The sequence below is a fragment of the Thalassospira alkalitolerans genome, assembly GCF_002115745.1.
Classification (GTDB): domain Bacteria; phylum Pseudomonadota; class Alphaproteobacteria; order Rhodospirillales; family Thalassospiraceae; genus Thalassospira; species Thalassospira alkalitolerans.
The window spans coordinates 288,358-346,028 of record NZ_JFKB01000002.1; the positions used below are offsets into that span (position 1 = coordinate 288,358).

The following is a 57,671-nucleotide window of genomic DNA, read 5'->3' on the forward strand; positions in this document are numbered from 1 at the left end:
GTTGCCGTGACACCGGTTTCGGTTTTTGCTGCCAATGTGAACTTGAATGTTGCGGATGGTCCAACCCAGGTTGCGCAATCGACAATGGTCGATTTTAACATCCCGGCACAGGGGCTTGACCGGGCACTGACCAGCTTTGCCGATCAGGCTAATCTGCGTTTGTTCTTTCCGTCCGAAGGGCTGGAAAACCTGACTGCGCCCGCAATCAAAGGCGTGTTTGGTGTTGATGCCGCCCTTGGCCAGCTTTTAAGCGGATCGGGTTATACTTGGCGCTTTACCGAAGACGACACCATCACCATCGAAAAAGTCATCAGCGACGGTGAAACGGTTCTTGATCCGGTCCGGATTGAAGCCAATGCGGTGAAAGAACGGGCGGATGGCCCGGTTGTGGGCTATGTCGCGACCCAGTCACGGGCGGCGACTAAAACCAGCACACCGATCCTTGAAACAGCACAGTCGATTTCAGCCGTGACCGCCGATCAGATCAAGGATCAGGGATCGCAATCGGTTATGGAAGCGGTGCGATATACCCCCGGTGTATTCACCGGACAGGTCGGGGCATCCAATCGTTATGACTATATCATCATGCGGGGTTTGTCAGAAAACAGCATCGATAATATCTATCTTGATGGCATGAAAATGATGGGGGATAATTCGACCTATAGCTCGATGCAGGTCGATCCCTATTTCATTGAACGGGCAGATGTTGTTAAGGGGCCAGCATCGGTTCTTTATGGTCGCAGTTCGCCGGGCGGCCTTGTTGCACTTTCAAGCAAGGCACCGGAATTTGAACAGAAGGCCGAGGCCGAAGTTTCCTATGGCAATCGCAATCAGCGGGCATTCGCCTTTGACGTGACCGGACCATTGACCGAGGGGGACAGGCTTGCCTATCGCGTGGTTGGCAAGGTTGATGCGCAAGATACGCAATTTAAATATGTCGAAGAAGAACGCTATGTTTTTGCCCCGTCGCTAACGGCCAATTTTACCGATGATACCCGTTTGACCGTGCAGGCATATCTGCAACGTGACCCCGAAGGGGGCTGGCATAACGGATCACCGGCCGAAGGCACGCTTTATCCCAGAAACGGACAATATATTTCGCGGGATTTCTTTGACGGTGCGCCCGATCTTGAAAAATTTGATCGTGTTCAGAACATGATCGGATACGAGTTCGAACATGATTTCGATCAGGACTGGACGATACGTCACAAGCTTAGATATCTCAGTTCCAGTGTCGATATTGATCAGGTCTATCAGACCGGTTGGTCAGGGACATCCAACGAGCTTAAGCGTTCGTATTATGGCGGTGATGAAACCCTGCGTGCGCTGGCCTCTGATAACCAGCTTGAAGGCGCTTTTTCAAGCGGGGTGGTTGATCATACGATCTTGGCCGGGCTTGATTATCAGCACCGCCGGGCACGGGCCAATCACTGGTATCAGACGGCATCCAATATTGATGCCTTTAACCCGGTTTACAGTGGTTCCGGGGTGACTTTCGGGGCGCCGTATCGCAAAAACACCAAGGAACTCGACCAGACGGGGGTCTATGTTCAGGATCAATTGGCCTATGAAAATTGGCGTTTGTCACTTGGCCTGCGTCAGGATTGGCTGGAAACAACAAACCTGAACCGTCTGACCAATGCCAGCACGGGGCAGGATCGCGACAAGCTAACAAAGCGTGCGGGATTGCTTTATCTTTTTGATAATGGCATTGCGCCCTATATCAACTATTCAGAATCCTTTGATCCCAGCCTGTATAACGATGCGAACGGGGATCCGATTGAACCGACCGAGGGCCGCCAATACGAAGCGGGGATTAAATTCCAGCCGAACGGCAGCGAGACGATATTGAGTGCGGCGGTCTTTAATATCAATCAGGACAATGTCGCGCTTTATAACTCTGGCACCCTTGCCTATGACCCGGCGGGATCGATTGAAAGCCGGGGGCTTGAACTTGAAGCACGCGGGAAAATCAGCGAAAACATCAATGTGATTGCAAGCTATACCTTTACCGATGCGCAATATGATGCACCGGGCGACAGCAAGGATGGCAAGCAGCCGATGCAGGTTCCCGAACACATGGCGTCATTGTGGGGCCATTATCAGTTCATGTCAGGTGCGCTGAACGGGCTTGGACTGGGGGCTGGCGTGCGTTATGTCGGCGAAACCTGGGCCAATGCGGTGAATACGCAAAAAGTTCCCGATTATGCGGTTCTTGATTTTGCGCTGAATTATGATTTGGCGCATGTCGGGCTGGAAAACCTTGATTTCCGTTTGAATGTGAACAACCTGCTGGACGAAGAATACATCGCATCCTGCTATACGCTGGCGAACTGTTACTATGGGGCAGAACGGTCGATCCTTGGCACGTTGCGTTACAAGTTCTAAATTTTGGCAATTGCGTCAAAAGGCCGTGGCATTGCGCCACGGCCTTTTGCGTTTCGGCGACAAACCTATATAAGGCAGCACAGAGAGAGAACAAATTGAACCAGAAATTCCGCCATGACGGTTGTTGCTGCCATCACCTTTGAAGACCTTCAGGCCAAAGCCCGTGAAATCGGCTTTGATGTTTGTGGTGTGGCGCGCCCGCAGATTGACGAACGCAATCAGCGACGGTTGGATGAATTCGTCGCCGGGGCCGAATACGGCACCATGGACTGGATGAATGATCCGGAACGCTTGCCGCGCCGCCGTGACCCCAAGGTGCTGTGGCCCGAGGTCAAATCTGTGATTGTTCTGGGGTCCAACTATGGCCCGGCGGAAAATCCCCTGACGCTTTTGGATCATCCGGACCGGGCGATGATTTCGGTCTATGCCAAGAACCGTGATTATCACGATTTGATCAAAAAACGTCTGAAACAACTGGCGCGCTGGATGATCGAACAGGCGCAGAAATCAGGCGTGGGCGGCGAACAGGTTAAGGTTTTTGTCGACACGGCACCGGTTCTGGAAAAACCATTGGGGCAGGCGGCGGGCATTGGCTGGCAGGGTAAGCATACCAATCTGGTATCGCGTGAATATGGTAGTTGGCTTTTTCTGGGCGAGGTTTTTACCACCCTTGAATTTGATCTGGCGGAACCGGAAATCGATCATTGCGGGTCTTGTTCCAATTGTTTGTCGGCTTGTCCTACCGATGCTTTCCCTGCCCCCTACAAGCTTGATGCGCGCAAATGCATTTCGTATCTGACGATCGAACATGATGGCCTGATCCCGATCGAGTTCCGTCGTGCGATGGGCAATCGGATTTATGGCTGTGATGATTGTCTGGCGGTCTGCCCGTGGAATAAATTCGCCAGCCGAACACAGGAATTGGCGTTTATCCCGCGCGCTGAACTGACCGCGCCAAGGCTGGCTGATTTTCTTGATCTTGATGACGCGGCATTTCGGACTTTCTTTACCGGATCACCGATCAAGCGGATCGGGCGGGCCAAATTTCTGCGCAATGTCTTAACCGCGGTTGGCAACAGTGCGGTGATCTCGCTTGTACCACGTGTGGAAAACCTGCTGACGGACGAAAGCCCGCTTGTGCGCGGATCAGCGGTTTGGGCGCTGGCGCAATTGACCAATGCGGATGCGTTTGACGACCTGCGTGCCCGGCATGAACAGCTCGAAAGCGATCCGGTCGTTCTGGCGGAATGGTCCCGTCCGAGCGCTGTAATTTAGTCGAACTGCACCGTTTCATAGTGATAGCGCACATTGCCTGCCGGATCGGTCAGGACAATGCCAAACATCGGTTTTAAGGGCGCGCGATCTTCCAGGTCTTCTTCCTTTTCGTGGCGCATATCAAACGGTTCGCCCTTTTGACTGCTGCCGCCAACGACAAAGGGAATTCCCTGCCAAACACCGGTGCTGGGGCGATGCAAATGGCCCATGAACATGTGTTTGATTTGTGGATTGTCTTGGACGATGGCGGCCAGTTCGGCATCGGCATCCATCCGGATCGAGTCTAGAAACGGCAATCCCATTTCAAGCGGCGGATGATGCATAAACAGGAAGGTTGGCAGGTCTCGATGGCTGGCAAGTTCGTGTTTTAACCAATCCAGTCGGGCTTGGCACATTGTACCGTGATGCGCGCCGGGGACGATGGTATCAAGCATCACAAAGCGGATGCCATCAAAGGTGTGACCGTGATTGATAAAGCCGTTGTCATCATGCGGGGTATCGGGAAAGGCATCCAGCAATGGCGCGCGACTATCGTGATTGCCCGGAATCATGATAAACGGCATTTCTAGGGTCGCAAACAGCTCGACCGCATGATCAAACTGTTCGGGCCGTCCATGATGGGTGATGTCGCCGGTAATGACGCAAATCTCGGCATCGCCATGATATTCATTGATCTCGTCAATGACAGTGCGCAGCGTATCACCGGCATGGGGCGGGCGCGAAAGATCATCGCGGGCCAGCAGATGCGTGTCGGAAAGATGTATGAATTTCATAAGCATGCCTTATCATAAACTTGTGATGCCACCGGCATGATGATCAAATTTCCGCCGATTGGGAAGATATACAGGCGATGAGTACTGACGTTCGCAAAAGATCTGTGACAATTGCCGGACACCGGACCAGTTTCTCGCTTGAAGATGCTTTCTGGACCGAGTTGCAGGGCATTGCCACACGACGCGATATGGCGATTGCCGAACTGGTGGCCGAGGTTGATGAAGGCCGCGATGGCAACCTTTCAAGCGCGCTTCGGCTTTATGTGCTGGGTGATTTGCAGGAACGCCTTGAAATGGCAGGCGACGCCGGAAAACTGATAACAGGGGATATCGTAAATGACTGAAATGGCCTGCATTGCTGTGACCGGCGCAAATGGTTTTGTAGGGCGGGCTGTCTGCAAATCCCTTTTGGGCAAGGGCTATAAAGTGCGTGCCTTGTTGCGTCGCGCCGATGTTGCCCCTGAATTTAACGATGTTGTCGGTCTGGACGTGCGTGTTGTTGGCGAAATTAACGGAACAACCGATTGGGCAGGGCATTTGACGGATGTGCAGGGCGTTATTCATCTGGCCGCGCGGGTGCATGTAATGAACGACCAGTCGGATGATCCGTTGTCTGCATTTCGAGCGGTCAATGTGGATGGCACGGCGCGCCTTGCCCGTGCCGCAAGGGCCGCCGGGGTTGATCGATTTGTCTTTATGAGTTCGATTAAGGTCAATGGCGAGGCAACGATAGACAGTGCTTTTGACGAAAGCAGTCCTGCTGCGCCAGAAGACCCATACGGGAAATCCAAGGCAGAAGCCGAAGGCATCCTTTGGGAAATTGCCGGGGAAACCGGACTTGAAGTCGTGATCTTGCGGCCGCCATTGGTTTATGGACCAAATGTCGGCGCAAATTTTGCCGCACTTATAAAGCTGGTCGGGCGGGGAATTCCCTTGCCTTTTGGGGCGATTGGCAATCATCGGTCGCTTGTTCATGTTGATAATCTTGCCGATGCCTGTGTGACGGCGGTCGGGCATGGGGCTGCGGCCAACAAAACCTTCCTTGTGTCGGATGGTGTTGATCACTCGATTGGTCAAATGGTCCGGTTGTTGGGCGAGGGGATGGGTAAAAAGCCGATATTAGTACCGGTTCCGGAAGGTGTTTTGACCCTGTTGGGAAGGTTGACGGGCAAAACGGCGCAAATTTCGCGATTAACCGGTTCATTGCAAATAGACAGTCGGGCCATTCGGCGAACATTGAACTGGCAACCACCAGTGGATGCGTTTGACGGATTGCGTCGGACCGGTGCCTGGTTTGCTGCGAAAAACAGTTAGACCTTCGCAAGGAGAAATCTGATGTGCGGCTTGGCAGGGGCGACGGCGATTGAAGATCGCGATCGCGTTGTTGCGAGCACAGGTGCGCTTGCCCATCGTGGCCCGGATGGCGTGGGGATATGGTGTGACCCGGATGACGGGATCACGTTTGGTGTGCGGCGTCTGATCACGACTGATCCGGGGGTGACGGCGGGGCAGCCGTTGATTTCCCAAGATGGCCGGTTTGTGCTGGCATTTAATGGCTATATTGCCGGACATCGGCGATGGATTGCTGATTTGCGGGCAAGGGGTGTTGAGCTTCGAAGCAAGAGCGATGCCGAAGTTTTTCTCAGCCTGCTGGCAACGACGATAAACGAAGATGGTGATCCTGCAACTGTTCTTTCGGGAATTTCCGGGCAATATGCTTTTGCGTTGTGGGATTGCCGTGAGGCTATGCTTTGGCTCGGGCGCGATCCGGTTGGAATCAAGCCGCTATATTTTGCGAAATATAACGGCGGTCAATTGGCGTTTGCCTCCGAAATTCCCGCCTTGCGCCAAATCGTTCCAGACCGGATCGATCCCAATGTCTTTCAGAATTATTTGGCACATCTTTTTGTACCGGCACCGGTAACCGGTTTTGCTGCAATCAGGCAAGTTCAGCCCGGAGCATTGATCTGTTGGCAAGCCGGGAAGATCACTTATCGAATGATTGGCGAGACAGACACAAACCCGGCAAAGATCCAGGGTCGTGACAGACGTGATATTCATGATCCAGTCGTCGCTTTGCGCAGTGCGGCGCGGCAATCGGTGTCGGATGCGATGGATGCGGATCGGGATGTTGGCACGTTGGTGTCAGGCGGGATGGATAGTGGTGGAATTGCAGCGATGGCCTGTGAGATTGCGCGTGAGCGGGGCCAAAAACCGCCGCCCGGATTTGTCATGCAGTTTGACGATGAGACTCTCGATGAAACCCCGCGCGCGCAACAATTGGCGGATTATCTGGGGATAAAATTGTATGTTGTGCCAGCCCCCCAAACGGGCGAGGAAATTCTGGCGCATTTGCAAGAGGCCCTGACGGGTTTTGGCATACCTTTTGGCAATCCGTCGGTGGTTTTGATGCAGGCATTGGCGCGTGGTGTATCGCGGCATGTGCCGATCTGTTTGGCTGGGGACGGCGGGGACGAGCTGTTTGGTGGCTACCCGCGCTATCAGGCGGCGCGGTTGTTTCAGTTTTGGCACCATGTGCCCGCCTTTGCCCGGTGCATGGTGGCAAAGCATCTTGGCGCGCATTTGCCACGCGGGGCTTCGCGGTTTGTGCGCGGGGCAACGGCGGATGATGATCAGGCTTTTAAGTATTGGAATGACCGTTGTGGTGTGCCGGAGCTTGGGGCGGCATTGCAGATACCCGAGTGGGACCCGAACGGTGGTGCGTACGGTGGCAAATATGGTGATCTGTATGGAGATTTTCCGGGCCAGATGATGGCGTTTGATCAAAGGGTGACATTGCCCGGTAATCAGTTGGCAATGTCGGATCGATGCGGGATGGCCCATGGTGTGGAATATCGGGTGCCGTTATTGGCCCGCGATGTGATCGACATTGCCCGGCGTATCGCGCCCAAGATGCATCTGCGTGGTGGCGGGAAATCTGTGTGGCGGGCGGCGATAGAGCCGATGTTGCCCGATGGATATTTGCGCGCATCCAAGGTTGGCTTTAACCCGCCGGTCGCGATGTGGTTGGCAAAGGTTGGGCCGTTGTTATGGGGAAGCGGGCCGCAGATATGTGACGGGCTGTTTGCCGATTTGCCGGTTACGGGCACCCGGCGGGCGGCATATTGGCAGGCTGCCATAAGTGGCAAGGCGCCGGATACAGCCCTGTGTCTTTGGGCGTTAATGGTTTGGCGCCTTTGGCCGGGGCAGGGGGCGGATGCATCTGCGGCTTCGAAGGATGCAAAAGCGGGTATCTTTTAGGCGCCGGTTCGGGCCCATTCGCGGGAACGACGATAAAGGTTAAGGGCTTTCAGTGCCTTGGGGGCCAGTTGCACGACCTGTTGGGACGTTGCCAGAATGCGGTCTTCGTTGATGTCATCATCTTCAAAGAAGTTTTGTGTGATTTCGCACAGTTCTGAAAGTTGACGCAGACCAAAGGTGCCCGAGGTGCTTTTGAGGACATGGACCTCGTCGCGCACGGTCGCCAGATCATCTTCGGACAGGGCGTTGTCAATTTTGACCAACCGAGTTTCGGTTTCATTGATGAACAGTTCAATCCCGCAAGACGCGCCTTCGTCCCCGGCATCGACATAGAGTTGTTCGAGGGCTTTGATATCAAGTACCGCCCTGGAGGGCAGATCGAGGCGTGCGGGGCGGCTGATGCGTGCCCCCCTGGGCCGCAGGACCGGTGGCGGGGAAAGATGTGTGCCGTTGGTTGATCCGGTTGCGGATTTGTCGGGCGCACGGTTGATCAATTCGCGAATGGTATCAAGCAGTTTGGTGCGCTGGATCGGTTTGTTGATGAATTCATCAACACCGGATTGTCGGGCAATCACATTCCAATCGCGTGACTGATGGGCAGAAAGGGCGATGATTGGGGTTTGGGCGACGGGGCCGGGCATATGGCGAATGCGGCGCGTGGTGTGCAGCCCATCCATATCAGGCATTTCGATATCCATCAGGATCAGATCGGCCGTTACACCGCGACGCAGCATATTCAAAACGGATTGACCGTTGCTGGCTTCGACAATGCCATATCCCTCGGATTGGAGGATGCGGCGTGCGACCATACGGTTGCTTTCGCTGTCATCGGCAATGATCACGGTGCCGATTTTGGCATCATTGGCCGATGCCGGAAGCGCAATCGGATGTGCGACTTCAGCCTGTGTTTTGATAAAGCATACGGAAATCATGCCGCCGTCTTTCAGCTCTGTCTCGCAGAACTGAAGGTCTTCTTCCGCAATGCCGGTGATCAGCTGTTCCCATGCCGGGTTCGCGTAAATGATCCGTTCATTGCTGTCAAAAAGAGCGATGCCCGCAGTTGTCTGCGCCAAAGCATCGATGAGTAGATTATTCATTGGCCACCTTATCAATAGGTGCCCAGTCCCAATCGCGGGTGCATTTTTTGAATTTATATGAAACGTAAAAGTTCCTGCCGCGATGCAGGTATTGTTACAGTTTTTTCGTACAAGTCCATGTTTTTTCCCAATTGCAGGCCAAAGTATTGAACGCAATTTCGACTTTGCGGGGGTTGGTCCGCGATGTGCCAGATTATTCTGGGCGGGTGCCATCAATTGCGGGGATGCAGGAAATGACCCAGTTGCGAAAGGCGACAATCGGGGCATATACGGCACCGACACAGGTTTCTGTCGTCGCCGATTAACCAGACGGGCGGCTTTTCCTGGTGCCCTGAACATTGCATCATGCCGGGGAAGATAAAGCATTTTATATCCTGCATCCTCGGAATATCAGCGCCAGATTTCAGGGCCGATTCGTTGTTGAATGAAATTATGGCGCGATTGAAGATTGGGATAATGAAACAAAGCGGGTCATTTTTGGAAAGGAGAAATCCTTGGAAAACGTCATGTGAATGACTGTTTTTCAGAGATTTTAACTGTCAAAACGGACGGTAAGATGAAACGATAACGGAAACAAATGTTTCATTTTTTAGTTTGTTGAAACATTTGTTGTTTCATACGGCTTTCTATGGCGTAATTTTGCAAAGAAGACAGGGAGTTTAGAAGCCGATGGGGGCTTATACTGACTTGCGGGAAAGGTTGATCGCCGAATATGGCGCGATGAGTCCGCAATTGCAGCGGGCGGCGCGTTATATGCTTGATCACCCCGATGACGTGGCCCTGAAATCGATGCGTGCCCTTGCCCTATCAGCGGATGTGCCGCCCAGTACCATTGTTCGGCTTATGAAAACCATTGGGATCGACGGGTATCAGGAATTTCGCCTTGGGTATCAAAACCGGCTGCGAGACATGCCCGCAAGTTATGCTGGGCGCGCCCGCCAGTTGCAGCACCGCGGTGTTGCCGGTGAAATGACAATGAACCACGGCGATGTGGTTTCGGGTGATGAAAATGCGCTGATTGACGAAATTCTGGATCAGGAACATGGCAATCTTGCGCGGTCATACAGCCCGGAAATGCGCGCGGCCCTGATTGCGGCCTGTGCCCATATCGAAGGCGCGCGCCGGGTTTTTGTGCTGGGTCGGCGCGGGGCATTTCCTGCGGCATTCCAGTTTGCCTATGCCTATCGGCTGTTTGGGGACAATTTGACCCTGGTTGATGGTGCTGCGGGCACATTTGGCGACCAGTTGCGTGGCATGGGACGGCGTGATGTCATGCTGGCGGTTTGCCTTAGTCCTTATACCAACGACACGTTGCAGATGGTTGACTATGCGCTGGCGCAAAAATCCACGATCATTAATGTCACGGATTCAGATGTGTCGCCGATTGCGCGTCATGCCAGCGTCAATCTGGTGGTCTCGGATGCATCCCCGTCCTTCTTTCAAAGTTTTACTGCTGCGGTTTCAGTCATGCAGGCGTTGGTAACACTGTTGGTGGCGCGTGGTGGTGAGACGGCCCTGCAACAGATCGCAGTCGCCGAAAAGCAGCTTTCAGTTTTTGACACTTACTGGCAGGACTCCGGTCCCAAACGGAACAATCGATCATGAAGTCACATGTTTTACATCGCAACAGTCTGACCCCGCCACCGCGTGCCGTATCGGGCGATGGCATTTACATTACCGACGCGCAGGGCAAACGTTACCTTGATGCCTGTGGCGGGGCGGCGGTGTCGTGCCTTGGGCATTCCGATCCGGCGGTGCGTGCGGCCATGCATGCCCAGATTGATCAGATTGCCTATGCGCATTCGGGATTCTTTTCATCCGATGCGATGGAAGAATTGGCCGATGACCTTGTGGCCCATGCGCCAGAAGGCATTGCCAAGGCGTATTTCGTATCGGGTGGGTCCGAGGCGATTGAGGCATCGCTTAAAATGGCGCGGCAATATTTCCTGGAGATCGGGCAGCCGGATCGCAAATACGTTATCGCACGCCGCCAGTCCTATCATGGCAATACGCTGGGCGCGTTGTCAGTTGGGGGCAATATGTGGCGCCGTCAACAGTTTGAACCGTTATTGATTAACGCAAGCCATATCGCGCCGTGTTACGCGTATCGTGATCAGTTGGCGGGCGAAACTGACGTGGCATATGGGCTTCGCGTTGCCAACGAGTTGGAAGCTGCGATCCTTGAACTTGGCGCAGGCAGCGTTGCCGCCTTTGTCGCCGAGCCGGTGGTCGGTGCGACATCCGGGGCGGTGGCGCCAGTGCCGGGATATTTCAAACGTATCCGCGAGATTTGCGACCAGTATGGCGTGCTTCTGATTTTGGATGAAGTCATGTGCGGCATGGGCCGGACAGGCACCCTGCATGCAATCGAACAGGAAGGCATTTCGGGCGATTTGCAAACCATCGCCAAGGGGCTTGGTGCCGGGTATCAGCCGATCGGTGCCGTTTTGGTATCACAGAAAATCGATGATGCAATTGCCAGTGGATCAGGCTTTTTCCAGCATGGCCATACCTATCAGGGGCATGCAACTGCCTGTGCGGCCGCCCTTGCGGCCCAGCGGACCATTCGTGAACGTGACCTTTTGACCAATGTCGTCAAACAGGGGGAATTGTTGGCCGATGGATTGCACGACCGGTTCGGACAGCATCCGTTTGTGGGTGATATTCGCGGGCGGGGCCTGTTCCGTGGGGTTGAACTGGTGGCGGACCGCGAAACCAAAGAGGTTTTCGATCCGGCGCGCAAGATCAACGCCAAGATCAAAAAGGCCGCCTTTGCCCGCGGATTGATGGCCTATCCGATGGGCGGAACGATTGACGGGGTGCGCGGTGATCATGTGCTGTTTGCGCCACCGTTTATCGTAACCGAGGATGACGTTGCAAAGATCATTGATCTGTTTGAATTGGCGATGAACAACGTGTTTACCGCCGAGGGGCTTTCATAATGTCATATGGCGATACCCCGTTTTTGATCGCATCGGCCCCCAATGGTGCGCGCAAGACCAATGCCGATCTGCCCAATATTCCGATCACCCCGGCCGAATTGGCGCGCGAGGCCGCCAAATGCCAAGCGGCGGGTGCGGCAATGATGCATTTGCATGTCCGTGATGAGGATCAGAAGCACAGCATCGATGTTGGTCGATATCGTGAAATGCTGTCTGAGGTTCGTAATGCGGTTGGTGATGACATGGTGTTGCAGGTCACCAGCGAAGCCGTCGGCATGTTTAGCGCCCAAGACCAGATGGCGATGATCCGGGGGCTGGTGCCCGAAGCCGTTTCAATTGCGGTACGTGAAATCGCGCCAGATAATGCCAATATGAATGAATTGCAGAAATTCTTTGCCTTTATGCGTGAAGCAAAAATTGCACCGCAATTCATTTTGTATGCGCCTGAAGACGTCACCCGGTTCAATCAACTGGTGAGTGATGGTGTTATCCCGGGGGAAAAATTGCCGGTTCTTTATGTTCTGGGCCGATATACGGCGGGGCAGGTGTCTGATCCCAAAGATCTTTTGCCCTATCTTGATACATCACCGTTTGTGTCGGAATGGATGTTGTGTGCGTTTGGTGCATTTGAAAATGCCTGTGTCCTGACCGGGGCCGGATTGGGCGGTCATGCGCGTATTGGATTTGAGAATAATCATCTTTTGGTTGACCGTTCGTGTGCGGTCGATAATGCTGCTTTGATCGTTCAGGCGCGCGAGGGCGCGCATCTTATGGGTCGTTCAATTGCGACCGGCGATCAGGCACGAAAGATCATGCAACCGCAGTGGTAAGCTGTGGCGTGCCAATGAAAACAGACCGTTTACTTTTGGGGCAAGCCCAAAAAAAGTAGTGGGAGGTTTCGGGGTTATAGGGTTCCAATTCATGGTGTCCATCAGTATAATCCCATCGCCGAAGCATCTGGTTTATCTGATGTTTCCATATTTTTCTGCTGGGCCTTTCCGGTGCAGTTGAAAACTCTATAACAGGGTGTAAAGGGAGCTAATCCTTATGAAGAAACTTATTGCTGTAGCGGGTGCCATTGTCACGCTGGCAGGTGCGTCGCTGTTCGCCGGTCAGGCGTCGGCACAGGAAAACCGTTTTATCACCATCGGTACCGGTGGCGTAACGGGCGTTTACTATCCGACGGGTGCTGCAATTTGCCGTATGGTCAACAAAGATCGTAAAACGCATGGTATTCGTTGCTCGGTCGAGTCCACTGGTGGTTCGACATATAATGTTAATACCATTCGTGCTGGCGAGCTTGATCTTGGAATTGCCCAGTCTGACGTGCAGTATTATGCGTTGCACGGTGAAAAAGCATTTAAGGAAGTCGGTTCGTTCCCTGAGTTGCGCGCCGTCTTTTCGATCCATCCTGAACCGTTCACCGTTGTTGCCCGTGCAGATTCCGGCATCAAAACCTTTGATGACCTTAAAGGCAAACGGGTCAATATCGGTAATCCGGGGTCGGGCCAGCGCGACACCATGGACATTGTGATGAACGCCAAGGGTTGGACCCTGGATGATTTCGCACTGGCATCCGAACTGAAGCCAGCCGAACAGTCCCAGGCACTTTGCGATAACAAAATCGATGCCATGATCTATACCGTTGGCCATCCGTCCGGTTCGATCCAGGAAGCCACCACTGCCTGTGATTCGGTTCTGGTTGAAGTTGCTGGTCCTGAAATTGATAAACTGGTTGCTGATAATCCGTATTACCGTGTGGCCACCATTCCGGGCGGCATGTATCGCGGCAATCCGGACGATGTCAAAACCTTTGGTGTTGGTGCGACTTTTGTATCATCGACCAAAACCGATGCGGACGTCGTTTATAACGTTGTGAAAGCAGTGTTTGAAAACTTCGACGATTTTAAAAAGCTGCATCCGGCTTTTGCGAACCTCGTCAAAGAAGAAATGGTCAAAGATGGCCTTTCCGCACCGCTGCATGACGGTGCTGCGAAATACTACAAAGAAGCCGGCCTGATGTAATACGGGCTGAAACGGGGGGCTTTTCAGCCTCCCGTTTTGTTTTCTTGCGCCTTGGGGCACCTAAAAATTTGATAAAATGGCACACAATGATGTGTCAAAATATGCTCCGTAGGTGACCGGGTAAGTGTCTGCGGAGGTTTTTTGTTTCTGGGCAGTCCGAAACAAAGGCTCCGTTTAGACCGGGAGTTTACAATGACCGACGATAAAAGCGCGATACAAGGTCCATCGGACCAGGATCTTCAGGATCTGATTGCGGAAAATGATACCGGAGCGCGCCAGCCGACCGGCACGACAGCGCGTATTTTGCTGTATGTTGCTGTTGCCTGGTCGCTGTTCCAGCTTTGGCTGGCTTCACCGCTGCCTTATGTCGTTAATTTTGCTGTTTTCAATTCGACCGAAGCACGGTCTATCCACCTGGCGTTTGCCATATTCCTGGCGTTTATGGCCTATCCGGCCTTTAAGAGTTCGCCACGGAACTCTGTCCCGATTATTGATTGGGTCCTGGCGTCGATTGGTGCATTTTGTGCGCTTTATATTTATATCTTTTACCGTGATCTTGCATCGCGTCCTGGTCTGCCGATTACGCAGGATCTGGCGGTTGCGGGTCTCGGTCTTGTCCTTTTGCTAGAAGCAACGCGCCGTGCGCTTGGCCCGCCTTTGATGGTGGTGGCGATGTTGTTTCTGGCCTATGTGTTCTTTGGCAATGCCCCCTGGGTACCCGAGGTTCTGCAATGGGCCGGGGCCAGTTTTTCCAAGGCAATGTCGCATCAGTGGATCACGACCGAAGGCGTATTCGGGATCGCACTGGGCGTTTCGACAAGCTTTGTCTTCCTGTTTGTTCTGTTTGGCTCGTTGCTTGATAAAGCCGGGGCAGGCAATTATTTCATCAAGGTGGCGTTTGCCGCCCTTGGTCACATGCGGGGCGGTCCGGCAAAGGCTGCTGTTTTGTCATCGGCGATGACCGGGCTTATTTCCGGTTCGTCGATTGCCAATGTGGTGACCACCGGGACTTTCACCATTCCGTTGATGAAGCGTGTCGGTTTCTCGGGCGAGAAGGCCGGGGCGGTGGAAGTTGCTTCCTCGGTCAATGGTCAGATCATGCCACCGGTCATGGGGGCTGCGGCCTTTTTGATGGTTGAATATGTCGGCATTCCATATCCGGAAGTCATCAAGCATGCCTTTTTGCCAGCGACTATTTCCTATATTGCGCTGATTTATATCGTCCATCTTGAGGCGCTGAAAGCCAATATGCAGGGGCTGCCAAAGCTTCATCAATCGACGCTTGGCCAGACCTTGATGCGGTCGTTGCTATTCGTTCTGTCGCTGGTGGTTTTGTCGGGTGTGATCTATTACGCCATCATCTTCCAGAAACAATTGTTTGGAAATGCGGTTGGCTGGATCGTCGCCATTGAATGTGCGCTGGTGTATATTGCCGGTCTTTATTATGGGGCGAAATTCCCCGATCTGGAATTGGACGACCCCAATCAGCCGGTGGTGAAACTGCCGGAATTGGGTGAAACGGCCAAGGCCGGTTTGCATTTCCTGTTGCCGGTTGTTGTGCTGGTCTGGTTCTTGATGATCGAGTTGAAATCACCGGGGCTTTCGGCCTTTTGGGCGACGGTTTTGATGATCTTTATCATGCTGACCCAGCGCCCGATCAAGGCGTTCTTCCGCAAGCAGCCCGATTATATGAGCGAGCTTCGCGGTGGTGTGGCCGATGTGATTGACGGTTTTGCGACCGGGGCACGCAACATGATCGGTATTGGTGTGGCAACGGCTGCGGCCGGGATCATTGTTGGTACTGTATCGCTGACCGGTATCGGTCAGGTGATGGTTGAATTCGTCGAACTGATTTCGGGCGGCAATCTTATGCTGATCCTGATCTTTACCGCCGTAATCAGCCTGATCCTTGGTATGGGGCTTCCGACGACGGCGAACTATATCGTGGTGTCGAGCCTGATGGCGCCGGTGATTGTTGAACTTGGTGCCGAAAACGGCCTGATTGTACCGTTGATCGCGGTGCATCTGTTCGTGTTCTATTTCGGGATCATGGCCGATGTCACCCCGCCGGTGGGGCTTGCATCCTTTGCCGCGGCAGCGATATCGGGGGCCGATCCGATGAAGACCGGTTTTGTCGCATTCTTCTATTCGATGCGGACCGCCGTTCTGCCGTTCCTGTTCCTGTTTAATACTCAGCTTCTGATGATTGGTCTGGATCATCCGATAGACGTGGTGGTGGTGATCACAATATCGATTATCGCCATGCTGATCTTTGCCGCAGCGACACAGGGCTATTTCTTTGCCCGGTCAAAGCTGTGGGAAAGTGCGGCACTTTTGTTGATCGCGTTTACGCTGTTCCGTCCGGGTTTCTGGCTCGACATGATCGAGCCGCCTTATGAAAACCTGCCAGCGACCGCTATCGTTGAAAAAGCGGCAGCCATGCCAGCAGACACCAGCATTCTTTTGGATGTTGAAGGCATGAACCTGGAGGGCGAGGATATTGCCAAATCGGTGATGTTGCCTTTGGGGCCGGCTGCATCGGGTGATGATCGTCTGTATAACGCGGGCATCGTCATTCGTAATGAAGACGGCAAGGTCTTTATTGATGATCTGGTGTTTGGCGGCCCGGCCGAGAAAGCGGGGCTTGATTTTGATTTTGAAATCACCGCGATCAAAGTTGCCGCCGACCGTATGCCCAAAGAGGTGTTCTATATCCCGGCATTCATTTTGCTGGGGGCGATCATCGTGTTGCAACGCCGACGTCGCCGTGCTGAACCGGCTTAAGGAGGGCCAAGTCCATGTTTAAGGATATTCTGGTTACAGTGGATCTTGATCATGAATCGTCTTGGAAAAAGGCGATTCCGGTTGCGGTCAAGGAAGCCCAGACATTTGGCGCGCGTCTTCATGTTTTAACCGTGGTTCCTACGGTTGGGATGTCGATGGTCGGGCAGTTTTTTCCCAAAGGTTACGAGAAAAAGATTCTTGAGGCCTATAATGAAAAACTGCACGCCTTCGTGACCGAACATATTCCGTCTGACATTAAGGTTCAGCATATCATCGGCCAGGGAACGGTTTATGAAGTGATCCTGAAAATGGCAAAAAAGACTGGATGCGATCTGATCGTTATCGGGGCACATCGCCCGGAATTGAAGGATTACCTTTTGGGGCCGAATGCGGCACGTGTTGTCCGGCATGCCGATTGTTCGGTGATGGTGGTGCGCGACTGATCCCGGTTAAGGCCAACTGATAAATTCAGACGGACCAAGACAGACAAATGAAAATGGGCAGTGCCGAATGGCACTGCCCATTTTGTTTGACGCAATAATTTGATGTGACGGGTTATTTGGCCGCACATGGGTTTGCAGCACATGGGTTTGCCGCGCAAGGATTGGCCGCAGCACAAGGATTTGCGGCGCATGGGCTGCATGGATTGACGATTTTTTTCGCCGCACAAGGATTTGCAGCACATGGGTTTGCAGCGCACGGGTTTGCCGCACAGGGATTTGCCGTACAGGTGGCGACTTCGGCAGTTGGCGATGGCAGCGGTGCGGCCATTGCCATCGGGGCAGCCATGGCAAGCCCTGCGCCAATGGCAATCGCGGGGATCAGGGATTTATGCATGAAGGTAGCTGATTTTTTAGACATTGGTTGCCTCACTGAAAAACTGTTTATGTCGATCCGATTGCCCGGACGTTTGTTAATTTGTCGTCCGACCGGAGGCCAATATGCGCCAAATCAATTGCCCTGGTACGTCACATGGTTTCACTGTTGTGTGAGACCGCCGTGTGAAGCGGTTGATGAAAAGATTGTGACGGCAAACGATATTTGAATTTGGTTGTTCGTGAATTTTTGTGCTTTGTTAGCAAAGCAATTGAAAAACCGTTCAAATTTGCACATTTAAAAAATCAGGGACAAAGGTATCGGGGCAAGGCGCGGGGTTGAATAAACCGTGAGAACCGCCACCACAGAGACCAGGGAAGGCAATGATAAAACAGCACTGGCAAATGATGGAAAGAGGCGTTGCGGGCGTTCTTATTGCAATGTCGTTGCAATATTCCGCGATGGCCCAAACAGAAAATGTGCCGATCCCCGATGTGGCAGAGGTTCCAGGGGGCTGGTTTTTCCAAGGATCGGACAGTGTCGAGCGGCAATATGCCTATCAGATCGACGAACATGTCTATGGTCATGATATCAGTCGTCGCAATCGTTGGTACGATGTTGAAATTGATAAATGGCATATCTATTTGCCGACCTATTTTATAATGACCACCCCGGTTACCAATGACCAATACGCAGCATTTATCCGCGATACCGGGTATGCATCGCCTGATATCACCTCGGAAGATTGGGAAAGCCTTGGTCTGATATACGGATATGACGCAACGCGCCCGTTTGCGTGGAAAGGCGATACGCCGCCGCGCGGCAAGGGAAACCATCCTGTGGTGCTGGTGTCCTGGCGTGATGCACAGGCATATGCCCGATGGCTTCGCGAGAAAACCGGTATGAGGTGGCGCCTGCCGCCGGAACATTATTGGGAAAAGGCCGTGCGGGGTCCGGATGGGACATTTTACCCGTGGGGCAATATCTATGATCCCAATCAGCTTAACAGTGCAGATCGCGGACCGTTTGAAACCATGCCGGTTGGCCAGTTCAAGGCGGGCCCCTATGGGCTTTATGACGGTGCGGGTCAGGTGTTTGAATGGACATCAAGCAGTTCGCAACCGGGATACCGGATTGTAAAGGGTGGATCGTGGGATGATCGGGGATGCGGTGTTTGTCGCCCGGCGGCGCGTCATGGACGTGCTGAGCACACACAGCATATCCTGATCGGTTTCAGGTTGATGTACGAAGCTCCTTTCCATTGATGGGCGATGCTTGCACATTTTGACTAAATCACTAATTCTTGATCGGGCCTGATTGGCTGGACTCTGAGGATGGGGTATTTTGCCTTTGTGGGAAGGTTCTGAATCGCACGATAACTGGTATTGGAATGACCGAATTTACAATTGACTGGACATCGTATCCGACAGGACGGCTTGAACGCATGCTTGCCGCAGGGCGCGATGTTATGGAATGCCACCGGGTACTGACGCTTACCGGCGACAATATTGTCGGTGAACTGATCAAGACGGGCGGTTCCTTTTTCGAATGGTCTCATTATCCCGAAGGGGATGTGTATGACCGTAATTCGCATGCCCAGTTTTATTATCACGCCCACCCCAAGGACGAGCAGCGAGACTGGAAAGAGCATGGTCATTTCCATACTTTTCTGCGTCCGCGTGGCATGCCCGAAGGTTCCAAGCCCCTGCCCATAGATGGGTTTGAATTCCCCGAGGGCCCCAATGATGCGCTGTCGCATTTGATTGCGGTTTCCATGGATGAATTTGGTTTTGCCCAGCGTTTGTTTACGACAAATCGCTGGGTCACAGGCGAGGTCTGGTATGACGGCGATACCGTGATCCGGATGCTGGAAAACTTCATCATTGATCACGCACAGCCTTCCTGGCCGGTTAATCGGTGGATTTCCGGAATAATCATGTTGTATCGCCCGATGATCGAATTTCTGGTGCGCGAACGCGACGTGGCGATTACGGCCTGGCAGGAAAAATATCCTGATCGTGATGTTTATGAAGACCGGGAACTGGAAGTGACATCGACCATCGATATCCGGGTCGAAGATCAGATACGCGCCTTGACCGAGGAACTCGGACGGCGGCGTGTGCGCGCCTGAGGTCTCATTTGTAATTGCGTAAAATGAAACGGCCGATGCATTCGCACCGGCCGTTTTGATATGATATCGCGCCTGAAAGGGGGATTAGTTTGCTTTCAGGTATTCGATAACATCAGCAATTTGGTCGTCCTTTTTCAGCTTGAAGGACATCTTCGAGCGTTCTTTGGAGCCTGCGATTTCGCTGAGTTTAGCTGATGGATCCTGAAGATATTCGGTCAGGAAAGCTTCATCAATTGTGAAGCCTTTTTCGCAAGCAGCCTGATAGCCTTTGCCGTATTTGAAGTCTTCGACATGGCCACAGTTTTTGCCGATGACACCGGCAAGCGATGGGCCAACTTTGTTTTTGCCAGCCTCGATGCTGTGGCAGGCAGCGCATTTTTTGAAGACTTTTTCGCCTTTTTCAGCATCACCAGCCATTGCGGGAGCAATAGCGATCATGGCAATGGTTGCGGCGAGGGTAAGCGTTTTGGTTAAATTCATATCGCGGGCCTCTCTTGGTCTGTCGTGGTGGTCCCCACTGCATTGTGTCGTTGGTTGCTCATCAAGTGAACTGAAAAACACAAACAGGACCGAAAATTCGCTTTTCGTTAAAAAATATGGGCTTACTGTTGAGTTTCCCGAATTCGACACGACATCTAGCACATGCAGGCTTATAATAATTTGCGTTTAGTCAATCGGGTCTACAGTGTATAAAGATATACGAATGGTTGGCAGCCGATTGCTTAGCGTGCCGGGAGAGCTCCATTGCCGCGTATAACCAAAGAAGATCTTAGCAATCTGATTCAGGATCCGTCCGGGAAGAATCGTGCTGAAACGGCTGATAAAATCAGTCGTGAATTTACCGCTGATACTCTCAGCGACAGTGAGCGTATTCTTGCGGAGGATATCTTTCGCTTGATGGTGCGTGACGCCGAAGTGCGTGTGCGCAAGGCGTTGGCCAAGAACTTGAAACAAACACCTTTGGTGCCACATGACGTTGCCGCCACTTTGGCGCGCGATGTTGATGATGTGGCCCTGCCGGTCCTGAAGTTTTCAGAAGTTCTGAATGACGAGGATCTGGTTGATATCATCGGCGACAATGCCGACAGTGTTGAGAAACAGCGTGCAATTGCATCACGCCCGCATGTGTCGGAAATTGTTTCTGCGACCCTGGTGGATATCGGTCATGAAGATGTCATGGTCGATTTGATATCAAATGACGGTGCCGAACTCAGCGAACATTTGTTGCAAAAAGTCGTCGATGATTTCGGCGAGAACGAACGCATTCAAAAACCGATGATTGAACGCAATCATCTGCCAATCACGATTGCCGAACGGCTGGTGACCCTGGTATCGGATCGCATGCGGTCCGAACTGATTTCGCGCGGTCATATCCCCGAAGGGATCGTCAATGCGGTGATGACCCAGTCACAGGAAAGTGCCACGATCGGCCTTTTGGGCGAGGGGGCGGAAGAACGCGACGTTGAAGTGCTGGTCGAGCATCTTCATACCAATAATCGTTTGACCAGTGGCTTGATCTTGCGCGCGCTTTGCATGGGTGATGTTGCGTTCTTTGAAGCGGCATTGGCGCGACGTGCGGGGGTGTCGCTGATCAATACCCGCATTCTGATCCATGACAGTGGTCCGTTCGGGTTTGAGGCGATTTACAACAAAGCTGAAATGCCTGCCCATTTCTTCCCGGGGGTCCGGGCGGCAGTGGAAGTTGCGCATGAAACCGATTTGGATGGCGGCGAACGTGATCGTGAACGTTATTCGCGCCGGATGATTGAGCGGGTCTTGACGCAGTATGGTGATCTTGGAGTTGAATTTGATTCCGATGATGTCGATTACCTGATGGGCCGCATGTTGCAATTACCCAGCGAGCGGAATTTGCCGCACTAATTACCGCGCATGATCGTTTGGATATTTTAAAAACCGCCCGTTTTTCGGGCGGTTTTGTTTTGTGGCATCATCGGGATCAGCCCGCGGGCGCGGGGCGAGGATGGCCATCAAAAAAGGCGCCGTTTGCACGGCGCCTTTGATATGGGGATCAGGTGATCCTATTCAAGTAAAGTGTTTGGCATCCAAAGAGCCAGTTCCGGGAAATACATCACCAGCAACAGCCCAATCACCTGCAGGATCACGAAGGGGATAATGCCTTTGTAAATCTGCTGGATGGAGATCGATTTTGGCGCAACACCTTTGAGATAGAATAGCGCAAAGCCAAAGGGTGGTGTCAGGAAGCTGGTTTGCAGATTGACCGCAACCATCACCGCGAACCACGTCAGGATTTGGGATTCTGTTGCCCCGATACCGGCAACCATCAGATGATCACCAAAATCAAGCTGGGCAATGACCGGCGCAAAGATCGGCAGGACGATCAGGGTGATTTCCACCCAGTCAAAGAAGAAGCCGAGGATGAACACGATCAGCATCAGCAGGAACAGAATACCCCATGCGCCAAGACCGGCACTGTTGACCAGATCAATGACCAGATCATCGCCGCCCAGTGAACGGAAGACATAGGAGAATACAGTTGCCCCGGCAAACAGGAAGAACAGCATCGCACCGGTAAGGGCGGACCGTTCACAGACGTCTTTAAGCACATCCCATTTCAGACGGCCTTTGACGATTGCCAGGAAGGTTGCGCCAACCGCACCAACGCCTGCGGCCTCGGTCGGGGTGGCAAAACCGGCAAAAATAGATCCCAGAACCAGAACGATCAGGAAAACCGGCGGGATGAAGCTGCGCACCATCATACGCACCAAATCCATGCCGTGGACGGCTTCGTCGTCGGGCAGGGGGGGGGCCAGATGCGGCTGCATCTGGCAGCGGACGAAGATATAGATGGTGTAAAGCGATGCCAGCAACAGGCCCGGAATGATCGAGGCCAGGAACAGATTGCCGACCGATATTGACAGGAGGTCGGACATCAGAACCAGCATGATGCTTGGCGGGATCAGAATGCCCAATGTCCCCGATGCGGCAATCGTTCCGGTCGCAAGCGACGGATCGTAATTGCGGCGCAGCATGACAGGCAGGGCCAGAAGGGTCATCATGACAACCGATGCACCGATAATACCGGTGGTCGCGGCCATGATCGTTCCCATCAGGGTAACGGAAAGTGCCAGACCGCCCGGAACCTTGCGCATCAGCATGTTCAGGCATTCAAGAAGGTCTTCGGCGACCCCGCTTTTTTCAAGCATCGTTCCCATGTAAATGAACATCGGCACGGCAACCATCACCATATTTTCGGCAATGCCGCCCCAGATGCGGGACACGATGTTGAAGAATTCAATGAATGAGAAGACGTCAAAGGCCATGCCGAGAAGGCCGAACGCAATCCCGATGCCTGAAATGACAAATGCAACCGGAAGACCCGAGAACACCAGAATGCCCAGTGAGGCAAACATGATCAGCGGAAACCAGTCTTCGATATAGAAGTTTTCCATTTGGAATTATCCCCGTTCCGCGATCAGTCTTTGAGCCTGGCGGCTTCGTTGCCAAGGTCTGCGTGATGTGTGGCGCCAACATAGTGACCGGCGTGATTACGCAGGTTGGTCGGGCCGAACACAAAGACATAGCATTTAAGAAAGACCGAAAGACCGGCCATGGCGAGAAGGCCGAAGCCGATGGGAATGGTCGATTTGATGATCCAGCGATGGGTCAGACCAGTGGTTGCAGCCGAAACTTCGTTGTTTTCGAAGGACCGAAGCACAAAGTCATAACCAAAATAAAGTACCAGCCCGCAAAATGGTAAAATACACAGAATTGCACCGATCATTTCGATTATGGCACGTGTGCGCGGGCGAAGGTTGTCACGGATTAGTTCGATACGGACATGTGAGTCACGAATATAGCCAAAACCGAAACACAGCATGAACAGGCCGGTATGGAGATGCCATTCCAGTTCCTGCAGCTTGATTGATCCCTGACCGCCAAATTTACGCTGTATCACATCGTATACGATGGTCAGCATCAGCGGGATTGCGAGCAGGGCAGCCCATTTCCCGACACGGGAAACGATGGCATCAATGCCGTCACTCAGTTTTAGTAGCGCTTCCATTAAAGAGCCTCCCGGGGTCTTTTCTTTTCGCGGTCAAGGCCGGGGCCATTTGGCACCCGGCCTTGCCGAGACTTTTCTTGTGGTCTGATGCAAGTCGCCTCAGACCCAGGACAGATTAATCGAGATATCCGATATCTTTCCAGATTTTGTAGTCTGCGCGGAAGCTCTGCAGGTTTTCATATGCTTCTTTGAAAGGCGCATCCTGTGCAGAAAGTTCGCCGGCGACTTCTTCCCAAGCGCCACGCATGGCGTCGAGCATTTCAGGCGACCATTTCTTGATGTTCACACCTTTTTCCTGAAGTTCTTTCAGGGCTGCGAACTGAATTGCTTCACCTTCGGCAAAACCATAGGCCAGATTGTCGTTACAGACGCTTTCGATCTGTGCCTGCTGGGTTTTGTCCAAACCGTCCCACTTCTCTTTGTTGATCATAAGATCGAAGAAGGTGGACTGCTGATGCCAGCCTGGGAAGTAGTAGTATTTGGCAACCTGGTAGAAGCCGAGCTTGAGATCAATCGCAGGCATCGAGAATTCGGTCGCATCAATGGTGCCGAGTTCAAGTGCCGGATAGATGTCGCCAGCCGAAAGAAGCTGCGTTGAAACGCCAAGCTTCTCCATGACTTTCGCGCCAAGACCGAAGAAGCGCATTTTCAGGCCTTTAAGGTCATCAACACTGTTGATTTCCTTGGAAAACCAGCCAGAAGCTTCTGGTGCGATCAGGCCGCAGAACAGCGACTTGATACCGTGTTCGGCATACAGCTTGTCAAAGATTTCCTGACCGCCGCCAAATTTAACCCATGCCAGATATTCACCGGCCTGCGGACCGAATGGAACGGAACCAAATAGTTGCAGTGCGGGAACTTTACCAGCCCAGTAACCCGGGGTCGAGAAAGCAGCATCGATGGAACCGGTTGAAACCGCATCGAAGACTTCAAGTGCCGGAACAAGTGCGCCCGGCTCATAGAATTTAATGTTGATATTGCCGCCAGAAACAGCGTCAATTCTTTCATCAACGCGTTTGCCAAGCGTCCCAAGCTGGGTCAGGCTGCCAGAATAGGTCGAACCCATTTTCCAGCGAACACGTTCTGAGGCATCGGCATTAGAAGCAACCGAAGTAAGTGCAGCCGCTGCAAGGACAGCCACACAGGTTGCTGATTTCAGAATATTAGAAAATTTCATTCGTATCTTCCTCCCTAAAGAAGTCCGAAATTGGTATTACCACATCGGAACGACAACCGCCTGTTGCTTTTATTATTACCGGCGGAATCTTTCCGATCCTCTTGTTGCGGGGCGAAGCTTAAGCGTATTTGGCAAGTATGGGCAAGTTTGTTTCGCCCGCGGCGCAAGAAAATATCTTCGCTAGCGCACAAATATTGCTTGATTTTACCGGAAAAGCGGGATTTCCGCATGGAAATGCGTATTTCCACCAAGTGGATCATATTGCATAGCTCTCATTCAAAATTGTTATAGGTGAAGCGTGTGCGACCTATCCTTTGGAGCGAATCGGTGTCCCCCGAAATTTGCCGTCAAAGGTCGGAAACAGAAGTTTTGATGTGGATGGAAAGCCGTGCAGGAACCCGCGTCAGAAACCGGATAGCGCAATATCGCCATTGCAGGTGCAAACCGGAAGGATCAAACCGGTGCGGTTCTGCTTGATTATGGCGATGTGGTGGTTTTGACCATTTGGAGGTCTTTTGGGGCGCAATGATTTGGCGCCGGAGATTTCGTCGATCCGGGGCGTCATGTGCAAGCCGGGGCAATGAGTGCGATCTGGGAATAAAGGGTCTGAAATGAAAACGGGAAGCCTTTGAAAAGGCTTCCCGACTGATGGTCGGAGCGAGAGGAATCGAACCTCCGACCCCTGCCTCCCGAAGGCAGTACTCTACCAGGCTGAGCTACGCTCCGTCAGTTCGCGGTTTTTAGCCCGTCTTTCTGGTGGGATCAAGCATAATCCGGCCAATTTGGTCAAAAAAGTTGGCTGTTTCCGGTGGGGGATTTCAGGGGGCCATAGGCCTGCGTTTGTCCGCCATATTTTGGGTGAAAATGGTGGCAAACCCTGAATACGCAAAAGGCCCCAAAACGGAAACCGTTTCAGGGCCTTTGAATGATGGTCGGAGCGAGAGGAATCGAACCTCCGACCCCTGCCTCCCGAAGGCAGTACTCTACCAGGCTGAGCTACGCTCCGTCATTCTGCGAAGCCGGGTGATAATCCCAATTGCCGTTTGACGCAAGGATTTTTTGCGCCAAAAGGCCGGGACCCCGGCATGCGATATCAGTATGGGCGAGAAATACAAAACTCGACGGCTTCGATCATTGCGTCCTTGGCCGGACCATCATCAAAGCGCGTCAGGGTATCGATGGCCATCTGGCCAAATTCACGGGCACGGTTCATTGATGCGTCAAGTGCATCATATTTGCGGATCAGTTTCTGGGCGCGATCAAGGTCGCCATCGACGAATTCCTGATCTTCCATGCAGCGGCGCCAGAAGGTTTTTTCTTCTTCGGTGCCTTTGGCATAGGAAATGATGACCGGCAGGGTGACTTTACCGTCGCGGAAATCATCGCCGACGGTTTTGCCAAGGGTTGCCTGATGCGCGGAATAATCCAGCACATCGTCAATCAGCTGGAACGCGGAGCCAAGATAGATGCCATACAGGCGAAGGGCTTCTTCATCCTCGGCCGGGCGATTGGCAACCACCGCACCGATTTGTGATGCTGCACCAAACAGCGCTGCCGTTTTTGCGGTAATGACTTCGAGATAGGATTTTTCCGTGGTCGCCATGTCATTGGCGGTCGATAGCTGCAAGACTTCGCCTTCGGCAATGACCGCCGATGCCTTGGCCAGAATGTCGAGGACCTTAAGCGAGCCGTTTTTGACCATGACAACAAATGCGCGCGCAAACAGGAAGTCACCGACCAGCACGCTGGCTTCGTTGCCAAACAGGGCATTGGCCGATGCCTGGCCACGGCGGAGCAGGCTTTCATCGACAACATCATCATGAAGCAGTGTTGCGGTGTGGATAAATTCGACACAGGCCGCAAGATCAACCGCAGACGTACCGCCCTGATAGCCGCAAAGCTGGGCGGATGCCAGTGTCAGCATCGGGCGCATGCGTTTGCCGCCTGCGGCCACCAGATGGCTTGCCAGTTGCGGGATCAGTGCAACATCACTGTGCATATTATCGATGATAACTTGATTGACGCGCTTCATGTCGGCATCGACAAGGCGGATCATGGAATCAAGGCTGGGCTCGGTCGTCTGCTGCGTTGCGATTTTGGTCACGCTTTAATCCGAAACAATTTTTGGCGTATTGACCCCGCCCACCGGGACGGGTAACGCTGATTTCAGTGGGCGGCCTCAACATAGAGACGCCGGGCGGTTATGGTCAAGTGGACAAATCGTTGCCCGTTGCGCAACAATGCCTTGTTTTGGGGGCATCCGGTACTGACCGAGGTCAAATTTGCACTGCCCTGCGCATATATATAGACAACATAATTATACAATAACCAGTCAGGGTACATAAAACGTATGATCGAGCTATTTCGCAGCAATGACCCGATAGAGCTTAGCTGGGCGCAATCGGTTCTCGCCGACGAAGGCATTGGCAGCCATATTTTTGATTATCATGCCAGTATTCTTGAAGGATCGATCGGGGCTTTGCCGCGCCGTTTGATGGTCGATCCAACAGACGAAAGCCGGGCAAAATATACTCTTGATATTGCCAGACGCGATCTGGATGCGCATAACGCACGACATGATTCCGAGGCCGGGGACGTTCAGGAATAGGAATCTGGCATATAAGCAGTGCAGGATTAAGCGGACGAATGACCCAGACCGATTGCGCATTTAAGGTTCCCGATTTTGCGGAAGACCGTATTAGCCATGATTTCCTGCTGGGAGGGTCGGTGATCCTTAAACAGCCGGTTGATGGGTATCGTGTGGCGATTGATGCTGTTTTTCTGGCCGCAGCGGTGTCGATCAATTCCAGACGTGATCAGAAAATCCTTGATGTCGGGGCGGCAGTTGGTTCGGCCGGGCTGTGTGTGGCGCGCCGTCTGGACGATGCACAGGTGACCGGGGTGGAGATTCAAGATGATCTCTATGCGCTGTATTGCCGCAATGTTGTTGAAAACGATCTGATTGGCCGGGTGATGCCGATCCATGGGGACATCAATGATCGCGGCTTGCCATTGGCGGCGGCCAGTTTTGATCAGGTGATCACAAACCCGCCCTTTTATCCCGGCGGTACACGCCCGGCCAATGAAAGCCGGGCCAAGGCCCATCAGGAAATTACCGCCGATTTGAAAAGCTGGATCTGGTTCTGTTTGAAGATGCTGCGCCCCAAGGGGCGGATTTCTATCGTGCACCGGGCAGATCATCTCGATCGGATTATCGGGCTTTTGCATGGCCGGGCCGGTGATATGACGATTTATCCGATCTGGAGCAAAGCCAGTGCGGAAACGCCGTTGCGTGTGATTGTATCGGCGCGCAAGGGTGTTTCATCGCCGCTTAGGATGCGGCGCGGGATTGTTTTGCATGATGAGGCCGGAGTGTATTTGCCCGAAACCAATGCGCTTTTACGCAGTCTATCTGCATTGCCCGGTTTCTAAATCGGCTGTGGTTTAATATAAGGGCATTGAAAGTTGCACCGCCGGTCGGTTGCGGGCCTCAAAATTGATGCTTTGGGATTATGCCATGCTGAGTTTTTCGAAAATCCTTTTTACCGCATTGATCGTTGTGGTGGTGTGGCAGGGCTTTAAGCTGTTTAACCGTGCCAAGCAGGTTTCCGCGCAGGAACAACCGAAACAAACCCGTCACGCCAAGCAGGCAAAATCGCAGAAACACGAAGCGGTGGCGCATGATCTGGTGAAATGCCCGAAATGCGGCGTTTACCATGCCGATGGCAGCGCGCATGTTTGTGACCGCTGATTTGCGCAGGTTACATATTTACCTTTGCTGATTTCTGCTACTTTCGGCCAATAGCCGGTATTTTTGCTTGGAAAAGCAATCCGTTCTGTGGATGCTATATGCTGCAACGCGGTATAAAAATCGGCGCGATGGCATAAAAGCGCGAAATTCAGGCCCCCTCAGGGCTTTTGCGTTCTTGACCGCGACGGGGTGGGGCGGTAGCTTGCCGCTCTAAATTTACCGACAACATAATAGTGAGTTCGCGCAATGGCGCTCGACGGGTCGCAACGTCCCCCATCATTCCAGGAAATCATCCTTCGACTGCAAAGCTATTGGGCAGATAAGGGATGTGTCATCCTGCAGCCCTATGACCTTGAAGTCGGGGCCGGTACGTTCCATACCGCAACCACGTTGCGCGCGCTGGGTCCGGAAAGCTGGAATGTTGCCTATGTGCAGCCGTGCCGCCGCCCGACCGATGGTCGTTACGGCGAGAACCCGAACCGTCTTCAGCATTATTACCAGTTTCAGGTTCTGATGAAGCCGTCACCGGCCAATTCGCAGGATCTTTACCTTGGTTCGCTGGCGCATCTGGGCATTGATCCGTTGGCGCATGATATCCGCTTTGTCGAGGATGACTGGGAAAGCCCGACGCTTGGCGCTTGGGGCCTTGGTTGGGAAGTGTGGCTGGACGGGATGGAAGTTACCCAGTTTACCTATTTCCAGCAGGTTGGCGGCTATGAATGCGATCCGGTTCCGGTCGAGATGACCTATGGGCTTGAACGATTGGCGATGTATATTCAGGGTGTCGAAAACGTTTACGACCTTGATTACAACGGCAATGGCGTGACCTATGGCGATGTGTTCCTGCAAAACGAAAAGGAACAATCGGCCTATAACTTTGAAGTCGCCAATACAGACGTTTTGTTCCAGCACTTTAAAGATGCACAGGCCGAATGCGGCGTTAATATCGCGCGCGGTCTGGCCCTTCCGGCTTATGAGCAGGCGATGAAGGCCAGCCATATCTTTAACCTTCTTGATGCGCGCGGCGTGATTTCGGTCACCGAACGTGCGGCCTATATTGGCCGCGTTCGTGATATGTCGAAATCCTGCTGCGAGGCGTGGCTTCGGTCGCGCGGTCATCTGAAAGAGGAGGCATAGGTCATGGCCGAATTGCTGCTTGAACTGTTTTCCGAAGAAATTCCGGCCCGCATGCAGGCGCGTGCGTCCGATGATCTGACCAAGCTGGTGACTGCGGGTTTGAAAGCCGCCGACCTTGGATTTGATCACGTCGAAGCATTGGTCACACCGCGCCGTTTGACCCTGATTATTGATGGCCTGCCGGAAAAACAGCCCGACCTTCGCGAAGAACGCCGCGGTCCGCGTGCCGATGCACCGGAAAAGGCGATTGCAGGCTTTTTGGGCGGTAATGGTGTGACGCTTGAACAATGTGAAAAGCGTGAAACGCCCAAGGGTGTTTTCCTGTTTGCGATTGTCGAGCAAAAAGGCCGTGCCAGTGCCGAAGTGATCAAGGATATCGTCGAAGACGCTATGGCAAAGCTGCCTTGGCCAAAATCGATGCGCTGGGCCGATCAGAAAGTTCGCTGGGTCCGTCAACTTGACCGCATCCTGTGCCTGTTTAACGGCAAGGTGATCCCGGTATCATATGGTCCGGTCACCGCAGGGAATATCACAAGCGGCCATCGTTTCCTGGCCCCGGCAACCTTTAGCGTTGCCAGTGCCAGGGAATATAAGGCCAAGCTTGCCTTTGCCAAAGTTATGCTGGACCGTGAAGAACGCAAGAAAGTCATTCTGAACGGGGCGCGCAAGCTGGCCGAGGCCGAAGGTTTCAAGCTTTTGGAAGATAACGGACTTTTGGAAGAAGTCTGTGGTCTTGTTGAATGGCCTGTGCCGGTGATGGGCAAGGTCGATGACCAGTTTATGGACATCCCGCGCGAGGTTTTGGAAACCTCGATGCGTGAACACCAGAAATATTTCGTGATCGAAGACAAAACCGGCAAACTGGCTGCACGTTTCATCACCATTTCCAACATGGTGACGATGGATAACAACGCCCAGATCATCGCCGGGAATGAGCGGGTTTTGCGTGCGCGTTTGCATGATGCGAAATTCTTCTGGGATCAGGACCGGAAGATGACGCTGGAACAGCGTTTGCCGAAACTCGACACCATTGTGTTCCATGCCAAGCTTGGCACGCTGGCCGCGCGCGTTTTGCGCCTGCGCGGGCTGGCGCGTGAACTCTCGGCCGATATTGACGATTGCGATATCAAATTGGCGGATCGTGCGGCGGAAATCGCCAAGGCCGATCTGGTTTCGAACATGGTGTTTGAATTTACTGAACTTCAGGGATTGATGGGGAAATATTACGCCGAAAATGACGGCGAAGCCCCGGAAGTCGCCAATGCCATTGCCGAGCATTATGCCCCGGCTGGTCCGTCGGATATGTGTCCGGCCGCACCGGTTTCGGTTGCTTTGGCACTGGCTGAGAAGCTCGATACCCTTGCCGGGTTCTTTGCGATTGATGAAAAACCGACCGGGTCAAAAGATCCGTTCGCATTGCGTCGCGCGGCATTGGGTGTCATCCGGCTGGTTTTGGAAAATGGTTTGCGGGTGCCGCTGCGGCGCATATTTGCCTTTGCCGTTTCCCAATATCCGGCCTCTATTCGTCGTGACGAGGCGGTTGATGAACTTTTGGCATTCTTTGCCGACCGCCTGAAAGTCCATCTGCGTGAACAAGGTGTGCGCCATGATCTGGTGTCTGCCGTGTTTGCATTGGATGGCGAGGACGATCTTGTCCGCCTTCTGGCCCGTGTTGATGCGCTTGCCGATTTTGTTTCGGGTGAAAGCGGCGTCAACCTTATGGCTGGGTACAAGCGTGCGTCCAACATTCTGCGTATCGAAGAAAAGAAGGATGAGAAATCCTATGATGCGGAGGTTTCCGCCGATCTTCTGACGCAGGACGAGGAACGTAAACTGTATCAGGCGCTCATCGATGTCCGGCATAAGGCTTTGCCGCTTCTGCGGGCTGAGAATTATGCCGCGGCTATGGCCGAGTTCGCGCATTTGCGGGGCCCGGTCGATGCATTCTTCGAAGGGGTCACGGTAAATAGTGACAAGGCAGAAGAACGTGCCAACCGGCTTAAGCTTTTGGCGCAAATTCGTACTGCCCTGCATGATGTTGCCGATTTCTCGAAGATCGAGTCATAAATACGGTCAAGGACACGGGGTTCCCCGCATCGCCTTGACCAGATGAGGAAAAGGCAAGATGACCAAATGGGTATACGGCTTCGGTGGCGGTAGCGCCGAAGGACGTTCCGATATGCGCGAGCTTTTGGGCGGTAAAGGTGCGAACCTTGCCGAGATGAGCAATCTTGGGCTTCCGGTCCCGCCGGGCTTTACCATTACGACCGAAGTTTGCACGGCATTTTATGACAATGACCGTGCGTACCCCGATGGTCTGGATACCGAAGTTGAAAAATCACTGGCGGCTATTGAAGCGCTGGTGGGCCGTAAATTTGGCGATGCCAAAGATCCGTTGCTGGTTTCTGTTCGATCCGGCGCGCGGGCATCGATGCCCGGCATGATGGATACTGTTCTTAATCTCGGCCTGAATGATGAAACGGTTGAAGGTTTGGCGGCGGTCTCTGGTGATCGCCGTTTTGCGTATGATAGCTATCGCCGCTTTATTCAGATGTATGGCGATGTCGTTCTGGGCGTTGAACATTATCATTTCGAAGAAATTCTTGAAATCCACAAGGAAGACAAGGGCTATGTCCTTGATACCGAAATGGATGCCGATGACTGGCAGGCGGTTGTTCAGGGGTTCAAGAAAAAGGTCGATACCGAACTTGGGCGTCCTTTCCCGCAGGACCCGCGTGAACAGCTTTGGGGCGCGATTGGGGCGGTTTTTGGTAGCTGGATGAATGCGCGTGCCAATACGTATCGGCGTTTGCATAGCATCCCGGCCAGCTGGGGCACGGCGGTTAACGTTCAGGCCATGGTCTTTGGCAATATGGGCGATGATTGTGCGACCGGTGTTTGTTTCTCGCGCAATCCATCAACCGGCGAAGATCGGTTTTATGGTGAATACCTGATTAATGCGCAGGGCGAAGACGTGGTTGCGGGTATTCGTACCCCGGCACCGTTGACCAAGATCGAACGCGAAGAATCCGGTTCTGACCTTCGGTCTATGGAAGAAACCATGCCTGGCGTCTTTGGCGAGTTATGCGATATCCGCGACAAGCTGGAAGCGCATTATCGCGATATGCAGGACATGGAATTCACCGTTCAATCGGGCAAACTTTATATGCTGCAGACCCGGGCAGGGAAACGGACTGCCAAAGCAGCCCTTCGTATCGCGGTCGAAATGTGCGAGGCAAATGTGATCACACGTGAAGATGCGCTTCGCCGTGTTGATCCGGCCCAGCTTGATCAATTGTTGCATCCAACGCTTGATCCGGCGGCGGAGCGCAAGGTGATTGGCATGGGGCTTCCGGCATCGCCCGGCGCGGCATCCGGCCAGATCGTCTTTTCCGCCGAAGTGGCCGAAGATTGGGTGCACAGCCGGGGCCACAAGGTCATTCTGGTGCGGATCGAAACCAGCCCCGAAGATATTGCCGGTATGCATGCTGCGGAAGGTATTTTGACATCGCGCGGTGGCATGACCAGCCACGCGGCCGTGGTGGCACGTGGCATGGGAACGCCGTGTGTTTGTGGTGCCGGTCAGGTCAAGATCGACTATGCCAATAAAACCATGATGTCAGGTGGGGTAACCCTTAAGGAAGGGGATGTGATCACCCTTGACGGGGCAACCGGCGAAGTGATGTTGGGCGAGGTTGCGACCCTGAAGCCTGATCTTTCGGGTGATTTTTCGCAATTGATGGAATGGGCCGATGGTGTGCGCCGACTTAAGGTCCGCACCAATGCCGAAACCCCCGATGACGCGGCAACCGCGCGGGGATTTGGGGCCGAGGGTATTGGCCTTTGCCGGACAGAACATATGTTCTTTGACCCGGCACGCATCATTTCCATGCGCGAAATGATTTTGGCCGATACCGAAAAGGGCCGCCGTGCGGCCTTGGACAAGCTTCTGCCCTATCAGCGTCAGGACTTTATTGATCTGTTCCGGATCATGAAGGGACTGCCGGTGACGATCCGTTTGCTTGATCCGCCGTTGCATGAGTTCCTGCCGCATGGCGATGCGGAAATCGCCGAAGTTGCCAATGCTGCGGGTGTGGCCGAGGCGGTTGTGCGTCGCCGGATATTGGAGCTTTCGGAAGCTAACCCGATGCTGGGTCATCGCGGCTGTCGTCTTGGCATCAGTTATCCTGAAATCTATGAAATGCAGACGCGCGCGATTTTTGAAGCCGCGATTGAGGTTTCAAAGGATGGCGGCGATCCGGTAATCCCGGAAATCATGATCCCGCTGATCATCGGCAAGAAGGAACTTGAAATCCTTAAGGCCGTGATCATCAATGTTGCGAGCGAAGTCGAGGCCGAAAAATCGGCCAAGCTTGAATTCCTTGTCGGCACCATGATCGAATTGCCGCGTGCCGCACTTAAAGCTGGTGAAATCGCCGAAGAAGCCGAATTCTTTAGCTTTGGGACCAACGATTTGACCCAGACGACCTATGGTCTGTCACGTGATGACGCATCCCGGTTCCTTGATACCTATATTTCCAAGGATATCTTTGCCGGTGATCCGTTTGTATCGCTTGATCAGGAAGGGGTTGGTGAGTTGGTCAGGATTGCGGCCGAACGTGGCCGCAAAACGCGAAGCGACATCAAGCTTGGCATTTGCGGTGAACATGGCGGCGATCCGTCATCGATCGCATTCTGTGATCAATTGGGCTTGGATTACGTATCGTGTTCGCCCTATCGCGTGCCGATTGCCCGCCTTGCCGCAGCGCAGGCAGCACTGAAAAGCTAATTTGTACGGATGTGATCCGGATGCATATTAGTAAAACGGCGGCAGGTTATCCTGCCGCCGTTTTACTTTTAGGTGTTTTTTTGTTTTAGGCCGCAGGTTCCGGCAGATTGACCCAATCAGGCACATGAACGGTGATTTTGGCATCGCCAGCGGTCAGTTCCGCGTCATTGCCAATGCGTTCCAGCCGGATCAGGGCAAGACCGCCATTGCCATGGATGCTGCGGATGATACCGGCTTCCTTGTCGCCATTCATGATGGCTGTGCCGGTTTCAGGCGCCGGGCCGATAATCGTGATTGGCAGCAGGCGTTTGCGCACAAGGCCGCGATACTTGGTGCGTGCGGTCAATTCTTGGCCCATATAGCAGCCTTTTTTGAAATCAACGCCGCCAAGTTCCTCGAACCCGTTTTCAAGCAAGATCGCCCGGTCGATTTCCATTTCCTCGCTGCCATTGGGCAGGCCAAGGGTCACGCGGCGCTGATGATAGGTGGCGGCATCACTTTCGGTTGCGCCAATCGCCGCCATCTGGGCCAGTTCATTTTTCGGCAGCAAAACACGTGCGCCGATCAAGCTCAGGCGTGGGTCGACAGCCTTGATGCCGTCTGCCAATGGTGCCGTCGCACCGGCTGTGTCAGGCAGATTAAGGGCTGTAAGCGCACCGTCGCCAAAGACGGTAATGACGTCATAGCTTTCGGTGACGTCGGTTAGCTCGACCTTGGCGCGCAGTTTGTACATGCGGAGTTTTTTATAAAACTCGGCGGCGCGCGCACCGTCTTCGCCACGTTCGCAATCGATCAGAAGGCTGTCCTGGTCCTGCTGATAGATGAAAAAATCAAACAGGAATTTTCCCTGCGGGGTCAAAAGCGCCCCATAGCCGGAATGATCAGCGGTGATTTTTTCGATGTCGTTTGATACCAGCCCTTGAAGGAAGCTGATGCGGTCTGGCCCGCTGACACGGATAACGGCCCGGTCAGGCAAGGGGGTGTATAAAGTCTCACTCATTTTCTTATGGCTCCGGTTTATCGGAATTCGTTGGCCGAAATGTGGGGCAATGACCGGGATTTGGCAAGGGGCGTTTGATGTATGGCAAAAGAGTTATATTGCAAGAAAAGCCTTCATAAATTGCCCGGGAACCGATAGAACGCTTGTATGAAAATATTGATGCTGGACCGTTCAATCGGCTTTGATCCCAAGGATCGTGAAGCCCGCCCGCTGGGATCGCGCCAACGCGGATTTATCGCATTGGCCGAGGCCCTTGTTGCCCGTGGTCACAAGGTTGAAGCCCGCCGGAACGGCGGCATCGATCTTGATCATAACGCTGTTGCCTGGCGACAGCTTGATAGCGCGATGCCGCCGTTTGGTGGCGATCCGGTGGATCGGGTTCTGGTCTGGCGCGATGCGGAATTGCTGCGTCATCCATCAATCCCTGACGGTGTTGATTGCTGGCTTTGGTTCGATGGTCTGGCGCCTGAGCTTAATGCTGATAAGGCGCGATTGGCTTTGCTTGAAACCGGTGCCTTGGTGATTTTTGTCCATGAAGATCAGGGCAAGGCATTCGACGGTGAGACGGCCAAACGACCGGTTGTAATTGCCCCTGGGGCGTGCCCGGCCTTTGCCATGGCGTCAAACATGCATTGGGCGTTTGAAAGCCGCGATGATCTTGCGGTGACGGTCGCCAACAGCAAAACCGGTATTGCCCAGATTATTCGCATCTGGTCGGCTTATGTCGCGCCAAAGGCACCTGATGCGGTGCTTGAAATTTATGCCGCCGATCTGTTTTCGGCGATGGCGGGCGAAACCGACGACGTTTCTGATGAATTGGTCGATATGGTGCGCGAAAATATCGATAAGGGTGTTCGTGTTTGCCGGCCGATGCCCGAGGGCGATATGGCTGAACGTGTCGCGAATGCGCGTGTTTTCTTGCATCACGGTAAATACGGTCATGATCAGGTCGGTCAGTGGATTTGCGATGCGCAGGCCGCAGCGACGCCGGTTGTATCCTATGGCGGGGTTGCCAAGGCGCGGGTCGAAAATGGCAAGACCGGCTATATCGTTCCCGATGAAACGGCCTATGGCAACTTGGTTACGCAGCTTTTGTCCGACCGCCAGATTTTCGCCAGCCAGTCCGAGGCCGCGCGCAGTAGCCGCCGTGAATGGCTTGACGTTGCTGGCGCGCTGGAGAAACTTTAAATCGTGCGCTTGCTGTTCATTACCTCGAACCGCCTTGGCGATGCTGTTCTTTCAACATCGGTATTGCGTCATTACGTTGAAACCAATCCCGGTATCAAGGTAACGGTGGCATGTGGGCCGGTTGCCGCCCCGATTTTCGAAGCCGTAGCGGGGCTTGAACGCATCATTGAAATGCCCAAACAAAAACGCGGTGCGCATTGGTGGAAGCTTTGGAAATCTGTTGCGTTCCATTGGTGGGATATCATTGTTGATCTGCGTGGCAGTGCAACGGCTTATGTCCTTCCGGGGTGGAAGCGGGTGGTGCTTTCAGGCAATGATGATGATCTGCATCGGGTTGAACAACTTGGGCGCTTGATCGGTATTGATCCCGCGCCAGAGCCATTTGTTTGGACCGCGCCCGAACATGACAAGCGTGCCTTGGAACTTTTGCCTTTCGATGAACGGCCGCTTTTGGTGGTCGGACCAAGTGCGAATTGGATCGGCAAGACATGGCAGCCGGAACGCTTTGCCGAAACCATCGGTAAATTAAGGTCGGTTGGCGGTGTTTTGGAAGATGCACATGTGTTGCTGGTGGGGGCGCCAAATGAACGTGATGCATCCGAGCCGGTGATTGCATCGATCCCCGAAAATCGCCGGACCGAGATTTTTGGCAATGAGCATCTTTTAACCGTGATGGCGTGCTTGCGCCGTGCTGATTTGTATGTTGGCAATGATTCAGGGCTGATGCATATGGCGGCTGCATCGGGAAAGCCGACCATTGGATTGTTTGGTCCGTCACGGGACGAGCATTATCGACCTTTTGCGAAATGGGGACGCGCAGTCCGCACCGATTGGTCGTATGACAAAATTATCGAAAACAGAACCAGTCGCTTCTCCAAGGAAGTGTTGATGGATACATTGCCGGTCGACAAAGTTGTTTTGGCAGCAGAAGAACTTATGGCGGAATACCGGATGGAGGAAGGAACTCATGGCTGATAAATCACCGCGCCTTTCCGTGGTTATGTGCGCACATAACGAGGAAGAACGCCTTCCATCCTGTTTGAGCCATCTGACCTTTGCCGATGAAATTATCGTTCTTTGCGATAAATGCACCGACCGGACCGAGGAAATTGCCCGTGAATTCGGCGCGAAAATCATCACGGGAAGTTGGGACATTGAGGGCGATCGCCGCAACCGCGTTCTGCAAGAAGCGACCGGCGATTGGGTTTTTGAAGTCGATGCCGATGAACACGTGAATGAAGAACTTGCGAAATCGATCCGCAAGGCAATCGTGGATACCGAGTTCGACTGTTTTGTCGTTTCTGTGCATAATTATATCGGCAAGCGCCTTGTGCGATATGGCTGGGGGGCATCCTATGGAACTTCGGCGGTACGGCGTTTATTCCGTGCTGGCAGAAAGACCTGGAGGGCAGAACGGGTTCATCCGTCATTTGAATTGACCGGACGAACCGGGCCGTATCTTGACGGTGCGCTGTTGCATTATGTCGATCGCAATATCAGTGACATGGTCAAAAGACTGAACAGTTATAGTTCTGCACGTGCTGCTGATCTTAGGGCCAGTGGCAAGATTGGAAGCTTTGCGAATAATTTCAGGCGTATCTTTTCCCGATTTTTCCGCTGTTTTGTTTCGCGCAAGGGATACAAGGAAGGTGGAATGGGGTTCCTGATCGCGGTGTTTGCAGCTTTGTTCCCAATGTTGTCCTATTTGAAGGCTCGATACGACGATGAATGAGGATGGTTGGCGCTTGTAAACAGTGACAGACATTTAGCCGTCAATTTGTAGATTTTATTTTGCGATCTTAAAAGCAAGGCTTCCACGATTTTAAGTGGGTTGTAGGTAATATGTCCTCTGTATCCGGTATTCTTTCCAGGAATAGTGTTGATGTCGACGACCGGAAACTGGACCAACTTCGTGATGCGTTGCTTCATCGTGGTCCGGACGGGGCAGGGCGGTATGTGAAGAGCGGGGTTGGGTTTGTTCAGACGCGTCTGGCGATTATTGACCTGACTACCGGTGATCAGCCCCTGTATCACGAGAACGGCAGTGCGATTGTTGCCAATGGCGAGATTTATAACTATCTCGAACTGCGGCGGGAGCTGGGCGAGGCGGGATTTAAAACCGGATCGGATAGTGAAACAGCGCTTCGCCTTTATGCGCGCGATGGTATTGCCGGGTTTGATAAATTGCGCGGGATGTATGCCTTTGCAATTCATGACGTGGTCGATAATCAAGTCATTTTATGCCGTGACCCATTTGGCATCAAACAGCTTTATTATGTTGAAACACCTGATTATTTCGCATTTGCATCCGAGCCCCATGCCTTGATCGCAGCCGGTTTGGCAGGGCGGGAGTTGCGCTCCGATGTTCGTGCCGAATTATTGCAAATCCAGTTTGGTACCGGAACCCATACAATTTTTGATGGTATCAACCGCTTGTTGCCGGGCGAGACGCTTGTTCTGAAAAACGGACGGGTGGTTGAACGCCGCCGTCGTGCGGTTTTAAGTGATGAAGGCGTCCTTGGGACCAGCCTTGAGGATGCACTTGGCGAATGGGATCGGGTGTTTGAAGAAGCAGTGCGATTGCATCAGCGATCCGATGTTGATTATGCCATGTTCCTGTCGGGTGGGGTGGATAGTGCATCGCTGCTTGGCATGATGCATCGGTTAAATGAACGACCTGTCTGTGCCTATACCGCCGCCTTTGAGGCCGGTAGTGTGCATGATGAGCGCGAATTGGCGCGCAAGGTCGCCAAGGCCTGCAATGCCAGACATATCGAAGTCATGTTTTCGGAAAGCGATTTTTGGGATCTGTTGCCCGAAGTCGCCGCGGCGGTTGATGATCCTTGCGCTGATTACGCAATCCTTCCGACCTATAAGCTGGCAAAAGAAGCCGCGCGTGATTTTAAGGTTGTCCTGTCTGGCGAGGGTGGGGACGAGCTTTTTGGCGGTTATGGGCGTTATCGATCCGTGATGCGGCCCTTCTTGCTTGGCGGGCGGGTGATGCGGTCCAAGGGGACTTTTGATGCGCTGGATGTCTTGCGTGCCGAGGTTGTTCACGGTTGGCGTGATGGTATTGCAGCATCGGAAAACCGCGAAAGCCGCGGAAAACGTTCGCGGTTGGCAATTGCACAGGCGGTCGATTGTTCCGACTGGTTGCCAAATGATCTTTTGATCAAGCTTGATCGTTGCCTGATGGCGCATGGTCTGGAAGGCCGCACGCCGTTTCTTGATCCGATGGTGGCCGAATTTGCGTATCGCCTGCCGGATCGTTTGAAGATCCGAAAAGGCACTGGAAAGTTTATGTTACGCAACTGGTTGGATCGTTGTCTGCCGATGGCGGAACCATTTGGTAAAAAGCGCGGCTTTACGGTGCCGGTTGCCGAATGGATTGGTCAGCAGGGCAAACGTTTGGGCCCGCTGGTGGCCAGACAGCCCGGGATTACCGAAATAGCCAAGCCGGGTGCTGTTGAAAAACTGTTTGTCACTGGTGGCAAGAAGGAAGGTGCAGCGGCATGGCATTTGCTGTTTTATGCGCTTTGGCATCGCAGCAATGTCTTGGGCCACGCGCCGAGCGGCGATGTGTTTGAAACCTTGACGCATTAGAACCCGAGAAGATTTCAAAACGGCGGCGGGGATGGCCGGGAACAAATTGCACGCTGGCGCATTTGCATAGCATGTGATTGTTTCTGAAACAGTATCGGGAATGAACCGATGATCCGCGCTGACCATTTTTCGATGATAATTGTTTTGCTTTTTGCTGTGACCCTTTCATGGCTTCAGGTGTCGTCAGGTGATTTTACGAACAAAACAGTTCTGGTCCCGGTTCCGGATGATAAAAGCGAGATTGAGATGTATGTGATTCGCCATGATGTGCCGTCATCAGTGCCATGTGGCAATGTTTGCAATACAGTTGTTGTGAAAAATGCTCTGGGTCTTGGTTCGCGTTTTAGTTCGGGCTTTGTACAGGCCAGTATTGCGGGCCATTGGGAGCGCTGACATTTTCGCTCAGGGCTGTCAAAATGACCTGAAGGTTTGGCTGCCGTCCGGAGGATTTTATGGCTAAAGCATCCGTCTGGGCGATTATTCCCCGCCTTTTAAGCAGCTTATTCCGATCTGACGTGCCTTTGCGCAGCAAGGCGTTACTGTTGCTTGGCCTTGTTTATTTGATCAGTCCGATTGATCTGGTGCCTGACGTGATTGTTGGGATCGGCTGGATTGATGATCTGATTATTGTTCCGTTATTGGGCTGGCTGTCCTTTCGAAGCCTGCCAGAAGCAACTCAGGATAACATGGTTCGTGACGAACCCGTGATCGACGCGGCCAAACCGGTGTCGCGCAAGTGGCTTTATCTTGTCATTGTGATTGCTGTGATTGTCGCAATTGTCATGCTGACCGGTCCTGATGGTCGCATGTTTCGAAACTGAATGGCCTCCCTCTCCCCCCTCCAATACCTTTGGCGTATTTGACAGGATCGGCCTTGGCCCCATAATCTTTTCGGCAAATTACCGAATGATGGGGACGTTCATGGCAGACAAGTTTCGCGGGCTGGTTCTGAGCCAGCAGGATAAATCGGTTCAGGCCGAATTTCAGGATTTAAGTGTTGATGACTTGCCCGATGGCGACGTGCTGGTGCGGGTGGATTGGTCGACTTTAAATTACAAGGACGGCATGATCCTGAACGGGTTGGGCCGCCTTGTGCGACATTATCCGCATGTTCCCGGTGTCGATTTTGCCGGTGAAGTTGTTTCATCAGGTGATGGGCGATACGCACCCGGCGATCAGGTGATCTTGACCGGTTGGCGGGTTGGTGAAGCCCATTGGGGCGGATATGCGCAATATGCCCGTGTCCGCGCCGATTGGCTGGTGCCGATGCCCGACGGGCTTGACGGGGCACATGCGATGGCAATCGGGACCGCCGGATTTACATCGATGCTGGCGGTCATGGCGCTTGAAGAACAGGGTGTTTCACCAGATCAGGATGGCGAAATCCTTGTTACGGGGGCTGCGGGTGGTGTCGGGTCGGTTGCGGTTAGTATTCTGACCAAGCTTGGCTATCGTGTTGCTGCGTCAACCGGGCGAAAAGATACCCATGATTATTTGCGCGGTCTTGGAGCGGTTTCGATTGTGGATCGATCCGAGCTTGAGGATGCAAGCAAGCCGTTGCTGAGCGAACGTTGGCTTGGTGCAATCGATAGTGTTGGCAGCAGCACATTGGCGCATGTTCTTTCAGAAATGAAATATCATGGTGTGGTGGCGGCCTGCGGGTTGGCCGGTGGGCCTGATTTACCTGCGACTGTTATTCCATTTTTGCTGCGCGGCGTGCGCTTGATCGGAATTGATTCGGTCATGTGTCCCTATGAAAAACGGGTTTCCGCTTGGGACAGACTGGCGCAGGATTTACCGATGGTCGGGCTTGACAGTGCGACAACAAAAGTTGCGCTGCGCGATATTTTGCCATGGGGGGAGAAGATCCTTAAAGGGCAGGTACGTGGGCGGTTGTTAATCAATGTTCAGGATTGCTAGTCAGGGCGAATATATGCAGAATCAATTTGCTCTGCTTCATCGGGCAGGGAGTTATCGTTGGATGCTGCCAACGCTGAAATGAAGAGGGTCCGACCGTTATGACTGACAACCGGTTTCGAATCCTTCTGGTTGAAGACAATCCTGGCGACGCCTTTCTTGTCAAAACGTTGCTCGAAGAAACCGGCGAGCAATTCGTGATCGAGCATCGTTCCGACCTTGCATCGGCCATGAAGCTTTTGAATAGTTCGGCTTCAAACGGTCAGTTTGACGTTGTTTTATTGGATCTGACATTGCCCGATTCTTCGGGGGTCGAAACCATCAGCCGGGTGCGGAGCTGTTTAAACAGTGCGCCTGTGGTGGTCCTGACCGGGCACAAGGATGAAGAACTGGCTTTTGAGGCCCTTCAGCATGGTGCAGAAGATTATCTGACCAAGGAATTCCCGGATGGTCGAACCATTCGGCGTTCGATCCGCTATGCGATCGAGCGGTCACGTGCCGATCAGGCATTGAAAGAAAGCGAAGAACGTTATCGCAAGCTGGTTGAGCTGGCGCCGGAACTGATTTCAGTTCTGAGCGGCGAAGAGATTGCCTATATCAATCAGCAGGGCGTTGAGATCCTGCAAGGTAATGACAGTTCCGATCTGGTCGGACGCAGCTTCATGGATATGGTTCACCCCGATAGCCGCGAGATCATGGGCGAATATATCGACCGATATGCTGGTGGCTATACCGGGCGGGCTGATTTCGTCATTATGTGTCGCCGTGGTGATAATGAAAATGTCGAACTGGAAGTTTCGGCCATTGCCTTTACCCATGAAGGCGCGCCGGCGATGTTGATACTGGCCGAGGATGTGACGGAAAAGCGCAAGATCGAACGCCAGTTGGTTCAGACATCGAAGCTTGCCAGTCTTGGTGAAATGGCGGCGTCGGTGGCGCATGAAATGAATCAGCCGCTTAACGTTATTCGTATGGCGGCTGATACGTGTTCATTGCAGTACGAATTGGATGCGGTTCAGGCGTCTTTTCAAAAAGAACGACTATCGCTGATCAGCAGCCAGACCGAACGCATGGCCGAAATCATCCGTCATTTGCAGATTTATAGTCGCCCCGATGAAGATGATTTCGAGTTGTTTGATCCGATGCGCGCGGTTACACGTGCGGTGGACATGGTTGAACATGATTGTCGTCTTGCGGGGATTTCTGTTGACGTTGTGCCGACGGAACAAAACTGTCAGGTGATGGGCCGTCAGGTGCAGCTTGAACAGGTTTTGGTCAATATGCTGACCAATGCGCGGGATGCGATCACGGAAAACGGTGATGATGCTGGCGGTATTGGCGGGTTGATCCGCTTAACCGCGATGATCGATCTTGATCAGCAAGTGTTGCGGATTGCGATTAATGATAATGGCGGTGGCGTTCCTGAAGACGCGATCGGGCTTATTTTTCATCCCTTCTTTACCACCAAGGATGTCGGCAAGGGTACGGGGCTTGGGCTTTCAGTCAGTTATGGAATAGTCGAGGGTATGGGCGGGCATATTGATGTGCGCAATGAAGGGGATGGGGCATGTTTTGAGATTGTCCTTCCTGCCAGTCATATTGGCGAGAACCCGGCAGAGATTGATGAAGCTGACAATGTTATCCCCCTGTTGCCACAGCCAAACCGAAAATCCGCAGCACCGCTGCGCAATTTGCGGGTTATGGTTGTCGATGATGAAATCGACGCAATGGAAATCATTTCAGCCTATCTGGAGGCACAGGGCTTTGCTGTTTCAGCCGCAAGTGATGGTGAAGATGCCCTTGCAATTGCCGGTGTGGTGCAGCCCGATATCCTGATTACCGATATCCGTATGCCGCAAATGGATGGCAATAGTTTGGTCAGGGCGTTGCGTGAACGCAATCCATCCTTGCCAGTGATCGTTATGACCGGACATCCAGGCGATGCCGATCGCCCGGCAGAAGATGGTGATGATGCGCCAGTGATGGTGATGTCAAAGCCACTGGATCTGAAGGAGCTTCTGGCAACACTTGACGAGATATCCGAGGTGGTTGCGTCCTGAAACAAAAAACCCGGCCAATGGCCGGGTTTTGAATGCGGTCGGTATGTTGCCGGGGCGCGGAATCTTATGCTTCCCAGCCGAGTTGCATGGCAATTTTAACGGCCTGCGTACGGTTGGCGGCGCCAAGTTTTTTGAAAATGCCGGTCAGGTGAACCTTTACGGTGATTTCACGCACGGTCAGCTGCTTGGCGATTTCCTTGTTGGACAGGCCCTTGGTCAGGAGTGCAAGAACTTCGCGCTCACGATTGGTCAGTTGACGCAGGGGGTTGTCGTGAGTCAGGCCATCCAGATCAATCTCGCCCGGACGGAGTTTTGAACCATCATCTTCAAGCAATGCGGATGGAATGTATTTTTCACCCGAAAGAATAAGGCGCAGGGCGTTGATCAGCGATTTACCTGACAATGTCTTGGGTAGATATCCTGACGCACCATGTTCGAGTGCATTGAGGACATCGCTGCGTTTGACTGAGCCCGACAGGATGACAACCGGAATTTCCGGATGTTTCTGGCGCATGACGGTAAGGCCCGACAGGCCGTTCATGCCGGGCATGTTCAGATCAAGGATTGTCAATTCAACCGGCGTATCACCATCAACAATTGAAAGCGCCTCGGCAAAGTCCTTTGCCTGTGCAACTTCGACTTCTGGGGCTGCCGTTTTCAGAAAGGATGTGATCCCGTCTCTGACGAGGTCATGGTCGTCCGCTAGCAGGATATTCATGTTTTTGTGCCGTACCCGTTTTTATCCGTATCCCGCGAAAGGCGGTACCGGTATCGCGCTCCGCACCCAAAAACACGGAATCGCGCAAAGTTGTCATCTTCCAAAAATCCGCGTCCCCCCGGACGCGAGCGCAGCATTAAATAATTCTGATGCTCTGTCAAACTACAGGAAGGTCTTTAGAGAGTGATATTATCCTTAAGGATAGGTTGGTGTGTGTGGTGATAGTCTGTTTCGCGCAGATTGCATAGTGAAATCGGTTGCAACTTCAAGTACCTGACCAAAAGGATCAGGCATTAATCGAAATTATGCCGGTCGCGTCGTTTCGTGATTGGCTGTAACCGGGGATCGGTTTTGGTTCTTCATCAGCACCTGTTGCACGCAACAGGCTGGCCTGACGGAATGCAGACATATCTGCCCCGGACGGGGCATTAGGTGCCAGAGCGGCATTTTGCAAGGTTGCTAATGCGCGTTCCTTGTCTTCCGGGCTTCCTGAAAGGCTTGCCGCGACATCGACATGACCGCCAATGGCATATGCTTTGCCATCCGGACCGATCTGATATTCATATTGCGGGGCAGAACCATAGGGGCCTGCTGCGGCAGCATGGGCCTTTTCTTCTTGCTTTACCGCCGAATCGCGGGCTTGTAGTTGGGAAACGTCAGCTTTTTCAGTGGCATCCAAATCAGCGGGCGCTTTGTTGCCTGCCGGGCTGTTTTCGGTGCTTGCTTCAAGGGCATCGCGATATTCACTGCGACTTGCGCCACTGGCCACCGCTTGGGCTTCGGTAAGTGTTCTAGGGTCAACAATACGGTTGCGTAAGCCTGAACTGGCTTCGTCGCCAATCCCGTATGGGTTGGTGCCCGAACCGGATTGTCCACCTGTCTTGACTTCAATTGCCTCATATTCGGCCAATACACGGCCATCAGCGGTCTGCGCGATCTCCCTGATATTCAGGATGACGCCCAATCCCCCCCCCGTAGGGTTGGCTATGGTTTGGCCAGTTGCAATCATTGGATCAACAGGTGTTCCCTGATGGTGGTCAAAATTCAATACCAAAGGATAGCAGGAAATTTACCCGGAGTCTCGTTTTTCGACCTGTTACCTGACCACCAATGGTGCAGATACAAGCTTGCTGTCTTGCGTGACAAGACCTGTCCTGTTACAGGAATGCTCGGATTTTGAATGCGCCGATATGCAAGGCGGAAACATTTTAAGACAGGAAAATTTGATCGTGATGTCCGACTTTGTCATTCCCGCGAATGAAAAGGTTCTGGTAACCGGGGCTGCCGGTTTTATCGGATCACATCTTTGCCAAAAACTGCTTGAACAGGGCAGCATGGTTGTCGGGCTTGATAACGTTAATGACTATTACGACGTCAGCTTGAAAGAAGCGCGGCTTGCGCGGCTTGAGGGACAGGACGGTTTCAAGTTTGTACGTATGGACTTGGAAAACCGCGAAGGCATTGCTGATCTGTTTGCGACCGAGAAGCCAGCTTATGTTGTGAACCTGGCGGCACAGGCCGGGGTGCGCTATTCGATTGAAAACCCGCATGCCTATGTCGATGCCAATCTGGTTGGGTTTACCAATATTCTTGAAGGATGTCGTCACAACGGTGTGAAGCATCTTGTCTATGCATCAAGCAGTTCGGTTTACGGTATGAATACCGAGATGCCGTTTTCGGTGCATCACAATGTCGATCATCCGATCAGCCTGTATGCAGCATCGAAAAAAGCCAACGAGCTGATGGCACATACCTATAGCCATCTTTATCGATTGCCGACCACGGGGCTGCGCTTCTTCACTGTTTATGGTCCATGGGGGCGCCCGGATATGGCGCTGTTCCTGTTTACCAAGGCGATCCTTGAAGGTCGCCCAATTGACGTTTTCAATGAAGGTAAAATGCGCCGCGATTTCACCTATATCGATGATATCGTCGAAGGGGTGTATCGTTGCATTTCAACCGTTGCCGCGCCAAATCCAGACTGGAACCCGGCAAAGCCGGACCCGGCGACAAGCTCGGCCCCGTATCGTGTGTTTAATATCGGCAATAACAACCCTGTCGAATTGATGCACATGATTGGCACGATTGAAAAGGCGTTGGGCAAAACGGCCGAGAAAAACATGCTGCCGATGCAGGCCGGTGACGTTCCTGCCACCTATGCTGATGTTGATGCCCTGACCGATGCCGTCGGCTTCAAGCCGGAAACGTCGATTGAAACCGGGATTGGCCGCTTCATTGAGTGGTATAATTCATTTTACGGATAAGATGATTTGAAATTTGCTGCCATTTTTGTGCTGTTCGCCAATGCGTTTTCGGCGGGCATGATGTTTCTGGCCAGCGTGTTTATTTCACGCTATGGCGGTAAGGATCTTTTCGGTTTCTTCAGTGTGGTTCTTGGGTTGATTATCTCGGCAACTCCTGTCGTGACGGTCGGTATGGATGCTGCAATTGTAAAGTTTTTGCCGCAATACCGTAATGAAGGCCGCCGCCAGTTGATTAGCGGAATGCCGCGATTTGTCGTACTGTTTTCCGGATTTATTTCGATTGTTGGTGGCGTGGTTCTGGGCTGGATTCTGGTTCAATTCCGGAACTATGGTTGGGAAATTGGATTTGCCGCGGGTGCCTGTCTTCCGCTGGCTGTAATGTTAACCGTATTGCAGAGTACGATACGTGCGGATGGAAATGTTTCACGTGCCGTGGTGGGTGAGGCGATAATTCGGCCGCTGGTATTTGGTCTTTTGCTTTTACTGCTTCAGTTTACGCTGTTGAACCAGCTTTCTCTTTTCGCTGTGGTCGGGGCTTATGCTCTTGCCTTGCTGGGGGCAAATGTGGTTGCAAGCATGCATGTTAATTGGCGCGGTGAATTCCATCCGGAGAAGACAGACATTCGCCTGTGGTTTCAGTTTGGCTTGAATGTGCTGTTTTCAAACTTTTCTATTGCATTGCTTAATCAGTCACCGGTGATTGTTGCCGGCATTGTACTTTCGGCATTCGATGCTGGGGAGCTGGGGGCGGTCATTCGATTGGCAATGTTGGTTGCATTTGCCTTAACTGCGGTGAATTCCGTTATTTCGCCGTTTTTGTCGCGCGCGATGTCACTGGGCGACAAGGTGGAACTGCAATCCCTTGTTACCCGTGCTACGGCGTTTTCATTGCTTGTTGCTGTCCCTGTGTGCGGTGCATTTTATGCCTTTGCGCCATTGCTGTTATCGGTATTTGGCGAGAGTTATCAGGGAGCTGTTCCATATCTGCGCATGATGTTGGTTGCATATGGTGTTCAGACAGCTGCGGGATCAAGTGTTGCCTTGCTCAATATGACGGGGATCCATCGTGCAACGACGAAAATCGTTGTTACGTGGGCCATTTTGACCGTGCTGGGTTTGTTCGCGGCAATGAACTATGCGGGAATGTTTGGCGGTGTTATTGTTGCGGCACTGTCGGTGGCAGGTTATCCGGTTTTACTCGCATTCCTGTGTCACAAAACACTCGGCATTGATCCGACAGTGCTGTCCTTGCGGTTTTTGATCCGCAAATAGCAATTATATCACAATGACTGCGGACCTTTTCCGAAAGGTCCGCCATAAACAATCTAATTGTATTGCGAGGAAAATGGTGCTGCTGGGGAGATTTGAACTCCCGGCCTCTCCCTTACCAAGGGAGTGCTCTACCCCTGAGCTACAGCAGCCCCTAAAAAGGCTGATCCGAAGGGCAATGGTGCTGCTGGGGAGATTTGAACTCCCGGCCTCTCCCTTACCAAGGGAGTGCTCTACCCCTGAGCTACAGCAGCATTGGGCCCTTGCGGTGCGGGCGGGTTATAGGCCACAGGTTGGTAATTGGTCAAGCCCGAAATATACGAAGTTTTTCGATTGTGTGCCGATAGTGCATTTTAGCCAAGTTCAGCTGCATTTGTGCGCGGGATAATTTATAAAGCTATGTATCCATGAACCGAATGATGTGATGGGACGATGACGGCAAAAAAATCCTTTGAACGACCGGCAATCAATGAGGAACGCCAAAAGCGCGAGGCAGAGGCATTGCGTGCCAATCTGGCGCGCCGCAAACAGCAGCAGCGCACACGCAAGTCGGTCGATGCCGACAAGGCGGCCGGGAGTTCCGGCCAAGTTGTGGATGAGGACGAAGTTTAGGTTGCGATGATCGGGGGGCGGTAAGCTTTGGCGCTTCGCCTTCGGGCGCCGTATCGCGAAAAATACCGATATAGCGGATTAACACGCATCGTCTGGTTGATCTTGCACGTACCGCACGGGTAAAACCAATGCTATCAAAGCCAATTAGCAAAACAGGGGTGGCGACATGTCGGTAAGGCCGGATCACTGGATACGCCAGATGGCGCAGGAAAAAGGCATGATTGAACCGTTCGTTGACGGTATCAGGCGCGATGGTGTCATTTCCTATGGGGTGAGTTCATACGGGTATGATGCCCGTGTCGCCGATGAGTTCAAGATTTTTACCAATGTCGACTCGGCCATTGTCGACCCCAAGGAATTCTCCGATGCCGGGTTCGTTAACCGTCAGACCGACGTTTGTGTGATTCCGCCCAACAGCTTTGCACTGGCGCGGACAGTCGAATATTTCCGCATCCCGCGCGATACGCTGGTGATTTGTCTTGGCAAGTCGACCTATGCGCGCTGTGGTATCATCGTCAATGTCACCCCGCTGGAACCGGAATGGGAAGGGCATGTGACGTTGGAGTTTTCCAATACAACGCCGCTGCCAGCCCGAATTTATGCCAATGAAGGGGCGTGCCAGTTCATTTTCCTGAAAGCCGAGAGCGAATGCGATACCTCCTATGCGGAGCGCGCAGGAAAATATATGGGCCAAAAAGGTGTCACGCTGCCGCGCCTGTGATAAAGGCAATGCCAGATTCCTGACAGTGCCACGGAATACTTAGCAGGCACGAGTAACTGCTATGTCGTAATCGGCATGGCCACACGAGGATTGAATGGACCAGATCAAGATTTCCGGCGGTCGCCGGTTGCAGGGTAAAATCGCAATTGGCGGTGCCAAGAATGCGGCCCTTCCGTTGATGGCAGCAGCCCTTCTGACCGATGAAACGCTGACGCTTTCCAATCTGCCGCATTTGGCCGATATTACATCGATGGCCAATCTTTTGGGGCAGCACGGTGTTGCGTTGCATTTGAACGGTCATGCGCCCAACGGCGGGCATACCGGTCGTGTTCTGGAAATGACGGCCAAGGAAATCGCATCGACCACGGCACCGTATGATCTTGTGCGTAAAATGCGTGCATCGGTTCTGGTTTTGGGGCCGCTTGTGGCACGTTGTGGCGTGGCGCGTGTATCGCTGCCCGGTGGTTGCGCGATTGGTAACCGTCCGGTTGATCTGCATCTTAAGGCGCTGGAAGCCATGGGGGCTGAAATCCATCTGACCGAGGGCTATATCGAGGCGCGTGCGCCCGAAGGGCTTAAGGGGGGGCATGTCCTGTTCCCGCAGGTGTCGGTTGGGGCAACGGAAAACGCCCTGATGGCGGCGTCGCTTGCTGATGGTGTTGTCACCATTGCCAATGCGGCACGCGAGCCTGAAGTTGCCGATTTGGCCCATTGTCTTGTTGCGATGGGGGCCGAAATTGAAGGTATTGGCACCGATACCCTGAAAGTCACCGGTAAGCCGCGCCTGCATGGGGCGGAATATTCGGTGGTGCCGGATCGTATTGAAACCGGGACCTATGCCATTGCCGCGGCCATCACCGGTGGTGAAATCGAACTGGTTGGCACCAAGGTTGAGCTGATCGAAAGCTTGATCGTTTCGATGCGCAAAGCCGGGGTCGAGATCGAGGAAACCGAGGGCGGCATGATCGTGCGCGGTAATCGCGCCACGTTGAAAGGCGTTGATGTCATGACCGAACCATACCCGGGGTTCCCGACCGATATGCAGGCCCAGTTCATGGCCTTGATGGCGGTGGCCAATGGGGCGTCGATGATTACCGAGACGATTTTTGAAAACCGTTTTATGCATGTGCCTGAGCTAAGCCGTATGGGCGCGGATGTTAACGTCCATGGCCGGTCGGCGATTGTGCGGGGCAGTGCGAAATTATCGGGGGCCGAAGTGATGGCAACCGACCTTCGGGCATCGGTTTCGATGGTTCTTGCAGGCTTGGCAGCCGAGGGCGAGACGGTTATTAACCGTGTTTATCATCTGGATCGCGGGTATGAGCGGCTGGAAGAAAAGCTTGGCGCCTGTGGGGCGCAGATTGAACGTGTCCGGGTTCCGGCATAGTGCAATGACCTGTGGCCAATTGGCCTGAAGACAGACAAACGCGTAAGGCGACTGATTGATGAGTGACGAAAAGCTGGTGCTGGCCCTGCCAAAGGGGCGCATTCTTGAAGAGGTAATGCCGTTGGTGCGTGCCGCCGGGATCGAACCCGAAGCCGCATTCGATGATCCGAAATCCCGGGCCCTTCGTTTCACAACCAATCATCCGCATATCGATATTATCCGTGTGCGCAGTTTTGACGTGGCGACTTTTGTCGCATTTGGTGCCGCCCATATTGGTGTGTGCGGGAACGACGTTCTGATGGAATTTGATTATTCCGAAATCTATGCGCCGCTTGATCTGGGTATCGGGCATTGCCGCCTCGCCGTAGCAGAACTTGCAGACTTGACGGATGGCGACGATCCATCGCGTTGGTCACATGTCCGCGTGGCGACGAAATATCCCAACGTAACGCAGGCCCATTTCGCCGCACGCGGTGTGCAGGCTGAATGCATTAAGTTGAACGGGGCGATGGAACTTGCACCGACCCTTGGTTTGTGTCGCCGTATCGTGGATTTGGTGTCGACGGGTAACACCCTGAAAGCCAATGGTTTGCACGAAATTGAACATATTGCCGATATAACATCGCGCCTGATCGTTAATCGTGCGGCGCTTAAAACCCGCCCGACCGATGTTCAGCCCTGGATCGACCGTTTTTCCGAGGTGCGCAATGCCAATTAAGCTTTCAATCACCGATGCGGATTTCGAGGATGGCTTTGTCAAGCTGTTGGGGATGAAACGTGAATCGGATGCCGATGTTGATGCCGTCGTTGCCGATATCATTGCCGCCGTCCGGGCGCGTGGTGATGCCGCTGTTTGCGAATATACCAACAAGTTTGATCGTCTGAATATTGATGCCAAGGGTATGGTCGTCACCAAAGACGAAGTCGATGCGGCCGTGGCGGCAGTTGAGCCCGACCTTTTGAAGTCGTTGGAACTTGCGGCGGAACGCATTCGTTCATACCATGATCGCCAGATGCCAGCCGATGAACGTTATATCGATGCCAGCGGGGTTGAACTTGGCTGGCGCTGGCGTCCTGTTTCGGCGGCCGGGCTTTATGTGCCGGGTGGGCTGGCGTCTTATCCGTCGTCGGTTTTGATGAATGCGATACCGGCCAAGGTTGCCGGGGTCGAACGCCTTGTGATGGTGGTGCCAACACCGGACAATAAAATGAACCCGCTGGTTCTGGCGGCGGCCCGCATTGCCGGTATCGACGAGATTTACCGCATTGGCGGCGCACAGGCGATTGCAGCCCTTGCCTATGGTACCGAAACCATCAAGCCGGTTGATAAAATCGTTGGTCCGGGAAATGCCTTTGTCGCGGCGGCAAAACGGCGCGTGTTTGGGCAGGTCGGGATTGATATGATTGCCGGTCCGTCGGAAATCCTTGTGGTTGCCGATGGCAGCAATGATCCAAGCTGGGTGGCTGCAGACCTTTTGTCGCAGGCCGAACATGATCCAGTGGCGCAATCGATCCTGATTACCGATGACGCGGCATTTGCAGATCGTGTTCAGGAAGCCATTGATATGCATTTGGAAACATTGCCGCGGGCGGAAATTGCCGGGGCAAGCTGGCGTGATTTTGGTGCGATTGTCGTGGTTGAAAATCTAACGCAGGCTCCTGCCCTGGTGGATCGGATCGCACCGGAACACCTTGAGCTGGCTGTGGATGATCCGGACGCACTGGCCGAGGATATCCATCACGCCGGGGCCATTTTCCTGGGGCGTTATACGCCAGAGGCAATTGGTGATTATGTTGCCGGGCCGAACCATGTTCTGCCAACAGCCCGTTCGGCGCGGTTCTCGTCCGGGCTTGGCGTACTTGATTTCATCAAGCGGTCGTCGCTGATCAAATGCACGCCTGAAAGTTTGGCCAAGATCGGTCCGGCGGCGATTGCATTGGCCGAAAGCGAAGGTTTGCAGGCACATGGACTTTCTGTAGCGATCCGGTCCAACCGGATGTAAGCTGTTGCGGTGCAGCGCAGCGCAGCGCATGAGGGGTCGCAGGGAGACAATGATGGCAGAAATAGCAACGAACCAATGCATTGCCGGTATCTATCTTGACGAAAAGTACAAGGTGCGTCGTCGCCCCGAGGTCGAGCATGAACAGGCCGTCGCCATTTATGATCTTCTGGAAGATAATCATTTCGAACCGGTTGGCGGTTTTGAAGGTCCGTATTCGGTGCATATGCGCATCGAGGAAAACCGCATCTATATGGATGTGCGTGGCGACGATGACAGCGAAAACCTGACCACCATCGTTGTGCCATTGACCCCGTTCCGTCGGATCGTGAAGGATTACTTCATGATTTGTGAAAGTTATTACGATGCGATCAAAAAGGCGACGGCATCCCAAATCGAAACCATCGATATGGCGCGTCGCGGTTTGCATAACGAAGGGTCGGAACAGCTTCTTGAATTGCTGTCCGACAAGGTGACGATTGATGAAAACACAGCGCGTCGCCTGTTTACCCTGATCTGCGTCCTTCATATCCGGGGTTAAGGCACGGTGGAAGAAGAACTTCCCGGTTCAGTTCTTTTTGCCTGTAGCTTCAACGCCGTAAGATCCGTTATGGCAGCAGCCATGTTGCGCCATTATCACGGGACACGGATTTATGTTGAAAGTTGCGGGCTGCGTGCTGGTGATCTTGATGGCTTTGCCGTTGCGGTCATGGATGAAATCGGGCTTGATATCTCGGCCTATAAATCCAAAACATTTGACGAGCTTGAAGACGGGTTTTTTGACCTGATCATTACCCTGTCACCCGAAGCACAGCACCGTGCGGTCGAAATGACGCGCACCATGGCGTGCGATGTTGAGTTTTGGAATACGTTTGATGCAACGATTGTCGAAGGTTCCCGCGAGGTGCGCCTTGAAGCTTATCGTCAGGTGCGCGACCAGATCAGGAAGCGCATCCTTGACCGGTTCCCCGTAGGACCGGCACCAAAGGTTTAGGTCCTGACCCTAAGCCGCCGCGTTTGAATATCAGGCATCAATCAGTGTGTTGAAGGCATCCCCGTCCAGAACATGGATTTTTTCATCTTCGGCGTGGTGCATGCCGATACGAGCGTAAAATCGTTGGCCGATAATGTTGTCAGCGTCCACGGACAGGCGGATATAATGTCGCCCCTGTGACCTTGCGTGTGATGCCACCTGCGCAATCAGGTGGCGGGCAAATCCCCCGCCGCGATATTCCGGCGCGACAAACAGATCCTGAATATAAATCCCGGCCTTGCCGCGAAAGGTCGAATAACTTGGGAAGTAAAGGCACAGGGCAACAGCTGTGTCGTCATTATGGGCAATCAGGGCTTCGAATGCGGGGTTGGGGCCAAATCCATCGCGCGCCAGATCCGCAGGCGTGCTTTTGAACTTGTCTTCGCATCCTGTCGTGCGGGCGATTTCAAAAAGCATGGCGTGGATATCATCAACATCGTCTGCGGTGGCAATTCGGATTTGTGGCGGCGTAATGGGGTGGGGGTGATTGGCCGTCATATTCAATGGTTCCTTTATGGTGGCGGGGAAACCATAATGGGGAACGGTCATGCGCAACAGCATAATTCCCCGGTACGGTTTTGGGGGCCGGGCGGGCATGATCGAAATGCAGTGCAGGGCCGCTTTGACCTTTGCGTGAAAGGACTTGACCTTTTTCCGCGAACAGAGCAGTTTGCGGGCCACCGGTAAATTGGTATTGCAATACGAAAGTTAGGAGTCACATGGCTAAAGAAGACGTTATCGAGTTTCAGGGCACTGTTGTCGAACTTCTGCCCAATGCGATGTTTCGCGTGAAGCTGGACAATGATCACGAAATTCTTGCTCATACCTCGGGCAAGATGCGCAAGAACCGTATTCGCGTTCTCGCAGGTGACCGCGTCAGCGTTGAAATGACGCCTTATGACCTGACCAAAGGTCGTATTACCTTCCGTTTCAAGTAATCCGGAACCTGTAATACTGCAAAAATTGACGTTACCGGGCGCGCAGTTTAGGTTTGCGCGCATGGTTGCGTTTTGCTGTGTTCGTGATGGATTTTGAACGCAATGCGTTCTGCTTTGATTTGGCTTTGGTTGTCTATCGGGGAGCCGCGACTTGTCGAAACTGATTTTGGCCTCTGCATCGCCGCGGCGTCTTGAGCTGCTTGCGCAGATCGGAATTGTGCCGGATCAGGTCGTGCCAGCCGATATTGATGAAACCCCGCATGCGGATGAAAGTCCCCGTCGTCTGGCATTGCGCCTGGCGGAGGAAAAGGCCCGTGCGGTCGTTAACGATTACGCGGGCTGTTTTGTGCTGGCGGCGGATACGGTCGTGGCCTGTGGCCGCCGTGCGCTTGGCAAGGCGTCAGATACTAGCGAGGCACGCAAGTTTCTGTCGCTTTTATCCGGGCGGCGCCATCGGGTTCATGGCGGGATTTGTGTGATTGCCCCGGATGGCACGATGCGGTCGCGTGTGATCGAAACCCAGGTGATATTCCGTCGTCTTGGCGATGATGATCTTGCGCGTTATCTGTCGCATGATGAATGGCAAGGAAAGGCAGGGGCCTATGCCATTCAGGGATATGCGTCTGTGTTTGTCAAAAGCATTACCGGGTCCTATTCCAATGTTGTCGGGCTGTCATTGTGCGAAGTCGATGGCATGCTGCGCGGTCTTGGCTTTAAACAGGGGATGTGATCATGGGGACGGACGGAACACATACCGACCGTCTTTTGATTGATGCGCTTGCGTGCGAACGGCGGATTGCCCTGATCCGTGAAGATCGGCTGGTGCGGTTGTGGATTGATCGCGGTGGCCCGGCACGATTTGATATTCATCTGGGGCGTGTTTCCAAAATTTTGCCTGAAATGGCAGCGGCCATGGTGGCACTTGATGGTGTCGCCGATGGATTGTTGCCGTTTGACCGTATTGACGGGCCGCTGCATGAAGGCCAGTGGGTGATCGTTCAGGTTTCCCGCCTTGGATTTGACGATAAAGGCCCCAAATTGACCGGGCGGATTGCGATAGAAGGGCTTGGCATGATCCTGCGCCCCCGCGAAAGCAAGGGCGGCGGGCTTATTGAATTGCCCCGCAAGTTAAAGGATGATGACCGACGCGCCGCATTGCTGTCGCTTTTCAAGGGGCTGTGCGGCCGAAATGAAAGCATTACACTGCGCAGTCTGGCAATTGATTGCGACGATGGCGCCCTTATTGGCGAGCTCAAACAACTGCGTGCGGTCTGGGCACAGGCCGACGCCGCGCAAAAATCCCCATCCAGACCGGTTCTGGTTTTCAAGGCACTTTCCGATGCCGATCAACTGATCGAACGCCATGTGATGGACGGCGGCGAATGTATTGTCGATGGTGTGGATGAATTTGTTCGCCTGCGCGGGATGCTTTTGGCGCGTGGATATGGTGATGCGCATCTTGTCCGTTATGATGGGGCGCGGCTTTTATTTGATGATCAGGATATCGAAGACGATATTGCCGTCGCATTGCAGCCCCGTGTTGACCTGTCAGGGGGCGGTTGGATTGCCATTGAACAAACCACAGCCCTGTGTGCGATTGATGTCAATGCTGCCGGTTCGGATGCGGATCGTGATGTTTTGCGCCGGGCAGAGCAGGTTAACCTTCGGGCGGTGGATGAAATCGTCCGTCAGTTGAAATTGCGAAATATTGGCGGTTTGGTGGTGATTGATCCGTTGCGCATGGCAGGTAAAGCTGCGCGGGACCGGTTCGAGGTTGCCCTTCGTGATGCCTTTGGTCCGGAAATGAGCGGTGCAGTGCAGTTTGGCGGTTTTACGCGATTGGGTTTGTTTGAGCTCAGCCGTCAGCGTGGGGGCACGGCGCTGGCCGAATTGATGCAAGGCTCGCAGCCTGATCCTATGCCGACATTGGCGGGGGCATTGAACAATATCCTGCGATCTGTGGTGCGTGATTTGCGTGCGGGGCAGGGCGGACGATATCGGCTTTGCGTTGCGCCCGACCTTGTCCGTGCCATGGCAACAGACCGTCATGGACAACAAATTCTGGAACGCGCAATGGGGATGGCGCCAGAAATGGCTGCCGATAAAACCCTTTTGCGTGGTGATTACAGGCTGGAGAAGATCTGAAATGAACGAGAAAAAGTCAGTCAAAACAGCGGATTCTGGCTGTGCCATGTGTGGCAAGCCGGTCGATGAAAAATACAAGCCGTTCTGTTCTAAACGCTGTGCGGATCTTGACCTTGGCAAATGGCTGAATGAAAGCTATGCGGTTCCGGCGGCCGAGCCGCCAGAGTATCTTGAAGACCTTGAAGATGAAGAAGATTTTCAAGCGTAAAAAAAATGCGATTTGAGGCTGGACAAGCCCCAAAGGAGTTTGTATAACCCCGCTCGTTCCGCAGGGAACGCTCCGGAAACGGAGACACCAAGAGAATGCCCGGGTAGCTCAGTTGGTAGAGCAGTGGACTGAAAATCCGCGTGTCGGTGGTTCGAATCCGCCCCCGGGCACCATCCTTGGTCGCCCAAAACAGCCCGGCCATTGGTCGGGTTTTTTT

53 protein-coding genes and 5 tRNA genes (1 of these 58 running past the window's edge) are annotated in these 57,671 nt (G+C 53.3%); 43 read left to right on the forward strand and 15 right to left on the reverse strand.

Annotated elements, in window-relative coordinates; all coding sequences use genetic code 11:
* Positions 1 to 2,388: the 3' portion of a TonB-dependent siderophore receptor gene (locus TALK_RS04300; RefSeq protein ID WP_085616561.1), read on the forward strand. It extends 129 nt beyond the left edge of the window; 2,388 of the gene's 2,517 nt are visible here — the last part of the coding sequence; its start codon lies off the left edge, out of view; its stop codon occupies positions 2,386 to 2,388.
* A 114-nt stretch (positions 2,389 to 2,502) separates the two neighbouring features.
* Positions 2,503 to 3,663, forward strand: coding sequence for a tRNA epoxyqueuosine(34) reductase QueG (gene queG, locus TALK_RS04305; RefSeq protein WP_085616215.1), 1,161 nt, complete (start codon positions 2,503 to 2,505; stop codon positions 3,661 to 3,663).
* Here the strand turns inward: queG and TALK_RS04310 are convergent.
* Positions 3,660 to 4,436, reverse strand: a complete 777-nt coding sequence (locus TALK_RS04310) for a phosphodiesterase (RefSeq protein ID WP_085616217.1) — start codon at positions 4,434 to 4,436, stop codon at positions 3,660 to 3,662. The genes queG and TALK_RS04310 overlap by 4 nt on opposite strands.
* Before the next feature lie 77 nt (positions 4,437 to 4,513).
* On the opposite strand from TALK_RS04310, the gene TALK_RS04315 reads away from it, so the two are divergent.
* Genes TALK_RS04315 through asnB (TALK_RS04325) form a run of 3 tightly spaced genes read left to right on the forward strand, consistent with a single transcriptional unit; the run spans position 4,514 to position 7,697 of the window.
* Positions 4,514 to 4,780, forward strand: a complete 267-nt coding sequence (locus tag TALK_RS04315) for a ribbon-helix-helix domain-containing protein (RefSeq protein WP_085616219.1) — start codon at positions 4,514 to 4,516, stop codon at positions 4,778 to 4,780.
* A complete protein-coding gene (locus tag TALK_RS04320; protein WP_211274769.1) occupies positions 4,773 to 5,750 on the forward strand; it encodes a UDP-glucose 4-epimerase family protein in 978 nt (325 codons plus the stop codon). The genes TALK_RS04315 and TALK_RS04320 overlap by 8 nt, the downstream gene beginning before the upstream one ends.
* 21 nt (positions 5,751 to 5,771) lie before the next feature.
* Positions 5,772 to 7,697 carry an asparagine synthase (glutamine-hydrolyzing) gene (asnB, locus tag TALK_RS04325; protein WP_085616221.1) on the forward strand — a complete coding sequence of 642 codons (1,926 nt, stop codon included), beginning with the start codon at positions 5,772 to 5,774 and terminating at the stop codon, positions 7,695 to 7,697.
* Here asnB (TALK_RS04325) and TALK_RS04330 read toward each other — a convergent pair.
* Positions 7,694 to 8,794, reverse strand: a complete 1,101-nt coding sequence (locus TALK_RS04330) for a response regulator (protein ID WP_085616223.1) — start codon at positions 8,792 to 8,794, stop codon at positions 7,694 to 7,696. The genes asnB (TALK_RS04325) and TALK_RS04330 overlap by 4 nt on opposite strands.
* Before the next feature lie 669 nt (positions 8,795 to 9,463).
* Between TALK_RS04330 and TALK_RS04335 the strand changes: the two genes are divergently transcribed.
* The 9 genes from TALK_RS04335 to TALK_RS04375 all read left to right on the forward strand — a co-directional run bounded on the left by TALK_RS04335 (position 9,464) and on the right by TALK_RS04375 (position 19,492).
* Complete coding sequence (locus TALK_RS04335; RefSeq protein WP_085616225.1) at positions 9,464 to 10,399, forward strand: MurR/RpiR family transcriptional regulator; 936 nt, start codon at positions 9,464 to 9,466, stop codon at positions 10,397 to 10,399.
* Positions 10,396 to 11,736: an aspartate aminotransferase family protein gene (locus TALK_RS04340; RefSeq protein WP_085616227.1), complete on the forward strand. Its 1,341-nt coding sequence runs from the start codon at positions 10,396 to 10,398 to the stop codon at positions 11,734 to 11,736. Before TALK_RS04335 ends, TALK_RS04340 begins: the two co-directional genes overlap by 4 nt.
* The gene (locus tag TALK_RS04345; protein WP_085616229.1) at positions 11,736 to 12,566 is read left to right on the forward strand and encodes a beta-keto acid cleavage family enzyme; all 831 of its coding nucleotides are present in this window, start codon (positions 11,736 to 11,738) and stop codon (positions 12,564 to 12,566) included. The genes TALK_RS04340 and TALK_RS04345 overlap by 1 nt, the downstream gene beginning before the upstream one ends.
* Positions 12,567 to 12,783: 217 nt before the next feature.
* Positions 12,784 to 13,761 (forward strand): TAXI family TRAP transporter solute-binding subunit, encoded by a 978-nt coding sequence (locus tag TALK_RS04350; RefSeq protein ID WP_085616231.1) that lies wholly within the window; start codon positions 12,784 to 12,786, stop codon positions 13,759 to 13,761.
* 192 nt (positions 13,762 to 13,953) lie between these two features.
* Positions 13,954 to 16,545 (forward strand): TRAP transporter permease, encoded by a 2,592-nt coding sequence (locus TALK_RS04355; protein ID WP_085616233.1) that lies wholly within the window; start codon positions 13,954 to 13,956, stop codon positions 16,543 to 16,545.
* A 14-nt stretch (positions 16,546 to 16,559) separates the two neighbouring features.
* Entirely contained in the window at positions 16,560 to 16,988 is a 429-nt protein-coding gene (locus TALK_RS04360) for a universal stress protein (RefSeq protein WP_085616235.1), read from the forward strand.
* 116 nt (positions 16,989 to 17,104) lie between these two features.
* Positions 17,105 to 17,590, forward strand: a complete 486-nt coding sequence (locus TALK_RS22065; protein ID WP_169714938.1) for a hypothetical protein — start codon at positions 17,105 to 17,107, stop codon at positions 17,588 to 17,590.
* Between the two features lie 175 nt (positions 17,591 to 17,765).
* Positions 17,766 to 18,626 (forward strand): formylglycine-generating enzyme family protein, encoded by an 861-nt coding sequence (locus TALK_RS04370; RefSeq protein WP_139833712.1) that lies wholly within the window; start codon positions 17,766 to 17,768, stop codon positions 18,624 to 18,626.
* A gap of 125 nt (positions 18,627 to 18,751) precedes the next feature.
* On the forward strand, positions 18,752 to 19,492 hold the full coding sequence (locus TALK_RS04375; RefSeq protein WP_085616239.1) for a DUF6969 family protein: 741 nt from the start codon (positions 18,752 to 18,754) through the stop codon (positions 19,490 to 19,492).
* Between the two features lie 84 nt (positions 19,493 to 19,576).
* Here TALK_RS04375 and TALK_RS04380 read toward each other — a convergent pair whose 3' ends face one another.
* Positions 19,577 to 19,972 carry a c-type cytochrome gene (locus TALK_RS04380; RefSeq protein ID WP_085616241.1) on the reverse strand — a complete coding sequence of 132 codons (396 nt, stop codon included), beginning with the start codon at positions 19,970 to 19,972 and terminating at the stop codon, positions 19,577 to 19,579.
* Between the two features lie 264 nt (positions 19,973 to 20,236).
* Between TALK_RS04380 and spbR the strand changes: the two genes are divergently transcribed.
* Complete coding sequence (gene spbR, locus TALK_RS04385; protein ID WP_085616243.1) at positions 20,237 to 21,373, forward strand: SpbR family protein; 1,137 nt, start codon at positions 20,237 to 20,239, stop codon at positions 21,371 to 21,373.
* A 158-nt stretch (positions 21,374 to 21,531) separates the two neighbouring features.
* Here the strand turns inward: spbR and TALK_RS04390 are convergent, their stop codons facing one another.
* From TALK_RS04390 to TALK_RS04415, 6 genes are all read right to left on the reverse strand, one after another.
* A complete protein-coding gene (locus TALK_RS04390; protein WP_085616245.1) occupies positions 21,532 to 22,923 on the reverse strand; it encodes a TRAP transporter large permease in 1,392 nt (463 codons plus the stop codon).
* Between the two features lie 23 nt (positions 22,924 to 22,946).
* Positions 22,947 to 23,537 carry a TRAP transporter small permease subunit gene (locus tag TALK_RS04395; RefSeq protein WP_085616247.1) on the reverse strand — a complete coding sequence of 197 codons (591 nt, stop codon included), beginning with the start codon at positions 23,535 to 23,537 and terminating at the stop codon, positions 22,947 to 22,949.
* 115 nt (positions 23,538 to 23,652) lie between these two features.
* Positions 23,653 to 24,714, reverse strand: a complete 1,062-nt coding sequence (locus tag TALK_RS04400; protein ID WP_085616249.1) for a TRAP transporter substrate-binding protein — start codon at positions 24,712 to 24,714, stop codon at positions 23,653 to 23,655.
* A gap of 649 nt (positions 24,715 to 25,363) precedes the next feature.
* A tRNA-Pro gene (locus tag TALK_RS04405) sits at positions 25,364 to 25,440 on the reverse strand.
* 203 nt (positions 25,441 to 25,643) lie between these two features.
* Positions 25,644 to 25,720: transfer RNA gene (locus tag TALK_RS04410), tRNA-Pro, on the reverse strand.
* Between the two features lie 87 nt (positions 25,721 to 25,807).
* Positions 25,808 to 26,770, reverse strand: a complete 963-nt coding sequence (locus TALK_RS04415) for a polyprenyl synthetase family protein (RefSeq protein ID WP_085616567.1) — start codon at positions 26,768 to 26,770, stop codon at positions 25,808 to 25,810.
* A gap of 294 nt (positions 26,771 to 27,064) precedes the next feature.
* Between TALK_RS04415 and TALK_RS04420 the strand changes: the two genes are divergently transcribed.
* From TALK_RS04420 to ppdK, 6 genes are all read left to right on the forward strand, one after another.
* The gene (locus TALK_RS04420) at positions 27,065 to 27,322 is read left to right on the forward strand and encodes a putative signal transducing protein (protein ID WP_085616251.1); all 258 of its coding nucleotides are present in this window, start codon (positions 27,065 to 27,067) and stop codon (positions 27,320 to 27,322) included.
* A 38-nt stretch (positions 27,323 to 27,360) separates the two neighbouring features.
* Positions 27,361 to 28,146 (forward strand): tRNA1(Val) (adenine(37)-N6)-methyltransferase, encoded by a 786-nt coding sequence (locus TALK_RS04425; protein ID WP_085616253.1) that lies wholly within the window; start codon positions 27,361 to 27,363, stop codon positions 28,144 to 28,146.
* A gap of 85 nt (positions 28,147 to 28,231) precedes the next feature.
* On the forward strand, positions 28,232 to 28,465 hold the full coding sequence (locus TALK_RS04430; protein WP_085616569.1) for a hypothetical protein: 234 nt from the start codon (positions 28,232 to 28,234) through the stop codon (positions 28,463 to 28,465).
* A 246-nt stretch (positions 28,466 to 28,711) separates the two neighbouring features.
* The gene (locus tag TALK_RS04435) at positions 28,712 to 29,602 is read left to right on the forward strand and encodes a glycine--tRNA ligase subunit alpha (RefSeq protein WP_085616254.1); all 891 of its coding nucleotides are present in this window, start codon (positions 28,712 to 28,714) and stop codon (positions 29,600 to 29,602) included.
* A 3-nt stretch (positions 29,603 to 29,605) separates the two neighbouring features.
* On the forward strand, positions 29,606 to 31,669 hold the full coding sequence (glyS, locus tag TALK_RS04440; RefSeq protein WP_085616256.1) for a glycine--tRNA ligase subunit beta: 2,064 nt from the start codon (positions 29,606 to 29,608) through the stop codon (positions 31,667 to 31,669).
* A 58-nt stretch (positions 31,670 to 31,727) separates the two neighbouring features.
* Complete coding sequence (gene ppdK, locus TALK_RS04445) at positions 31,728 to 34,391, forward strand: pyruvate, phosphate dikinase (RefSeq protein WP_085616258.1); 2,664 nt, start codon at positions 31,728 to 31,730, stop codon at positions 34,389 to 34,391.
* A gap of 85 nt (positions 34,392 to 34,476) precedes the next feature.
* Here the strand turns inward: ppdK and ygfZ are convergent, their stop codons facing one another.
* Positions 34,477 to 35,391: a CAF17-like 4Fe-4S cluster assembly/insertion protein YgfZ gene (ygfZ, locus tag TALK_RS04450; RefSeq protein WP_085616260.1), complete on the reverse strand. Its 915-nt coding sequence runs from the start codon at positions 35,389 to 35,391 to the stop codon at positions 34,477 to 34,479.
* Positions 35,392 to 35,550: 159 nt separating this feature from the next.
* Between ygfZ and TALK_RS04455 the strand changes: the two genes are divergently transcribed.
* The 8 genes from TALK_RS04455 to TALK_RS04490 all read left to right on the forward strand — a co-directional run bounded on the left by TALK_RS04455 (position 35,551) and on the right by TALK_RS04490 (position 44,159).
* A complete protein-coding gene (locus TALK_RS04455) occupies positions 35,551 to 36,579 on the forward strand; it encodes a glycosyltransferase (RefSeq protein ID WP_245829661.1) in 1,029 nt (342 codons plus the stop codon).
* 3 nt (positions 36,580 to 36,582) lie between these two features.
* Positions 36,583 to 37,554 (forward strand): glycosyltransferase family 9 protein, encoded by a 972-nt coding sequence (locus tag TALK_RS04460; protein WP_085616264.1) that lies wholly within the window; start codon positions 36,583 to 36,585, stop codon positions 37,552 to 37,554.
* Complete coding sequence (locus tag TALK_RS04465; protein WP_085616266.1) at positions 37,547 to 38,311, forward strand: glycosyltransferase family 2 protein; 765 nt, start codon at positions 37,547 to 37,549, stop codon at positions 38,309 to 38,311. Before TALK_RS04460 ends, TALK_RS04465 begins: the two co-directional genes overlap by 8 nt.
* Positions 38,312 to 38,421: 110 nt before the next feature.
* Positions 38,422 to 40,182, forward strand: a complete 1,761-nt coding sequence (gene asnB / locus TALK_RS04470) for an asparagine synthase (glutamine-hydrolyzing) (protein ID WP_085616268.1) — start codon at positions 38,422 to 38,424, stop codon at positions 40,180 to 40,182.
* A gap of 108 nt (positions 40,183 to 40,290) precedes the next feature.
* Positions 40,291 to 40,575 (forward strand): hypothetical protein, encoded by a 285-nt coding sequence (locus TALK_RS04475; protein ID WP_085616269.1) that lies wholly within the window; start codon positions 40,291 to 40,293, stop codon positions 40,573 to 40,575.
* Between the two features lie 59 nt (positions 40,576 to 40,634).
* Positions 40,635 to 41,003 carry a YkvA family protein gene (locus TALK_RS04480; protein WP_085616270.1) on the forward strand — a complete coding sequence of 123 codons (369 nt, stop codon included), beginning with the start codon at positions 40,635 to 40,637 and terminating at the stop codon, positions 41,001 to 41,003.
* Positions 41,004 to 41,103: 100 nt separating this feature from the next.
* Entirely contained in the window at positions 41,104 to 42,102 is a 999-nt protein-coding gene (gene acuI / locus TALK_RS04485; RefSeq protein WP_085616272.1) for an acrylyl-CoA reductase (NADPH), read from the forward strand.
* Between the two features lie 98 nt (positions 42,103 to 42,200).
* Entirely contained in the window at positions 42,201 to 44,159 is a 1,959-nt protein-coding gene (locus TALK_RS04490) for a response regulator (protein ID WP_085616274.1), read from the forward strand.
* Between the two features lie 64 nt (positions 44,160 to 44,223).
* Here TALK_RS04490 and TALK_RS04495 read toward each other — a convergent pair whose 3' ends face one another.
* Both TALK_RS04495 and TALK_RS04500 read right to left on the reverse strand, forming a co-directional pair.
* Complete coding sequence (locus TALK_RS04495) at positions 44,224 to 44,877, reverse strand: response regulator (RefSeq protein ID WP_085616276.1); 654 nt, start codon at positions 44,875 to 44,877, stop codon at positions 44,224 to 44,226.
* A gap of 286 nt (positions 44,878 to 45,163) precedes the next feature.
* Positions 45,164 to 45,841: a putative metalloprotease CJM1_0395 family protein gene (locus TALK_RS04500; RefSeq protein WP_245829663.1), complete on the reverse strand. Its 678-nt coding sequence runs from the start codon at positions 45,839 to 45,841 to the stop codon at positions 45,164 to 45,166.
* 268 nt (positions 45,842 to 46,109) lie between these two features.
* On the opposite strand from TALK_RS04500, the gene TALK_RS04505 reads away from it, so the two are divergent.
* Positions 46,110 to 47,141 carry an NAD-dependent epimerase gene (locus TALK_RS04505; RefSeq protein ID WP_085616571.1) on the forward strand — a complete coding sequence of 344 codons (1,032 nt, stop codon included), beginning with the start codon at positions 46,110 to 46,112 and terminating at the stop codon, positions 47,139 to 47,141.
* Between the two features lie 6 nt (positions 47,142 to 47,147).
* Entirely contained in the window at positions 47,148 to 48,413 is a 1,266-nt protein-coding gene (locus tag TALK_RS04510) for an oligosaccharide flippase family protein (protein WP_085616280.1), read from the forward strand.
* Positions 48,414 to 48,487: 74 nt separating this feature from the next.
* On the opposite strand, the gene TALK_RS04515 is transcribed toward TALK_RS04510, so the two are convergent.
* A tRNA-Thr gene (locus tag TALK_RS04515) sits at positions 48,488 to 48,562 on the reverse strand.
* Between the two features lie 27 nt (positions 48,563 to 48,589).
* Positions 48,590 to 48,664 (reverse strand) — tRNA-Thr (locus TALK_RS04520).
* Positions 48,665 to 48,842: 178 nt separating this feature from the next.
* Between TALK_RS04520 and TALK_RS04525 the strand changes: the two genes are divergently transcribed.
* The 7 genes from TALK_RS04525 (at position 48,843) to TALK_RS04555 (ending at position 54,124) form a co-directional block, all read left to right on the forward strand.
* Complete coding sequence (locus tag TALK_RS04525; protein WP_085616282.1) at positions 48,843 to 49,022, forward strand: hypothetical protein; 180 nt, start codon at positions 48,843 to 48,845, stop codon at positions 49,020 to 49,022.
* A gap of 166 nt (positions 49,023 to 49,188) precedes the next feature.
* The gene (dcd, locus tag TALK_RS04530) at positions 49,189 to 49,743 is read left to right on the forward strand and encodes a dCTP deaminase (protein WP_085616284.1); all 555 of its coding nucleotides are present in this window, start codon (positions 49,189 to 49,191) and stop codon (positions 49,741 to 49,743) included.
* A 94-nt stretch (positions 49,744 to 49,837) separates the two neighbouring features.
* Positions 49,838 to 51,130 carry a UDP-N-acetylglucosamine 1-carboxyvinyltransferase gene (gene murA, locus TALK_RS04535; protein ID WP_085616286.1) on the forward strand — a complete coding sequence of 431 codons (1,293 nt, stop codon included), beginning with the start codon at positions 49,838 to 49,840 and terminating at the stop codon, positions 51,128 to 51,130.
* Positions 51,131 to 51,188: 58 nt separating this feature from the next.
* Positions 51,189 to 51,848, forward strand: a complete 660-nt coding sequence (gene hisG / locus TALK_RS04540; protein ID WP_085616288.1) for an ATP phosphoribosyltransferase — start codon at positions 51,189 to 51,191, stop codon at positions 51,846 to 51,848.
* Positions 51,838 to 53,133, forward strand: a complete 1,296-nt coding sequence (gene hisD, locus TALK_RS04545; RefSeq protein ID WP_085616290.1) for a histidinol dehydrogenase — start codon at positions 51,838 to 51,840, stop codon at positions 53,131 to 53,133. Before hisG ends, hisD begins: the two co-directional genes overlap by 11 nt.
* Positions 53,134 to 53,194: 61 nt before the next feature.
* Positions 53,195 to 53,671: a UPF0262 family protein gene (locus tag TALK_RS04550; protein ID WP_169714949.1), complete on the forward strand. Its 477-nt coding sequence runs from the start codon at positions 53,195 to 53,197 to the stop codon at positions 53,669 to 53,671.
* Positions 53,672 to 53,677: 6 nt separating this feature from the next.
* Positions 53,678 to 54,124 (forward strand): arsenate reductase ArsC, encoded by a 447-nt coding sequence (locus TALK_RS04555; RefSeq protein WP_085616293.1) that lies wholly within the window; start codon positions 53,678 to 53,680, stop codon positions 54,122 to 54,124.
* 30 nt (positions 54,125 to 54,154) lie between these two features.
* On the opposite strand, the gene TALK_RS04560 is transcribed toward TALK_RS04555, so the two are convergent.
* Positions 54,155 to 54,661, reverse strand: a complete 507-nt coding sequence (locus tag TALK_RS04560) for a GNAT family N-acetyltransferase (RefSeq protein WP_085616573.1) — start codon at positions 54,659 to 54,661, stop codon at positions 54,155 to 54,157.
* Between the two features lie 221 nt (positions 54,662 to 54,882).
* On the opposite strand from TALK_RS04560, the gene infA reads away from it, so the two are divergent.
* The 5 genes from infA to TALK_RS04585 all read left to right on the forward strand — a co-directional run bounded on the left by infA (position 54,883) and on the right by TALK_RS04585 (position 57,627).
* A complete protein-coding gene (infA, locus tag TALK_RS04565) occupies positions 54,883 to 55,101 on the forward strand; it encodes a translation initiation factor IF-1 (RefSeq protein WP_007092059.1) in 219 nt (72 codons plus the stop codon).
* Positions 55,102 to 55,252: 151 nt separating this feature from the next.
* Positions 55,253 to 55,831, forward strand: coding sequence for a Maf family protein (locus TALK_RS04570; RefSeq protein WP_085616295.1), 579 nt, complete (start codon positions 55,253 to 55,255; stop codon positions 55,829 to 55,831).
* Between the two features lie 2 nt (positions 55,832 to 55,833).
* Complete coding sequence (locus TALK_RS04575; RefSeq protein ID WP_085616297.1) at positions 55,834 to 57,246, forward strand: ribonuclease E/G; 1,413 nt, start codon at positions 55,834 to 55,836, stop codon at positions 57,244 to 57,246.
* 1 nt (position 57,247) lies between these two features.
* Positions 57,248 to 57,454: a DNA gyrase inhibitor YacG gene (locus TALK_RS04580; RefSeq protein ID WP_085616299.1), complete on the forward strand. Its 207-nt coding sequence runs from the start codon at positions 57,248 to 57,250 to the stop codon at positions 57,452 to 57,454.
* Positions 57,455 to 57,551: 97 nt separating this feature from the next.
* Positions 57,552 to 57,627, forward strand: a tRNA-Phe gene (locus TALK_RS04585).
* Positions 57,628 to 57,671 lie beyond the last annotated feature (44 nt).

Excerpts from the sequence above, each read along its gene's own strand:
- queG (WP_085616215.1), top strand. The coding sequence starts at position 2,503 with ATGACGGTTGTTGCTGCCATCACCTTTGAAGACCTTCAGGCCAAAGCC.
- TALK_RS04310 (WP_085616217.1), bottom strand. The coding sequence starts at position 4,436 with ATGAAATTCATACATCTTTCCGACACGCATCTGCTGGCCCGCGATGAT.
- TALK_RS04315 (WP_085616219.1), top strand. The coding sequence starts at position 4,514 with ATGAGTACTGACGTTCGCAAAAGATCTGTGACAATTGCCGGACACCGG.
- TALK_RS04320 (WP_211274769.1), top strand. The coding sequence starts at position 4,773 with ATGACTGAAATGGCCTGCATTGCTGTGACCGGCGCAAATGGTTTTGTA.
- asnB (WP_085616221.1), top strand. The coding sequence starts at position 5,772 with ATGTGCGGCTTGGCAGGGGCGACGGCGATTGAAGATCGCGATCGCGTT.
- TALK_RS04330 (WP_085616223.1), bottom strand. The coding sequence starts at position 8,794 with ATGAATAATCTACTCATCGATGCTTTGGCGCAGACAACTGCGGGCATC.
- TALK_RS04335 (WP_085616225.1), top strand. The coding sequence starts at position 9,464 with ATGGGGGCTTATACTGACTTGCGGGAAAGGTTGATCGCCGAATATGGC.
- TALK_RS04340 (WP_085616227.1), top strand. The coding sequence starts at position 10,396 with ATGAAGTCACATGTTTTACATCGCAACAGTCTGACCCCGCCACCGCGT.
- TALK_RS04345 (WP_085616229.1), top strand. The coding sequence starts at position 11,736 with ATGTCATATGGCGATACCCCGTTTTTGATCGCATCGGCCCCCAATGGT.
- TALK_RS04350 (WP_085616231.1), top strand. The coding sequence starts at position 12,784 with ATGAAGAAACTTATTGCTGTAGCGGGTGCCATTGTCACGCTGGCAGGT.
- TALK_RS04355 (WP_085616233.1), top strand. The coding sequence starts at position 13,954 with ATGACCGACGATAAAAGCGCGATACAAGGTCCATCGGACCAGGATCTT.
- TALK_RS04360 (WP_085616235.1), top strand. The coding sequence starts at position 16,560 with ATGTTTAAGGATATTCTGGTTACAGTGGATCTTGATCATGAATCGTCT.
- TALK_RS04370 (WP_139833712.1), top strand. The coding sequence starts at position 17,766 with ATGATGGAAAGAGGCGTTGCGGGCGTTCTTATTGCAATGTCGTTGCAA.
- TALK_RS04375 (WP_085616239.1), top strand. The coding sequence starts at position 18,752 with ATGACCGAATTTACAATTGACTGGACATCGTATCCGACAGGACGGCTT.
- TALK_RS04380 (WP_085616241.1), bottom strand. The coding sequence starts at position 19,972 with ATGAATTTAACCAAAACGCTTACCCTCGCCGCAACCATTGCCATGATC.
- TALK_RS04390 (WP_085616245.1), bottom strand. The coding sequence starts at position 22,923 with ATGGAAAACTTCTATATCGAAGACTGGTTTCCGCTGATCATGTTTGCC.
- TALK_RS04395 (WP_085616247.1), bottom strand. The coding sequence starts at position 23,537 with ATGGAAGCGCTACTAAAACTGAGTGACGGCATTGATGCCATCGTTTCC.
- TALK_RS04400 (WP_085616249.1), bottom strand. The coding sequence starts at position 24,714 with ATGAAATTTTCTAATATTCTGAAATCAGCAACCTGTGTGGCTGTCCTT.
- TALK_RS04415 (WP_085616567.1), bottom strand. The coding sequence starts at position 26,770 with ATGATCCGCCTTGTCGATGCCGACATGAAGCGCGTCAATCAAGTTATC.
- TALK_RS04420 (WP_085616251.1), top strand. The coding sequence starts at position 27,065 with ATGATCGAGCTATTTCGCAGCAATGACCCGATAGAGCTTAGCTGGGCG.
- TALK_RS04425 (WP_085616253.1), top strand. The coding sequence starts at position 27,361 with ATGACCCAGACCGATTGCGCATTTAAGGTTCCCGATTTTGCGGAAGAC.
- TALK_RS04430 (WP_085616569.1), top strand. The coding sequence starts at position 28,232 with ATGCTGAGTTTTTCGAAAATCCTTTTTACCGCATTGATCGTTGTGGTG.
- TALK_RS04435 (WP_085616254.1), top strand. The coding sequence starts at position 28,712 with ATGGCGCTCGACGGGTCGCAACGTCCCCCATCATTCCAGGAAATCATC.
- glyS (WP_085616256.1), top strand. The coding sequence starts at position 29,606 with ATGGCCGAATTGCTGCTTGAACTGTTTTCCGAAGAAATTCCGGCCCGC.
- ppdK (WP_085616258.1), top strand. The coding sequence starts at position 31,728 with ATGACCAAATGGGTATACGGCTTCGGTGGCGGTAGCGCCGAAGGACGT.
- ygfZ (WP_085616260.1), bottom strand. The coding sequence starts at position 35,391 with ATGAGTGAGACTTTATACACCCCCTTGCCTGACCGGGCCGTTATCCGT.
- TALK_RS04455 (WP_245829661.1), top strand. The coding sequence starts at position 35,551 with ATGCTGGACCGTTCAATCGGCTTTGATCCCAAGGATCGTGAAGCCCGC.
- TALK_RS04465 (WP_085616266.1), top strand. The coding sequence starts at position 37,547 with ATGGCTGATAAATCACCGCGCCTTTCCGTGGTTATGTGCGCACATAAC.
- asnB (WP_085616268.1), top strand. The coding sequence starts at position 38,422 with ATGTCCTCTGTATCCGGTATTCTTTCCAGGAATAGTGTTGATGTCGAC.
- TALK_RS04475 (WP_085616269.1), top strand. The coding sequence starts at position 40,291 with ATGATCCGCGCTGACCATTTTTCGATGATAATTGTTTTGCTTTTTGCT.
- TALK_RS04480 (WP_085616270.1), top strand. The coding sequence starts at position 40,635 with ATGGCTAAAGCATCCGTCTGGGCGATTATTCCCCGCCTTTTAAGCAGC.
- acuI (WP_085616272.1), top strand. The coding sequence starts at position 41,104 with ATGGCAGACAAGTTTCGCGGGCTGGTTCTGAGCCAGCAGGATAAATCG.
- TALK_RS04490 (WP_085616274.1), top strand. The coding sequence starts at position 42,201 with ATGACTGACAACCGGTTTCGAATCCTTCTGGTTGAAGACAATCCTGGC.
- TALK_RS04495 (WP_085616276.1), bottom strand. The coding sequence starts at position 44,877 with ATGAATATCCTGCTAGCGGACGACCATGACCTCGTCAGAGACGGGATC.
- TALK_RS04505 (WP_085616571.1), top strand. The coding sequence starts at position 46,110 with ATGTCCGACTTTGTCATTCCCGCGAATGAAAAGGTTCTGGTAACCGGG.
- TALK_RS04525 (WP_085616282.1), top strand. The coding sequence starts at position 48,843 with ATGACGGCAAAAAAATCCTTTGAACGACCGGCAATCAATGAGGAACGC.
- dcd (WP_085616284.1), top strand. The coding sequence starts at position 49,189 with ATGTCGGTAAGGCCGGATCACTGGATACGCCAGATGGCGCAGGAAAAA.
- murA (WP_085616286.1), top strand. The coding sequence starts at position 49,838 with ATGGACCAGATCAAGATTTCCGGCGGTCGCCGGTTGCAGGGTAAAATC.
- hisG (WP_085616288.1), top strand. The coding sequence starts at position 51,189 with ATGAGTGACGAAAAGCTGGTGCTGGCCCTGCCAAAGGGGCGCATTCTT.
- hisD (WP_085616290.1), top strand. The coding sequence starts at position 51,838 with ATGCCAATTAAGCTTTCAATCACCGATGCGGATTTCGAGGATGGCTTT.
- TALK_RS04560 (WP_085616573.1), bottom strand. The coding sequence starts at position 54,661 with ATGACGGCCAATCACCCCCACCCCATTACGCCGCCACAAATCCGAATT.
- infA (WP_007092059.1), top strand. The coding sequence starts at position 54,883 with ATGGCTAAAGAAGACGTTATCGAGTTTCAGGGCACTGTTGTCGAACTT.
- TALK_RS04575 (WP_085616297.1), top strand. The coding sequence starts at position 55,834 with ATGGGGACGGACGGAACACATACCGACCGTCTTTTGATTGATGCGCTT.
- TALK_RS04580 (WP_085616299.1), top strand. The coding sequence starts at position 57,248 with ATGAACGAGAAAAAGTCAGTCAAAACAGCGGATTCTGGCTGTGCCATG.